The organism is Flavobacterium erigeronis (genome assembly GCF_054075165.1).
The window spans coordinates 57,672-115,342 of record NZ_JBSKGP010000009.1 but is presented as its reverse complement, the minus strand read 5'-3'; the positions used below and the strand labels follow the sequence as shown (position 1 = coordinate 115,342).

General features: G+C 33.8%; 64 protein-coding genes (2 of these 64 cut by a window edge). 12 read left to right on the top strand and 52 right to left on the bottom strand.

The genetic code is table 11. The features are described from left to right. The 9 genes from ACWA1F_RS17830 to ACWA1F_RS17790 all read right to left on the bottom strand — a co-directional run. Positions 1-203: the 5' end (the start) of a mannose-1-phosphate guanylyltransferase gene (locus ACWA1F_RS17830; protein WP_456895580.1), read on the bottom strand. 805 nt of this gene lie to the left of the window's left edge; only the first 203 of its 1,008 coding nucleotides appear in the window; it begins with the start codon at positions 201-203; its stop codon lies beyond the left edge, outside the window. Between the two features lie 30 nt (positions 204-233). Further along, positions 234-1,523, bottom strand: a complete 1,290-nt coding sequence (locus ACWA1F_RS17825; RefSeq protein ID WP_456895578.1) for a nucleotide sugar dehydrogenase — start codon at positions 1,521-1,523, stop codon at positions 234-236. A gap of 285 nt (positions 1,524-1,808) precedes the next feature. Further along, positions 1,809-2,273: a UpxY family transcription antiterminator gene (locus tag ACWA1F_RS17820; RefSeq protein ID WP_456895576.1), complete on the bottom strand. Its 465-nt coding sequence runs from the start codon at positions 2,271-2,273 to the stop codon at positions 1,809-1,811. Positions 2,274-2,308: 35 nt separating this feature from the next. Next, complete coding sequence (locus tag ACWA1F_RS17815) at positions 2,309-3,700, bottom strand: UDP-glucose 6-dehydrogenase (RefSeq protein WP_456895574.1); 1,392 nt, start codon at positions 3,698-3,700, stop codon at positions 2,309-2,311. Positions 3,701-3,727: 27 nt separating this feature from the next. After that, entirely contained in the window at positions 3,728-4,711 is a 984-nt protein-coding gene (locus tag ACWA1F_RS17810; protein WP_456895572.1) for an SDR family oxidoreductase, read from the bottom strand. A 10-nt stretch (positions 4,712-4,721) separates the two neighbouring features. Continuing rightward, positions 4,722-7,169 carry a polysaccharide biosynthesis tyrosine autokinase gene (locus ACWA1F_RS17805; protein ID WP_456895570.1) on the bottom strand — a complete coding sequence of 816 codons (2,448 nt, stop codon included), beginning with the start codon at positions 7,167-7,169 and terminating at the stop codon, positions 4,722-4,724. Between the two features lie 15 nt (positions 7,170-7,184). After that, positions 7,185-7,976, bottom strand: coding sequence for a polysaccharide biosynthesis/export family protein (locus ACWA1F_RS17800; protein WP_456895568.1), 792 nt, complete (start codon positions 7,974-7,976; stop codon positions 7,185-7,187). Positions 7,977-8,046: 70 nt separating this feature from the next. Then, positions 8,047-8,667: a recombination mediator RecR gene (gene recR / locus ACWA1F_RS17795; protein WP_456895566.1), complete on the bottom strand. Its 621-nt coding sequence runs from the start codon at positions 8,665-8,667 to the stop codon at positions 8,047-8,049. 164 nt (positions 8,668-8,831) lie between these two features. Continuing rightward, entirely contained in the window at positions 8,832-9,197 is a 366-nt protein-coding gene (locus ACWA1F_RS17790) for a CoA-binding protein (protein ID WP_306158133.1), read from the bottom strand. Between the two features lie 152 nt (positions 9,198-9,349). On the opposite strand from ACWA1F_RS17790, the gene ACWA1F_RS17785 reads away from it, so the two are divergent. After that, complete coding sequence (locus tag ACWA1F_RS17785; protein ID WP_095931487.1) at positions 9,350-9,976, top strand: MarC family NAAT transporter; 627 nt, start codon at positions 9,350-9,352, stop codon at positions 9,974-9,976. A gap of 82 nt (positions 9,977-10,058) precedes the next feature. Here the strand turns inward: ACWA1F_RS17785 and ctlX are convergent, their stop codons facing one another. From ctlX to rpsL, 37 genes are all read right to left on the bottom strand, one after another. Then, positions 10,059-10,994 carry a citrulline utilization hydrolase CtlX gene (gene ctlX, locus ACWA1F_RS17780; protein WP_456895563.1) on the bottom strand — a complete coding sequence of 312 codons (936 nt, stop codon included), beginning with the start codon at positions 10,992-10,994 and terminating at the stop codon, positions 10,059-10,061. A gap of 80 nt (positions 10,995-11,074) precedes the next feature. Beyond that, positions 11,075-11,989 (bottom strand): dimethylarginine dimethylaminohydrolase family protein, encoded by a 915-nt coding sequence (locus tag ACWA1F_RS17775; RefSeq protein WP_456895561.1) that lies wholly within the window; start codon positions 11,987-11,989, stop codon positions 11,075-11,077. 62 nt (positions 11,990-12,051) lie between these two features. Continuing rightward, a complete protein-coding gene (locus tag ACWA1F_RS17770; protein WP_456895559.1) occupies positions 12,052-13,329 on the bottom strand; it encodes a citrate synthase in 1,278 nt (425 codons plus the stop codon). 153 nt (positions 13,330-13,482) lie between these two features. Continuing rightward, entirely contained in the window at positions 13,483-14,775 is a 1,293-nt protein-coding gene (gene eno / locus ACWA1F_RS17765; protein WP_456895557.1) for a phosphopyruvate hydratase, read from the bottom strand. 112 nt (positions 14,776-14,887) lie between these two features. After that, positions 14,888-15,997 carry a glutamine-hydrolyzing carbamoyl-phosphate synthase small subunit gene (gene carA / locus ACWA1F_RS17760; protein ID WP_456895555.1) on the bottom strand — a complete coding sequence of 370 codons (1,110 nt, stop codon included), beginning with the start codon at positions 15,995-15,997 and terminating at the stop codon, positions 14,888-14,890. Positions 15,998-16,245: 248 nt separating this feature from the next. Then, complete coding sequence (gene rplQ, locus ACWA1F_RS17755; RefSeq protein WP_306158148.1) at positions 16,246-16,737, bottom strand: 50S ribosomal protein L17; 492 nt, start codon at positions 16,735-16,737, stop codon at positions 16,246-16,248. Between the two features lie 63 nt (positions 16,738-16,800). Continuing rightward, on the bottom strand, positions 16,801-17,793 hold the full coding sequence (locus ACWA1F_RS17750) for a DNA-directed RNA polymerase subunit alpha (protein ID WP_008464329.1): 993 nt from the start codon (positions 17,791-17,793) through the stop codon (positions 16,801-16,803). Between the two features lie 21 nt (positions 17,794-17,814). Further along, entirely contained in the window at positions 17,815-18,420 is a 606-nt protein-coding gene (rpsD, locus tag ACWA1F_RS17745) for a 30S ribosomal protein S4 (RefSeq protein WP_008464326.1), read from the bottom strand. 91 nt (positions 18,421-18,511) lie between these two features. Continuing rightward, entirely contained in the window at positions 18,512-18,895 is a 384-nt protein-coding gene (gene rpsK / locus ACWA1F_RS17740) for a 30S ribosomal protein S11 (protein ID WP_026727866.1), read from the bottom strand. Between the two features lie 8 nt (positions 18,896-18,903). Continuing rightward, complete coding sequence (gene rpsM / locus ACWA1F_RS17735) at positions 18,904-19,278, bottom strand: 30S ribosomal protein S13 (RefSeq protein ID WP_008464322.1); 375 nt, start codon at positions 19,276-19,278, stop codon at positions 18,904-18,906. 2 nt (positions 19,279-19,280) lie between these two features. Beyond that, complete coding sequence (gene ykgO / locus ACWA1F_RS17730) at positions 19,281-19,397, bottom strand: type B 50S ribosomal protein L36 (RefSeq protein ID WP_002987490.1); 117 nt, start codon at positions 19,395-19,397, stop codon at positions 19,281-19,283. A 12-nt stretch (positions 19,398-19,409) separates the two neighbouring features. Next, on the bottom strand, positions 19,410-19,625 hold the full coding sequence (gene infA, locus ACWA1F_RS17725) for a translation initiation factor IF-1 (protein ID WP_007136545.1): 216 nt from the start codon (positions 19,623-19,625) through the stop codon (positions 19,410-19,412). 7 nt (positions 19,626-19,632) lie between these two features. Next, positions 19,633-20,979: a preprotein translocase subunit SecY gene (gene secY, locus ACWA1F_RS17720; RefSeq protein WP_007803669.1), complete on the bottom strand. Its 1,347-nt coding sequence runs from the start codon at positions 20,977-20,979 to the stop codon at positions 19,633-19,635. Between the two features lie 13 nt (positions 20,980-20,992). Further along, on the bottom strand, positions 20,993-21,445 hold the full coding sequence (gene rplO / locus ACWA1F_RS17715; protein WP_306158220.1) for a 50S ribosomal protein L15: 453 nt from the start codon (positions 21,443-21,445) through the stop codon (positions 20,993-20,995). A gap of 11 nt (positions 21,446-21,456) precedes the next feature. Continuing rightward, a complete protein-coding gene (gene rpmD / locus ACWA1F_RS17710) occupies positions 21,457-21,639 on the bottom strand; it encodes a 50S ribosomal protein L30 (protein WP_008464315.1) in 183 nt (60 codons plus the stop codon). A 10-nt stretch (positions 21,640-21,649) separates the two neighbouring features. After that, positions 21,650-22,174, bottom strand: a complete 525-nt coding sequence (gene rpsE / locus ACWA1F_RS17705; protein WP_085949269.1) for a 30S ribosomal protein S5 — start codon at positions 22,172-22,174, stop codon at positions 21,650-21,652. A 3-nt stretch (positions 22,175-22,177) separates the two neighbouring features. Continuing rightward, positions 22,178-22,528, bottom strand: coding sequence for a 50S ribosomal protein L18 (gene rplR / locus ACWA1F_RS17700; protein ID WP_109190655.1), 351 nt, complete (start codon positions 22,526-22,528; stop codon positions 22,178-22,180). An 11-nt stretch (positions 22,529-22,539) separates the two neighbouring features. Continuing rightward, positions 22,540-23,082 (bottom strand): 50S ribosomal protein L6, encoded by a 543-nt coding sequence (gene rplF / locus ACWA1F_RS17695; protein WP_456895548.1) that lies wholly within the window; start codon positions 23,080-23,082, stop codon positions 22,540-22,542. 19 nt (positions 23,083-23,101) lie between these two features. Continuing rightward, a complete protein-coding gene (rpsH, locus tag ACWA1F_RS17690; protein WP_008464306.1) occupies positions 23,102-23,500 on the bottom strand; it encodes a 30S ribosomal protein S8 in 399 nt (132 codons plus the stop codon). Positions 23,501-23,577: 77 nt separating this feature from the next. After that, entirely contained in the window at positions 23,578-23,847 is a 270-nt protein-coding gene (gene rpsN / locus ACWA1F_RS17685) for a 30S ribosomal protein S14 (RefSeq protein WP_008464305.1), read from the bottom strand. Positions 23,848-23,850: 3 nt separating this feature from the next. Further along, positions 23,851-24,402: a 50S ribosomal protein L5 gene (gene rplE / locus ACWA1F_RS17680; RefSeq protein WP_012022484.1), complete on the bottom strand. Its 552-nt coding sequence runs from the start codon at positions 24,400-24,402 to the stop codon at positions 23,851-23,853. Positions 24,403-24,404: 2 nt separating this feature from the next. Beyond that, a complete protein-coding gene (rplX, locus tag ACWA1F_RS17675; RefSeq protein WP_053470828.1) occupies positions 24,405-24,719 on the bottom strand; it encodes a 50S ribosomal protein L24 in 315 nt (104 codons plus the stop codon). 11 nt (positions 24,720-24,730) lie between these two features. Further along, on the bottom strand, positions 24,731-25,099 hold the full coding sequence (gene rplN, locus ACWA1F_RS17670; protein ID WP_007803649.1) for a 50S ribosomal protein L14: 369 nt from the start codon (positions 25,097-25,099) through the stop codon (positions 24,731-24,733). Between the two features lie 2 nt (positions 25,100-25,101). Further along, positions 25,102-25,362, bottom strand: coding sequence for a 30S ribosomal protein S17 (gene rpsQ / locus ACWA1F_RS17665; RefSeq protein WP_012022485.1), 261 nt, complete (start codon positions 25,360-25,362; stop codon positions 25,102-25,104). 17 nt (positions 25,363-25,379) lie between these two features. Continuing rightward, positions 25,380-25,571 carry a 50S ribosomal protein L29 gene (gene rpmC, locus ACWA1F_RS17660; protein ID WP_008464297.1) on the bottom strand — a complete coding sequence of 64 codons (192 nt, stop codon included), beginning with the start codon at positions 25,569-25,571 and terminating at the stop codon, positions 25,380-25,382. A gap of 12 nt (positions 25,572-25,583) precedes the next feature. Further along, complete coding sequence (gene rplP / locus ACWA1F_RS17655; protein ID WP_008464295.1) at positions 25,584-26,009, bottom strand: 50S ribosomal protein L16; 426 nt, start codon at positions 26,007-26,009, stop codon at positions 25,584-25,586. A gap of 19 nt (positions 26,010-26,028) precedes the next feature. Then, on the bottom strand, positions 26,029-26,787 hold the full coding sequence (rpsC, locus tag ACWA1F_RS17650) for a 30S ribosomal protein S3 (protein ID WP_008464292.1): 759 nt from the start codon (positions 26,785-26,787) through the stop codon (positions 26,029-26,031). Between the two features lie 5 nt (positions 26,788-26,792). Beyond that, positions 26,793-27,206, bottom strand: a complete 414-nt coding sequence (gene rplV, locus ACWA1F_RS17645) for a 50S ribosomal protein L22 (protein WP_007803631.1) — start codon at positions 27,204-27,206, stop codon at positions 26,793-26,795. An 8-nt stretch (positions 27,207-27,214) separates the two neighbouring features. Further along, complete coding sequence (gene rpsS / locus ACWA1F_RS17640; protein ID WP_008464288.1) at positions 27,215-27,493, bottom strand: 30S ribosomal protein S19; 279 nt, start codon at positions 27,491-27,493, stop codon at positions 27,215-27,217. A gap of 6 nt (positions 27,494-27,499) precedes the next feature. Further along, on the bottom strand, positions 27,500-28,324 hold the full coding sequence (rplB, locus tag ACWA1F_RS17635) for a 50S ribosomal protein L2 (RefSeq protein ID WP_456895541.1): 825 nt from the start codon (positions 28,322-28,324) through the stop codon (positions 27,500-27,502). A gap of 9 nt (positions 28,325-28,333) precedes the next feature. Next, positions 28,334-28,624, bottom strand: a complete 291-nt coding sequence (gene rplW, locus ACWA1F_RS17630; RefSeq protein WP_008464286.1) for a 50S ribosomal protein L23 — start codon at positions 28,622-28,624, stop codon at positions 28,334-28,336. A 7-nt stretch (positions 28,625-28,631) separates the two neighbouring features. Further along, positions 28,632-29,261, bottom strand: a complete 630-nt coding sequence (rplD, locus tag ACWA1F_RS17625) for a 50S ribosomal protein L4 (RefSeq protein ID WP_274254397.1) — start codon at positions 29,259-29,261, stop codon at positions 28,632-28,634. Then, on the bottom strand, positions 29,261-29,878 hold the full coding sequence (gene rplC, locus ACWA1F_RS17620) for a 50S ribosomal protein L3 (RefSeq protein WP_008464284.1): 618 nt from the start codon (positions 29,876-29,878) through the stop codon (positions 29,261-29,263). Before rplC ends, rplD begins: the two co-directional genes overlap by 1 nt. 396 nt (positions 29,879-30,274) lie before the next feature. Then, complete coding sequence (rpsJ, locus tag ACWA1F_RS17615; protein WP_007803605.1) at positions 30,275-30,580, bottom strand: 30S ribosomal protein S10; 306 nt, start codon at positions 30,578-30,580, stop codon at positions 30,275-30,277. Positions 30,581-30,591: 11 nt separating this feature from the next. Next, positions 30,592-32,748 carry an elongation factor G gene (gene fusA / locus ACWA1F_RS17610; protein ID WP_456895537.1) on the bottom strand — a complete coding sequence of 719 codons (2,157 nt, stop codon included), beginning with the start codon at positions 32,746-32,748 and terminating at the stop codon, positions 30,592-30,594. A gap of 11 nt (positions 32,749-32,759) precedes the next feature. Next, complete coding sequence (gene rpsG, locus ACWA1F_RS17605; protein WP_026727879.1) at positions 32,760-33,236, bottom strand: 30S ribosomal protein S7; 477 nt, start codon at positions 33,234-33,236, stop codon at positions 32,760-32,762. Between the two features lie 24 nt (positions 33,237-33,260). Beyond that, complete coding sequence (gene rpsL, locus ACWA1F_RS17600; protein ID WP_007136570.1) at positions 33,261-33,644, bottom strand: 30S ribosomal protein S12; 384 nt, start codon at positions 33,642-33,644, stop codon at positions 33,261-33,263. A gap of 167 nt (positions 33,645-33,811) precedes the next feature. Here rpsL and ACWA1F_RS17595 point away from each other — a divergent pair, with 167 nt between their 5' ends. The 9 genes from ACWA1F_RS17595 to ACWA1F_RS17555 all read left to right on the top strand — a co-directional run bounded on the left by ACWA1F_RS17595 (position 33,812) and on the right by ACWA1F_RS17555 (position 48,300). Then, complete coding sequence (locus ACWA1F_RS17595) at positions 33,812-35,515, top strand: BamA/TamA family outer membrane protein (RefSeq protein ID WP_456895533.1); 1,704 nt, start codon at positions 33,812-33,814, stop codon at positions 35,513-35,515. Positions 35,516-35,603: 88 nt separating this feature from the next. Next, on the top strand, positions 35,604-38,882 hold the full coding sequence (locus ACWA1F_RS17590; protein WP_456895531.1) for a SusC/RagA family TonB-linked outer membrane protein: 3,279 nt from the start codon (positions 35,604-35,606) through the stop codon (positions 38,880-38,882). 11 nt (positions 38,883-38,893) lie between these two features. Then, positions 38,894-40,354 carry a SusD/RagB family nutrient-binding outer membrane lipoprotein gene (locus ACWA1F_RS17585; RefSeq protein WP_456895529.1) on the top strand — a complete coding sequence of 487 codons (1,461 nt, stop codon included), beginning with the start codon at positions 38,894-38,896 and terminating at the stop codon, positions 40,352-40,354. A gap of 304 nt (positions 40,355-40,658) precedes the next feature. After that, complete coding sequence (locus tag ACWA1F_RS17580; RefSeq protein ID WP_456895527.1) at positions 40,659-43,853, top strand: SusC/RagA family TonB-linked outer membrane protein; 3,195 nt, start codon at positions 40,659-40,661, stop codon at positions 43,851-43,853. Positions 43,854-43,868: 15 nt separating this feature from the next. Then, on the top strand, positions 43,869-45,338 hold the full coding sequence (locus ACWA1F_RS17575; protein WP_456895525.1) for a SusD/RagB family nutrient-binding outer membrane lipoprotein: 1,470 nt from the start codon (positions 43,869-43,871) through the stop codon (positions 45,336-45,338). Positions 45,339-45,376: 38 nt separating this feature from the next. Then, positions 45,377-46,111, top strand: coding sequence for an immunoglobulin-like domain-containing protein (locus tag ACWA1F_RS17570; RefSeq protein ID WP_456895523.1), 735 nt, complete (start codon positions 45,377-45,379; stop codon positions 46,109-46,111). A gap of 52 nt (positions 46,112-46,163) precedes the next feature. Continuing rightward, positions 46,164-46,625, top strand: coding sequence for a lipid-binding protein (locus ACWA1F_RS17565; RefSeq protein WP_456895521.1), 462 nt, complete (start codon positions 46,164-46,166; stop codon positions 46,623-46,625). An 85-nt stretch (positions 46,626-46,710) separates the two neighbouring features. Beyond that, on the top strand, positions 46,711-47,445 hold the full coding sequence (gene rlmB / locus ACWA1F_RS17560; protein WP_456895519.1) for a 23S rRNA (guanosine(2251)-2'-O)-methyltransferase RlmB: 735 nt from the start codon (positions 46,711-46,713) through the stop codon (positions 47,443-47,445). Between the two features lie 51 nt (positions 47,446-47,496). Further along, on the top strand, positions 47,497-48,300 hold the full coding sequence (locus tag ACWA1F_RS17555) for a DUF2490 domain-containing protein (RefSeq protein WP_456895517.1): 804 nt from the start codon (positions 47,497-47,499) through the stop codon (positions 48,298-48,300). Position 48,301: 1 nt separating this feature from the next. Here ACWA1F_RS17555 and ACWA1F_RS17550 read toward each other — a convergent pair whose 3' ends face one another. Together ACWA1F_RS17550 and ACWA1F_RS17545 are read right to left on the bottom strand one after the other, a co-directional pair. Beyond that, entirely contained in the window at positions 48,302-48,805 is a 504-nt protein-coding gene (locus ACWA1F_RS17550; RefSeq protein WP_456895515.1) for a hypothetical protein, read from the bottom strand. A 42-nt stretch (positions 48,806-48,847) separates the two neighbouring features. Next, on the bottom strand, positions 48,848-49,630 hold the full coding sequence (locus tag ACWA1F_RS17545; protein WP_456895513.1) for a rhomboid family intramembrane serine protease: 783 nt from the start codon (positions 49,628-49,630) through the stop codon (positions 48,848-48,850). Positions 49,631-49,806: 176 nt separating this feature from the next. On the opposite strand from ACWA1F_RS17545, the gene ACWA1F_RS17540 reads away from it, so the two are divergent. Beyond that, a complete protein-coding gene (locus ACWA1F_RS17540; RefSeq protein ID WP_456895511.1) occupies positions 49,807-51,084 on the top strand; it encodes a replication-associated recombination protein A in 1,278 nt (425 codons plus the stop codon). Between the two features lie 14 nt (positions 51,085-51,098). On the opposite strand, the gene ACWA1F_RS17535 is transcribed toward ACWA1F_RS17540, so the two are convergent. The 4 genes from ACWA1F_RS17535 to ACWA1F_RS17520 all read right to left on the bottom strand — a co-directional run bounded on the left by ACWA1F_RS17535 (position 51,099) and on the right by ACWA1F_RS17520 (position 54,795). Then, complete coding sequence (locus ACWA1F_RS17535) at positions 51,099-51,890, bottom strand: hypothetical protein (protein ID WP_456895509.1); 792 nt, start codon at positions 51,888-51,890, stop codon at positions 51,099-51,101. Between the two features lie 2 nt (positions 51,891-51,892). Then, a complete protein-coding gene (locus tag ACWA1F_RS17530; protein ID WP_456895507.1) occupies positions 51,893-52,579 on the bottom strand; it encodes a YjjG family noncanonical pyrimidine nucleotidase in 687 nt (228 codons plus the stop codon). A gap of 3 nt (positions 52,580-52,582) precedes the next feature. Continuing rightward, positions 52,583-53,272: a RadC family protein gene (radC, locus tag ACWA1F_RS17525; RefSeq protein WP_456895505.1), complete on the bottom strand. Its 690-nt coding sequence runs from the start codon at positions 53,270-53,272 to the stop codon at positions 52,583-52,585. 167 nt (positions 53,273-53,439) lie between these two features. Beyond that, on the bottom strand, positions 53,440-54,795 hold the full coding sequence (locus ACWA1F_RS17520) for a UDP-N-acetylmuramate--L-alanine ligase (RefSeq protein WP_456895503.1): 1,356 nt from the start codon (positions 54,793-54,795) through the stop codon (positions 53,440-53,442). A 226-nt stretch (positions 54,796-55,021) separates the two neighbouring features. Here ACWA1F_RS17520 and ACWA1F_RS17515 point away from each other — a divergent pair, with 226 nt between their 5' ends. Then, a protein-coding gene (locus ACWA1F_RS17515) for an alpha-2-macroglobulin family protein (protein ID WP_456895501.1) crosses the window boundary here: on the top strand, positions 55,022-57,671 show its 5' end (the start). Its footprint extends 3,644 nt past the window's final position; only the first 2,650 of its 6,294 coding nucleotides appear in the window; it begins with the start codon at positions 55,022-55,024; its stop codon lies off the right edge, out of view.

Sequence of the window (57,671 nt, the reverse complement as noted above, 5' to 3'; positions counted from 1 at the left end):
CTTAGCTGATGATTATCTACATTTCCAACAACCATAACCTTATTTGCTAAATGACTATTTCGTTCAACAGTCATTTCAAACAAAGATTTACCTTCGAATATTTCTAGATATTGTTTTGGTCTACTTTTTCTAGAAAGTGGCCATAATCTACTACCAACTCCTCCTGTAAGGATAACATGTGTAATATTTTTATTTGAATTCATAGTGTTTTAAATAAAAAAAGAAGCTAAAATCTAAAGCCTATTATCAGCTAAAGATCCTAAAACTCCTTTTACGTCATAAATTAAACTTTTTCCCTTCTGTAATTTTGAAAAATCTAAATCTAGAAATTCTGCATGCGAAACTCCTAGAACTATAGCGTCAAATTTATTATTGGGAATAGAGTCTAATGTTACTAAATTATATTCTTTTTTTACATCCTGCACATCTGCTAGTGGATCAAATACTGTTACTATGATTCCATAATCTTTTAATGCTTTAACGACATCAACTATTTTGGTATTTCTAACATCAGGGCAATTTTCCTTGAAAGTAATTCCAAGCATCAACAACTCAGCTCCATTAACCGAAATTCCTTTTTTAATCATCAACTTCACTATTTGTGAAGCTACATATTCGCCCATACTATCATTTAAGCGTCTTCCAGCTAAAATTATTTCAGGATGATAACCGAACTCTTGGGCTCTTTGTGCTAGGTAATATGGATCTACACCAATACAGTGTCCACCGACAAGTCCCGGTTTAAATGGTAAAAAATTCCATTTTGTTGATGCTGCTTCCAAAACTTGCTGAGTATCGATATTCATTAAATTGAATATTTTAGCCAATTCGTTTACAAAAGCAATATTAATATCTCGCTGCGAATTTTCAATTACTTTAGCTGCTTCTGCAACTTTTATTGTCGGTGCTAAATGTGTTCCTGCTGTGATTACAGATTTATACAAAGCATCTACTTTCAATCCAATTTCTGGAGTTGATCCTGAAGTTACTTTTAAAATCTTTTCTACAGTATGTTCTTTATCACCTGGATTTATTCTCTCTGGAGAATATCCAGCAAAAAAATCTTCATTAAATTTCAAGTTTGAAACCTGTTCGAGAACTGGCACGCATTGTTCTTCTGTTACCCCAGGATAAACAGTTGATTCATAAACAACGATATCATCCTTTTTTAAAACTTTACCAACAGTTTCACTAGATTTATAAAGAGGTGTTAAATCTGGTCTATTATTTTTATCAACTGGGGTAGGAACGGTAACAATATAATAATTACAGTCCGCAATATCATTTAACGATGTTGTGCAATAAAGTCCTTTGTTTTCATTTGGCTTATCTACCAAAACTTTTTGCAAAACATCATCTTCAACTTCTAAAGTTGTATCTGTTCCCGATTTTAAGGAATTAACTCTAGATTCGTTTATATCAAAACCAATAACTGGGTATTTTGTAGCAAATAATCGCGCTAAAGGTAACCCTACATAACCTAGGCCTATAACTGCAATTTTTACATTATTTTCCAACTCCATATTTTTTTAATTTAATCTGGTCACCAAAACTCACGGCTTCGCCGTTCTCAGTCACATAACTCTGACTCAGATACCTAAATTAATGATTTTCGCGCAAATATAGTATATTAAGTCTAGTAATTCAATACGGTTTCCCGTATTATACGGAAAACCTTAATTTGCACTAAAAATTAACATTTACAATCATCTACTAATCAGACCGTAAATAAATACTTTATAAAAAAAACAGAAGAAAAAAATTCCATAAAGATTTTTCCCTCTGCTATATTGCATGAAATTTCACAACTATTTATACTTTATTTTCAATACGCAACCCAAAGCCTCTAATACTAAAATATAGTAATTATTAGATACTTCCTGCACAATTGCATTCTGATTACTAAATGCGCCTGATTCTAATTTAATTTTATCTCCAACCTGAATGCCAGACACGGAAACTTCACTTAAATTCGGAGCTTTTAAACTTGTTTTAATAACTTCGATCTCCTGATCTTTTACGATTGCTGGCTTTCCTAACCAAAATAAGTATCTTACTACTCCTGCTGCTTGAAAAACCAAATTACGTTCTGAATCGGGTAATTGAACAAAAACATAGGAATTAAAAAGAGGAGTCTCAACTTTCTTTTTTCGGTCTGACCACTGTTTTACCTGAGTAATCATCGGGCAATAACATTCTATTCCCAACTGATTAAGCTTATCTGCAACTTTTTTTTCCCACTTCGGTTTTGTATAAACTACATACCAATTCATTCTCTCTCATTTATCATTATAAAATACAAAACAATTTATGATCCGATACCATTATAAACGAATCCGATTGACTCTAATTGTTTTGCATCTAAAATATTTCTTCCATCAAATACAAAAGCGGGCTTATGCATAGAATCGTAAATCTTTTTCCAATCGTAAGTTGCAAATTCATCCCACTCAGTTAAAATCGCAATTGCATGAGCATCTTTACAGGCTTCATAAGCATCCTCAAAAACATTTAAAGCTTTTATATTTTCTTCTTTTTCTCTTGTTTCTAAATAATCTAAATCGTTTAGCATTTTGTTTTTAGAAACTTTCGGATCAAAAACTGAGATTTTTGCCTGTTCGTTTATCAAGTCATCAGCAACATAAATTGCAGCAGATTCCCTAGTATCGTTTGTGTCTTTCTTGAAAGCCCAACCTAAAAAAGTAATTTTTTTATCGGCTACCGTATTGTATAATGTCTGAACAATTTTATTAGAAAATCTTCTTTTTTGATGATCATTCATTATAATTACCTGCTCCCAATAATCTGCAACTTCGTTCAATCCGTAAGATTTAGCAATATAAACTAAATTCAGAATGTCTTTTTGAAAACAAGAACCGCCAAATCCTACAGAAGCTTTTAAGAATTTAGGTCCAATTCTGCTATCCATTCCAATAGCTCTAGCCACTTCATTCACATCTGCTCCTGTTTTTTCGCAAAGCTCAGACATTGCATTAATTGAAGAAATACGCTGTGCCAAAAATGCGTTTGCTGTAAGTTTAGATAATTCTGACGACCAAACATTTGTTGTCAAGATTTGATCTTTATTTACCCAATTCGAATAAACTTCTACCAATGAATTAATAGCTTCTTCTCCTTCCGGAGTTGTGTCGCCACCAATTAAAATTCGATCTGGATTTAACAAATCTGATACTGCTGTTCCTTCTGCCAGAAATTCTGGATTAGATAAAATTTGGAACTGAACACCATTTCCTGTATTATCTAATATGCTTTTAATGGCTTCAGCAGTTCTCACTGGCAAAGTAGATTTTTCAACTACTATTTTATTTTGTTTTGCAACTCGCGCAATTTGTCTTGCACATAATTCGATATATTTCAGATCGGCTGCCATTCCTTTACCTTTTCCATAAGTCTTTGTTGGCGTATTTACGGAAATAAATATCATTTGAGCTTCGTCTATTGCTTTATCTACCTCTGTAGAAAAAAATAAATTTCTACCTCTTGCTTCAGCTACAATTTCAGAAAGTCCAGGTTCATATATCGGAATATTTTCTGGATTTGGATCATTCCAATCTGCTATTCTTTGTTCATTTAAATCAACAACTGTAACTTGAATATGTGGACATTTTTGAGCAATAACCGCCATTGTAGGCCCACCAACATATCCTGCACCAATGCAGCAAATTTTTGTAATTTTCATTTGATCTATTTTATCTTGATCTTAACTTTATTTTAAATTATTCCAATACCATTCAACAGCTTCCTTTAATCCATCTTGTAAAGAATATTTTGGATTGTAACCCAGATTCTGTTTTGCTTTTTCGATACTTGCAAGCGAATGCGGAATATCTCCCGCTCTATTTTCACCATATATAACGGGAACATCTTTTATTTTTGGATCAAACTCGGATAGATATTCTTTTAAATACTTAACTAAATCATTTAATGTATTTCTATCTCCGAATGCAGTATTATAAACTGAATTAACAGCTTCTGGATTTTGACAAGTCATTGCCAGCTCATTCATTTGAATGACATTATCTATATATGTAAAATCACGAGAGTAATTTCCATCGCCATTGATTACTGGACTTTCATGATTCATAAATTGCTTTACAAACTTAGGAATCACAGCCGCATAAGCTCCATTTGGATCTTGCTTTCTTCCAAAAACATTAAAATATCGAAGTCCAATTGTTTCTAATCCGTAAGTTTTGCTGAAAATTTCGGCATAGAGCTCATTCACATATTTAGTAATTGCATAAGGAGACAATGGCTTTCCGATAACTTCTTCTACTTTTGGCAATCCTTGAGAATCTCCATAAGTTGAAGAGCTTGCTGCATATACAAATCGTTTTACTTTAGCATCTCTCGCCGCCGTAAGCATATTTAAAAAACCAGAAATATTTACGTCATTTGTAGTAATCGGATCTTTTATGGATCTTGGAACAGAACCTAAAGCTGCTTGATGCAAAACATAATTTACATCTTCAACCGCTAAATTACAATCGGCCAAATTTCGAATATCTCCTTCTATTAGTTTAAAATCAGGATTGTCTAAAAAATCTTTTAAATTATGACGGTGACCTGTAGAAAAATTATCCAGACAAACTACTTTATGACCTAAACCTAAAAAATACTCAGTCAAATTTGAACCTATAAATCCAGCTCCTCCTGTAATTAAAATTGTATTTTTTATTTTACTTTCCATTTATCAAAATTTAGCTTTTTTTAATTCGATTTAAAAATGCTTTCCAAAATCCATTTTTAACTTCTTCTTCATGATAACCATTCGAATAAGCTCCGTAACCGTATCCGTAGCCATATCCACTACCATATTTGGCTTTATTTTCATAACCATTCAATACAATACTCACATTATTCAACTCTCCACGCTTAAGTCTGGTATTCAATAACGTTATCATATCTTTCTTAGTATAATTTTGCCTCACAATATATAGAGTTACATCTGCAAACTGAACCAATTCTAGCGAATCCGCCACTAAACCAACTGGTGGAGTATCCAAAACTATATAATCATATTTCTGTTTCAATTCGTCAATCAATTCTTTCATTGCATCACTCAAAATTAGCTCTGAAGGATTTGGAGGAATTGGTCCAGAAAGTATTACATCTAAATTTGGAACTGGTGTCGAATTAGTAATCTCTTCTAAGGTATTTTGTCTTATTAAATAATTGACAACTCCTAAAGGTGATTGTATTTGAAATTCATCTGCTAATCTTGGTTTTCTTAAATCCAAACCAACGATTACTGTTTTCTTTTCACTTAAAGCAAAAACCGTAGCTATGTTTATAGAGCAGAATGTTTTACCTTCTCCACTTATTGATGAAGTTATCATTAACGTTTTGGATCCGTTTACTTGCTGTTTTTTATACAAAAACTGAAGAGAAGAACGTATCCCTCTAAATGATTCCGAAAGAGCTGATTTTGGTTTTTCAAAAACCGCCATGCTACCTGAATCTTTATTAAGACCAACTACACCAAGCAATGGAATTTGAGTCAGTTTACTAATATCTTCACTATTCTGAATTGAATTATTAACAAAGAAAATCACTAAAACAAAAAGCAATGGAACCAGAATCCCTAAGAATAAAGCCATTATATAATTTACAGAAGTCTTAGGTCCTATTAATCCTCCGCCAATATCTTTTGCAGGATCAATAAAGTGAATATCTGATAAGTTAGACGCTCTTACTATTTCAGCTTCATTTCTTTTCTGAAGAAATTCTGTATAAATATTATCATTTAAATCATATTTTCTTTTGATTTTCAATAATTCTTGCTGTTCAGCAGGAAGTCTTTTAACAGTGCTTTCAGCCTGGCCAATTTTTGCGTTTACTAGAGATAAATCATATATTAAAGATGCTTTTGCTGTAACAATATTCTCTTGAAGAACATTTTTTACCGCAGCCATTTGATTATCAAAATCTTTAAATATTTTTTCACTTTTAACGGCATAAGCCATTTCTGATCTTTGAGTAGAAAGTGCTATCAACTTAGAAACATTTGCAACAATATTTGGGTCCTCAATTCCTGCAACAGAAGGTGCTGGCAATCTTGAATAATCGACGCTACTATTTAAATATGATTTTAATGAATTATAATATGCTATTTTTCTAGTTAATTGATCTTTTTGAACATCAAAATCCATTATTTTTTCTGAAACTTTAGAGCCTCCGTCTTCAATTTCATAGATATTTTTATCCTTTTGAAAAGATTTTAATTCATTACCCGTTTGCTTGAGCTGTGATTCCATTGCAACAAGAGTACTATCAATAAATCTAATAGTATTTGTAGCAAATTGGTTTTTGCCATCAAGCTGTATTTTAATAAGCATTTTTACAGTAGAATTCAAATAATCAACCATTCTGGTTTTATTTGTTCCCTGCATTGACAAAGTTAGTAGCGATCCACCGCTTTTTCCTGCATCTACATTTATTCCTCTATACCCAGATACGGTTCCATCAAAATCATTGAATCGAACAAAATATTCTTTTCCTTTATAGAAACCCGGATTATCTGTTATTTGAAGTTTCCAATTCAAAAATGGCAAGTTAACACGTTCTCCTACTTTATATTTTTTAATAAAAGTTACAGGCTGTACTGATGTATTACTATAAGAATTGTTACTATAAGTTATGAGCGAAACCGAATTATTTTCAAATGGAATTTGAATTTGATATTCGTTTTCACTTAAAAATTTTATACTAATTAGTGTATTTGCAAGCTGTCCTTTTGTTTTATCAATATCGATATAAAAAGGAACGGCTCCATAAGAATCTATTAAATTATATTTTCCTTGCTCTAAATAATCTATATAAAACTGAAGCTTATCGACCACCAATTCATTATGAGATCTTGACTGAAGAATTGTAGAAATACCATTTACCTGATCTGAAATTCCTCCCCAATTGAAAACCAAACTTGTATTTGAAGTAAAAAAAGGATTGCTTTCTTCCTTTATAGAAATCATGGTCTGCATTCCGTAAATTTTTTCTTTACGAATGTTTATCTGATAAGCAATTGTGAAAGTAATAATCAAACTGACAAGAAACCATTTCCAGTAACTTGCAATTTTTAACAGAAACCCTTTAAAATCAAAGTGAGAATGATTTTCAAAAATGGCAAAATCTTTAATGTCTAACATTTTAAAAACCTATTTTTATTTTATAATTAGGTAAACTGTTGTTGCTAAAGACAACAATGTAATTATTGTCCCTACAGATTGTATCCCTGTCTGTCCTGTTCCCCAAGTTTTTTGTTTCAATGGCTTTACATAGATATAATCATTTGGCTGTAAATAATAATATGGCGATTTCATTACGTTTACATCTGTCAGATCAATATTATGCATTTGAACCCCAGTAGGCGATTGACGAATTACGGTTACTTCTTTTCTATTACCAACTGTAGTAATATCTCCCGCATTTGCAACAGCTTCTAAAATGGTTACGTTATCTTTAAATAGTGTTTTTGTTCCAGTACTTGCAACTTCTCCATTTATAGTATATCTAAAACCAGCCAACTTAACGGTAACAAAAATATTGGCTTCGCTTTTAAAATATTCTTCAAGTAATTTTTTTTCAATTTTTACACGCACTTCTTCAAGAGTATACCCAATTACATTAATTTCCCCTAAAATTGGCATTCTAATATTCCCATGATCATCAACTGTAAATCCGTCAAAATATAAACCAGATTCACTTCTTCCTGCTTGTCCACTTTGATCTTCTGTGGTGTTGAAAATAGAAACTAATTTCGGATCAATTGCTTTTATAGTGACCTTTAAAATATCATTTACTTGTAATCGATATGGCTTTGATTCTACAGCCGCAATAGCTGTCTGTTCACCAGAATCATTTTTATCCTGAAGATAAACCAAATCTTTAATTGGAATACATGAGGTAAAAAATATTGAAATTAATAAGAATAGAAAAAAGCTTGTTTTCGTCATTCGTTCAATTTTATTGCAAATTCAGTCTTTCTTTAAAATTCAGAAAAACCTAACTTTATTTGGGGCTTAGTTAATTATTTTTAAATGTTTTTTCAAAAGGAACTCGGTGTAATATACTGCGCCCTAGTGTTATTTCGTCTGCATATTCTAATTCATCTCCAACTGATATTCCTCTCGCAATTGTTGAAATTATAATCTCCGAATCTGCAATTTGTTTATAGATATAAAAATTTGTTGTATCTCCCTCCATTGTTGAGCTTAATGCAAAAATAATCTCAGAGACATCTCCCGATTTTACTTTTGCAACCAAACTAGAAATATTTAGCTGATTTGGCCCAACTCCTTCAATGGGTGAAATTTTACCTCCAAGCACATGATATATCCCTTTAAACTGCCCAGTATTTTCTATAGCCATTACATCACGAATATCCTCTACAATACATATTGTTTCATGATTCCTAACTGGATTAGCACAGATTTCACAAATTTCAGTATCAGAAATATTATGGCAACTTTGACAAAACTTAATATCCTCACGCATATTTAATAATGCCTGAGACAAAAAACCAGTTTGCTCTTTCGGCTGTTTTAACAGATGAAGAACTAGTCGAAGAGCCGTACGCTTACCTATACCAGGTAATTGTGACATTTCGTTTACTGCTTTTTCAATTAATTTTGATGAAAATTCCATGACGACAAAAGTAATACTTTTAATGGTTCAGCCTACATTAAAGCCATTAAATTCAAGGCTTAACAATATTGAAAGATTATTATGAAATAAAACCTTTTTCAACACTTTAAACAATTTATCCCTATCGCTTTATTGTATTTTCTTTAAAACCTTTGCAATATTATTTAATATTGATTTGTAGCTAATAAAACCAATGTACAAGCCACTTCTTTCTCGATATTATTTAAATCCAACAATTGATACAATTCTGGGTTTTCAGTTCCTGGATTAAAAATTACCCTTTTAGGTTGCGCTTCAATTATATAATTATAATAATCTCTTTGACGAGCTGGATTTAAATACAAAGTAATAGTATCAATATTTTTTACTGGTATTGCTTTAGTTTGAATTTTTACTCCAGCAACTTCACCCGCTTTTTGACCAATTGCCAAAACAGAATGTCCTTTTCCAACCAACATATTAACGGCTCTATATGAATAACGTTCTGGATTTGTAGATGCTCCTATAACCAATGTTTTTTTACTTTTCATAGTTTTTATTTAGACTGCAAAAGTAATCAAAAAGAACGATTTAATTTTATGCCTTTGATTTAGAATCAATAACAAATAAAAATATTATCATAACATAATTTCATGTAAAAGCATCAAAAAATAACTACATTTACTTCACTAACCAATATAATATGGAATTATTTATTTACTTATTTGCCGCTTTATTTTCGGTACTAAACCCGATTGGAACCGTACCAATCTTTGTTGGATTAACCCAACATGACTCTCAAAAAGAAAGATCCCGAATTTCACTTTGGACAGCCATCAATGTTTTTATCATATTACTGGTTTCTTATTTTATTGGCCAATATGTTTTAACTTTTTTCGGAATCAGTATAGATGCCTTAAGAATTGCAGGCGGAATCGTAATCGTAAATTCTGGATTTTCTTTACTTTCTGGAAAATTCAACAAAAAACGAGGAATCAATAAAAAAATTGAAAATGAAGCACAGCACAGAAATGATATTGCACTCACCCCATTAGCAATACCAATGCTTGCTGGCCCTGGATCTATGTCTCTTTTAATTGCTTTTTATCAAGAACATCATGAAATAAACGAAATCATAATTTCGTCGCTAGCTATTCTTGCTATTGCTGTAGCTATTTTTGCCATTTTAAAAAGCGCACATTATCTTGCTAGAATTTTAGGAGCTTCTGGAATTGTTGCTATTTCTAGGATTGTCGGGTTTATTGTTATCTCAATTGGCATTCAATATATAGTAAGTGCCATTGTTAATATTATTAAAGGAAATTTTTAATATACATTAAAAGTTCTCCCAAAAAAGAAAGGGTTGGGATTTTTAATAAAATCTCAACCCTTTCTTTTTTATATATTTATTTTTAGCTTCTTGGCAAGAAAACTTCTGCCATCATACATCTCGCACTTCCTCCTCCGCAAGCTTCGATTGTATCCAAACTTGAACTTAAGATTTCTGCATGATTTTCTAATTGGGCAATTTGTTTTGGAGTCAAACTCTGATATGCAGATGCGCTCATTACAACGTATCTCTTATCATCTTCCCCAAGAACTTCCAACATATTTCCTGCAAAGTTATTTACCTGCGCTTCTGTTATTAAAATAATTTCTTTATTATCTGCTTTGAGATTGTCTAAAACCATTTTGCGTTCTTTCTTATCATCAATACAATCAGCGCAAATCACAGCAAAACTTTCACCTAAGCACATCATTACATTCGTATGATAAATTAGCTTGCGCTCTCCATCAACCGTTTGAAAAGCTTCAAAAATTACAGGAGCATAATCAAAATCTTCGCAGAATTCGATAAACAATTCCTCGTCAGCTCTTGGTGATAATGCACAGTATGCTTTTCCGTTGGCTCTATCTAACAATAAACTTCCCGTTCCTTCTAAGAAAATACCATCTTCTTCTGCAGAAGTGTAATCCATGATATTAGAAATTTCAAATCCTTTTTCTTCCAAGGTATCCAAAATATCTTCACGACGTTCCTGACGACGATTTTCTGCAAACATAGGATAAAGTACTACATCTCCATTTTCATGAAATGAAATCCAATTGTTTGGAAAAATACTATCAGGCGTATCTGTTTCTAATGTGTCTTCAATCACCGTAACATCAACTCCAACGGCTCTTAGTTTTTCAACAAAAGCATCAAATTCTTGTTGTGCTTTGACGTTAACCGTACTTGGCAAAAGTCCGTCTAATACTTTTTGATAGTAATTATTTACTGCTGTCTGCTCATTCATCCTGAAAGCAACCGGGCGAATCATTACGATTGAATTTGTTGTCTGCTTCATGTTATTTTGTTTCAGGTTTCAAGTTTCAGGTTTCACGTTAGAAAAACATGAAACCTGAAACTTGAAACAATTATTTTTTTTTAATCTCTAATTAATGGGAGCGTCGAACATCTCAACAATCCTTCTTGTTTCGCAATTTCCGCATACGGGATTTCTTCAACCGTAAAACCATTTTCACGAAGCCAGTTATTTAGTCTTGTAAAGTTTTTTTCAGAAACTACAATATTTTCATCAATAGAAAATACATTCGAAAACATATTATACATTTCGTTTCTTTCAATATGAAAAAGATTTTCTTTCCCGAAAAGATTTACTAAATACAAATAATCTGCTTCTTCACGGAAGCCTCTTTTGTAAATAATTCCTTTATCTTTTCCAACAGGCTGAAAACAGCAATCTAAGTGCAATGCATTATCACGTGCCTCCAATTTAGATTTCACCAAATCGAATTCTTTTACAATCTTATTTGGAAATAAAGATTTAATGTAATTTACACCATGCATGTTAGTTCTCGCAGTAATGTAATCTTTATAGTCGCTTCCTTTGTAAGTTCCAATAAAAATATGATCATTCCAAAGCATAACATCTCCTCCTTCTATATGAACTTCTTCTGGAGGTCGAACCACTTTTAATGGATCGATCTGATCAATCACATATTGAATAGCATCTAACTCACGTTCTCTATCTGGCAGAATATTCGATTTTACAAAAATATCATCAATTACAAACCCAATATCGCGAGCAAAAATCTGATTATAGCTTTCAATCATTTCCGGACGATAAACAGTTACATCATACTTTTTAAAAACAGCGTTAAAAGCATCCATTTCAGCAACCATATCTTTTTCTACAGGGTAAGTTCCTGTCTTAATATGTTCCAATGATTTAGGGTCATAAGCCTCTTCTATAGTTGGAGTTGGCCCATTATGAACAGCAGAACCCAGAACTACAGCACGAAGTCGAGACGTTTCGTTCTTTACATTTAATTGCAACATAACTTTATTATATTTTGAGCAAATATAAAAAAAGCTTCACAGTTAAGTGAAGCTTTCGTTTTTTATTTATTAGACTTAAACTCTCGTAAAGGATGTCCTGTATAAATTTGTCTTGGTCTACCAATTGGCTCTTTATTTTCACGCATTTCTTTCCATTGCGCAATCCAACCTGGTAATCTTCCAATTGCAAACATAACAGTAAACATATCTGTTGGAATTCCTAATGCTCTGTAGATAATTCCAGAGTAGAAATCAACGTTTGGATATAAGTTTCTTGCTTTGAAGTACTCATCTTCAAGAGCTGCTTTTTCTAATTTTCTTGCGATCTCTAAAATCGGATCTTCAACACCTAAAGTTTCTAAAACTTCTGTAGCTGCTTTTTTGATGATTTTAGCTCTAGGATCGAAGTTTTTATAAACTCTGTGTCCGAATCCCATTAAACGGAATGGATCATTTTTATCTTTTGCTTTCGCTAAGAATTTATCAGTATCTCCACCATCTTTATTAATTTCTTCAAGCATTTCTAGTACAGCTTGGTTAGCTCCACCATGAAGCGGTCCCCAAAGAGCAGAAACACCTGCAGAAACTGAAGCAAATAAACCAGCATGAGAAGAACCTACCATTCTAACTGTAGAAGTAGAACAGTTTTGTTCGTGATCTGCATGAAGAATGAACAATTTATCTAAAGCATTTACAATAACTGGATTTGCAGCGTAAGGCCCTGTAGGCAATTTAAACATTAATTGCATAAAGCTTTCTACATAACCTTTCGTGTTATCATAATAATTTAAAGGATAACCCATAGATTTTCTATAAGTCCATGTAGCGATTACAAGAAATTTTGCCATTGTTTTACAAATAGCCTCATACATTTCTTTTTCGTTATCAACATTTACCGCTTTTGGATTAAATGCTGTTAAAGCACTTGTTAAAGCAGATAGCACTCCCATTGGGTGAGCTGTTTTTGGGAAACCGTCAATGATATTTTTCATTTCTTCGTTTACCAAAGAATGTTTTTTAATACCATTTTCAAAGTCTTCTAATTGTTTAGCCGAAGGAAGTTCTCCAAAAATCAAAAGATAAGATACTTCCAAGAAACTAGCTTTTTCGGCAAGATCTTCGATTGAATATCCTCTGTAACGTAAGATTCCTTCTTCTCCGTCTAGGAAAGTGATTTCACTTGTACAAGATCCTGAATTTTTATATCCTGGATCAAGTGTAATATAACCTGTTAAATCACGTAATTTGTTGATATCGATAGCTGATTCGTTTTCGCTCCCCGTGATTACTGGAAGTTCAATCTTCTTACCATCTATTTCTAATGTAGCTATTTTTGACATAATATACTGGAAATAATTCTTTAAATAATAATTTATCAAATCTAATGAATTTAAGACTAATTAAAAAAAGAATACTGCTATGAATTTGTTAAAAGTCCAAAAAAAAACCATCTGCAAAAACAGATGGTTTCTTCCAATATATAATTTGTTCAATTATTTGATTTTAAAAGCATTTAAACCAGGAAAATAAGCAGTACTTCCTAATTCTTCTTCAATTCTCAATAATTGGTTGTATTTAGCCATACGATCTGAACGAGAAGCCGAACCAGTTTTAATTTGACCACAGTTTAAAGCTACAGCTAAATCTGCAATTGTATTATCTTCAGTTTCTCCAGAACGGTGAGACATTACAGACGTGTAACCAGCATTCTTAGCCATGTTTACAGCAGCAATAGTTTCAGTTAAAGTACCAATTTGGTTAACTTTTACCAAGATTGAGTTAGCAATTCCTTTTTGAATTCCAGTAGACAAACGCTCAACGTTAGTTACAAACAAATCGTCACCAACTAATTGTACTTTATCTCCGATTTTCTCAGTTAAAGCTTTCCATCCATCCCAGTCATCTTCATACATACCATCTTCGATAGAAATAATTGGATATTTAGCCGCTAGTTCAGCTAAATAATCAGCTTGCTCTTCAGAAGTTCTGATTTTTCCAGTTTCACCTTCAAATTTAGTATAATCGTATTTTCCGTTTACATAAAATTCAGAAGCAGCACAGTCAAGAGCAATCATAATTTCGTCACCGAAAGAATAACCAGCTTTTTCAACTGCCAATTTGATCGTATCTAAAGCGTCTTCAGTTCCACCAGCCAAGTTTGGAGCAAAACCTCCTTCGTCACCAACAGCAGTACTTAAACCTCTGTCGTGTAACACTTTTTTCAAGCTGTGAAAAATTTCAGTTCCCATTTGCATAGAATGTGTAAAAGAAGTTGCTTTTACAGGGAAAATCATAAATTCTTGGAACGCGATAGGCGCATCAGAGTGAGAACCGCCATTGATGATATTCATCATCGGAACTGGTAACGTATTAGCAGAAACACCACCTACGTATCTGTATAATGGCAAACCAAGTTCGTTAGCTGCAGCTTTTGCAGCAGCTAAAGAAACGCCTAAAATAGCATTAGCTCCTAATTTAGATTTATTTGGAGTTCCATCTAAATCAATCATTAATTGGTCAATTGTATTTTGTTCGAAAACAGAAGTTCCAACCAATTCTTCAGCAATAACAGTATTTACATTATTCACTGCGTTCAAAACACCTTTACCTAGATAAGCTTTACCTCCATCACGTAATTCAACAGCTTCGTGTTCTCCAGTTGATGCTCCAGATGGAACAGCAGCTCTACCTAAAACTCCATTTTCAGTTACTACATCTACTTCAATAGTAGGATTACCTCTAGAATCAAGAATTTGTCTTGCGTGAACTTTAATTATAATACTCATTATTTTTGTTTTTTATTAATAAATTATATTTTTTTTTTCGAAAGTATAAAAATATTTAATACTAAAAACTCATTTTAGTCATTAAGCACCTTTATTTATTAACTACATCGTTTTAGACTTTGCTAGTTTTTATATTCTCTACGAATTGATCAAATAAATAAGACGAATCGTGTGGTCCAGGACTAGCCTCTGGGTGGTATTGTACTGAAAAACAATTCTTATTTTTCATTCTCATACCTGCAACAGTATCATCATTCAAATGTATATGTGTAAGTTCTAATTCTGGATGACCTTCCAAGGCTTCTCTTTTAACAGCGAACCCGTGATTTTGAGAAGTGATTTCACCTTTACCTGTAAGAAGATTTTTTACCGGGTGATTGATTCCCCTGTGTCCTCCAAACATTTTATAAGTTTGAACCCCATTAGCCAAAGCTATAATTTGATGCCCTAAGCAAATTCCGAATAAAGGCTTATCTTCTGCTATAATTTTTTTAGCCACATCAATTACCCCATGCAACGGATCTGGATCTCCAGGACCATTTGACAAGAAAAATCCATCTGGATTAAATGAATTCAAATCCTCGTAAGTAGAATCGTAAGGAAAAACTTTGATGTAACAATCTCTCTTCGCAAAGTTTCTTAGTATATTTTTCTTAATCCCAAGATCAAGCGCAGAAATTTTATAAGTCGCATTCTCATCTCCAACAAAATAAGGTTCAGTTGTTGAAACTTTTGAAGCTAATTCTAAACCTTCCATGTTTGGAACATTCGCTAATTCTTTTTTCAAATCTTCAATTGAAGTACCGTCTGTACAAATTACCGCATTCATTGCACCATTATCACGAATATAGCTTACCAATGCTCTTGTATCAACATCAGAAATGCAAATCAAATTCTGTTTTGCAAAATAATCTTCCAAACTTCCAGAAGCACCTACTCTTGAATAATTAAAACTAAAATTTTTACAAACTAAACCAGCAATTTTCACGCTGTCTGATTCAACTTCTAAATCATTTATACCATAATTCCCAATATGTGGATTTGTAGTAACCATAATTTGACCAAAATACGAAGGATCTGTAAAAATTTCTTGGTATCCTGTCATTCCAGTATTAAAACAAACTTCACCAAAAGTTTTACCGCTAATTCCGATAGATTTTCCGTGAAAGATTGTTCCGTCACTAAGTAATAAAATGGCGCTTTGTCGTGTTGTGTATTTCATTATTTAATTTGTATTGTTTTTTTAATCAAGTTATAAAACCAAAATAAACGGTTTTAAGTATAATTAGATATTTTGCAAATTTACTTCTTTAAAATAGCCCCTCCAAGATTTTTTAAAACTTTCAATCGTAAAAATAAAACCGATCATTTTAAATAAGTTACATTTTTACAGCTTTAAAAAAATCAAAAAAAAAGGATAAACTAAAAATTAGTTTATCCTTTAATATTATAGAATGATTACTCTCATAATTATTCAGAAGCTTCAGTAGTCGTTTCTGTTTCAGCAGCAGGAGCTTCTGGAGCAGCAGTTTCAGCTTTTTTAGCTTTACCACCACGACGGCTTTTAGCTTTTTTAACTTCTTTTTTACCTCCGTTGTAAAGTTCATTGAAGTCAACAAGTTCGATCATCGCCATATCAGCGTTATCTCCCAAACGATTTCCAACTTTAATGATACGAGTGTATCCTCCTGGACGGTCACCAACTTTAGCAGCTACATCTCTGAACAAATCAGTTACTGCATATTTGCTACGTAAGTAAGCAAAAACAATACGACGATTGTGAGTCGTATCCTCTTTTGACTTTGTGATTAAAGGCTCAACAAATTGTTTAAGCGCTTTAGCTTTAGCAACAGTAGTGTTAATACGTTTGTGCTCAATAAGAGAACAAGCCATATTAGCCAACATAGCTTTTCTATGTCCAGTCTGTCTGCTTAAGTGATTGATTTTTTTTCCGTGTCTCATGACGTGTTTTTTAAAACCTTCATCTTGCTACTATCCTCTTTGGAGAGCAAAATACGAAGTGGTTTATTCTTTATCTAATTTGTATTTAGCTAAATCCATTCCGAAAGTTAAATTCTTAACTGCAACAAGTTCATCAAGTTCAGTTAAAGATTTTTTACCGAAATTACGGAATTTCATTAGGTCATTTTTATTGAACGATACTAAATCACCAAGTGTATCAACTTCAGCCGCTTTCAAGCAATTTAATGCTCTCACAGATAAATCCATATCAACAAGCTTAGTTTTAAGCAATTGTCTCATATGCAATGACTCTTCATCATACGATTCTGTTTGTGCAATTTCGTCAGCCTCAAGTGTAATTCTTTCATCAGAGAACAACATGAAATGGTGAATTAAAACTTTAGCAGCTTCAGTAAGAGCATCTTTTGGATTAATAGATCCATCAGTTTTGATTTCAAAAACTAATTTTTCGTAATCTGTTTTTTGCTCTACACGGAAATTTTCGATTGCATATTTTACATTTTTTACCGGAGTAAAAATAGAATCTGTAAAAATCGTTCCAATTGCAGCATTCTGTTTTTTGTTCTCTTCAGCAGGAACGTATCCTCTACCTTTTTCGATTGTTAAATCGAAGTTCAATTTGATTTTAGAATCTAAATTACAGATAACAAGGTCTGGATTCAAAACTTGAAAACCTGAAATAAATTTCTGGAAATCACCTGCTGTCAATTGGTCTTTACCTGAAACAGAAATAGTAACTGATTCATTATCGATATCTTCAATCTGACGTTTGAAACGTACTTGTTTAAGATTAAGGATAATTTCTGTAACGTCCTCAACAACACCTGAAATAGTAGAAAACTCATGATCTACACCTTCGATACGAACAGATGTAATTGCATAACCTTCTAACGCTGAAAGCAAAACTCTTCTAAGTGCATTACCAACTGTCAATCCGTAACCAGGTTCTAAAGGTCTAAACTCAAATTTACCTTCAAAATCGGTTGAATCGATCATGATAACTTTATCGGGCTTTTGAAAATTAAATATTGCCATAAATTTCGACTAAGTCAATTATTATTTGTTGTACAACTCTACGATTAATTGTTCTTTAATGTTTTCTGGAATCTGAAGTCTTGCAGGTACAGAAACGAAAGTTCCTTCTTTAAGATCATTATTCCAAGTAATCCATTCATAAACATGACTTGAATTTGATAAAGAACGTTCGATAGCTTCTAAAGATTTAGATTTTTCACGAACTGCAACTTTATCACCAGGCTTAAGGTGGTAAGAAGGAATATTAACAACCTCTCCATTTACAGTAATATGTCTGTGAGAAACGATTTGACGCGCACCTCTTCTAGATGGAGCAATTCCCATTCTAAAAACAACATTATCTAATCTTGCTTCGCATAATTGTAATAAAACTTCACCAGTTACTCCTTTAGTCGCTGATGCTTTTTCGAATAAATTTCTGAATTGTTTTTCTAAAATTCCGTAAGAATATTTAGCTTTTTGCTTTTCCATTAACTGAACAGCGTACTCAGATTTTTTTCCTCTTTTTTTAGCCATCCCGTGTTGTCCAGGTGGGTAATTTCTTTTTTCGAAAGATTTATCATCTCCGAAGATTGCCTCGCCAAATTTACGAGCGATTTTGGTTTTAGGACCAGTATATCTTGCCATTTTAAAAAAAATTTTAAGGTAGAAATTATGAATTCAGGTCTAATCCTTCGATAATCTTGCTCTACCTTGTTTATACTATAAATAAATAAAATTAAACTCTACGTCTTTTTGGAGGACGACATCCGTTGTGCGGCATTGGAGTAACATCAATAATTTCAGTAACTTCAATTCCACCGTTATGAATAGAACGGATAGCAGACTCACGTCCGTTTCCTGGTCCTTTTACATAAACTTTCACTTTTTTCAATCCAGCCTCAAGTGCTACTTTAGCACAATCTTCTGCTGCCATCTGAGCTGCGTAAGGAGTATTCTTTTTAGAACCTCTGAAACCCATTTTACCAGCTGAAGACCAAGAGATAACTTCACCTTTCTTATTAGTTAAAGAAATAATAATGTTATTAAAAGTGGCAGAAATATGAGCCTCACCCGTTGATTCAACGATAACTTTACGTTTTTTTGCAGTTGCTTTAGCCATATTACTTATTATTTAGTTGCTTTTTTCTTGTTAGCAACAGTTTTTCTTTTACCTTTTCTTGTTCTTGAGTTGTTTTTAGTTCTTTGTCCTCTTAACGGAAGACCAGATCTGTGACGAATACCTCTGTAACAACCGATATCCATTAAACGTTTAATGTTTAAAGAAATTTCAGAACGTAATTCTCCTTCGATTTTATAAAAAGAAACAGCTTCACGAATTGCTCCGATTTCGTCGTCATTCCAATCTTGAACTTTTTTATCTTGGCTTACTTGAGCTTTTTCTAAAATCTCAATAGCTCTACTTTTTCCTAATCCGAAGATGTAGGTAAGTGCAATAACACCTCTTTTGTTTTTTGGGATATCTACCCCTGCTATTCTTGCCATAATTATCCTTGTCTTTGTTTAAATCTAGGATTCTTTTTGTTTATTACGTACAGTCTCCCTTTTCTACGCACGATAATGCACTCGGCACTTCTCTTTTTTACTGATGCTCTAACTTTCATAGTGAATATCCTTTAATATCGATAAGTAATTCTTGCTTTTGACAAATCGTAAGGACTCATTTCTAGTTTCACTTTATCACCAGGTAATAATTTGATGTAATGCATTCGCATTTTACCAGAAATATGAGCAATTACAATATGTCCATTTTCTAACTCTACACGGAACATTGCATTAGATAATGCTTCTATAATTGATCCGTCTTGTTCTATTGCTGATTGTTTTGCCATAAATATATTAAGCTACCGCTTTTCTATTTTTACCAGTCTTCATTAAACCATCATAATGTTTATTTAACAAGTATGAATTGATCTGTTGAATAGTATCTATTGCAACACCAACCATAATTATTAAAGAGGTACCTCCAAAAAACATTGCCCAAGATTGTTGTACATCCATAATACTTACAACAATAGCTGGGAACACAGCAATCAAAGCAAGGAATAAAGATCCTGGGAAAGTTATTAAAGACATCACTTTATCAAGGAAATCAGAAGTTTCTGCTCCTGGACGAACGCCTGGAATAAAACCACCGCTTCTTTTTAAATCATCAGCCATTTTGTTAGTAGGAACGGTGATTGCAGTATAAAAGAATGTAAATACAATAATTAAAGTTGCAAAAACAAAATTATACCAGAAACCAAACATATTACTAAATGCACCAACAATAGATTGTGATGTATCTGATTTAGACAATCCAGCCACCGCTGCAGGGATAAACATAATTGCCTGAGCAAAAATGATTGGCATAACTCCAGAAGCATTAAGCTTTAGAGGAATCCATTGTCTATTACCTCCTGCCAAATCTTGTTCGTAATCTCCAGTAGTTGTACGACGAGCATACTGTACTGGGATTCTACGTACTGCCATTGTAAGCAATACACAAGAAATGATAACTAACAGCCACACAATAATTTCAATAACTAATAACATTGGACCTCCATTGTTATTGGTAACACGTGTTGTAAACTCTTGAATAAAAGCTTGCGGTAAACGTGCTAAAATACCAACCATAATTAACAATGAAATACCATTTCCAATACCTTTATCTGTAATTTTCTCACCAAGCCACATAGCAAAAATTGTACCAGTAACTAAAATGATAACTGACGAGAACAAAAATTCAGGTGAATTAAAGCCTAGCAAAAATGCATTACTAGGCAATGTTCTGTATAAATTATAGATATAAGTCGGACCTTGAACCAATGTGATAGCGATCGTCAACCAACGAGTGATTTGATTAATCTTTTTTCTACCACTTTCCCCATCATTTTGAAGTTTTTGTAAATATGGAATCGCAATCCCCATTAACTGAACAACAATAGACGCAGAAATATAAGGCATGATACCTAAGGCAAAAACTGAAGCCTTAGAGAAAGCACCCCCGGTGAACATGTCTAGAATAGATCCTAGACCATTTTTAGTTTGTCCCGCTAAACCAGTCAATTGCGTTGCGTCAATTCCAGGAAGCGTAACGTGTGCTCCAAAACGATATACTAAAAGTAATCCTAAAGTAATTAAGATTCTATTCTTTAGTTCTTCGATTTTCCAAACATTACTTATTGATTCAATAAATTTCTTCATCTTAATAGATAAGTTATATAGTTACAGCTTCTCCTCCAGCAGCTTCGATAGCAGCTTTTGCAGTAGCAGTAAATTTGTGGGCAGTTACTTTTAATTTTGCTTTCAATTCTCCTCTACCTAAAATCTTAACGATTTCATTTTTAGAAGCTAGACGATTTGCTACGAAATCTGTCATAGAAACAGAATCAGTAATTGCACCATTGTCAACTAATAATTGAAGAGTATCTAAATTAACACCTTCGTATTCTTTACGATTGATGTTTTTGAAACCAAACTTAGGTACACGTCTTTGAAGTGGCATTTGCCCTCCTTCGAAACCAATCTTTTTAGAATAACCAGAACGAGATTTAGCTCCTTTGTGTCCTCTTGCAGCGGTACCACCTTTTCCAGAGCCTTCTCCTCTACCTAACCTTTTATTTTGATTGTGTGTAGATCCTTCAGCAGGCTGTAAGTTACTTAAATTCATAACAGTATTTGTTATTTAGCTTCTTCAACAGAAACTAAGTGTTTAACTTTGTTTATCATCCCAAGGATAGCAGGATTTGACTCATGCTCCACAACTTGTCCAATTTTACGTAGACCTAAAGCTTCTAAACCTCTCTTTTGAGAAAGAGGGCAGTTGATTTTGCTTCTTACTTGTTTTACTAATAATTTAGCCATAATTTCCTAATTAACCTTTAAAAACTTTTTCTAAAGAAACACCTCTTTGTTTTGCAACAGTATGAGCGCTTCTCATTTGCAATAAAGCATCAAAAGTTGCTTTTACTACGTTATGCGGATTTGATGATCCTTGAGATTTAGACAATACATCGTGAATACCTACTGACTCAAGAACTGAACGAACAGCTCCACCAGCAATAACTCCTGTACCATGAGATGCAGGAATTAAGAATACACGCGCACCACCAAATTTACCTTTTTGTTCGTGAGGAACAGATTGTCCGTTCAAAGGAATTCTAACTAAGTTTTTCTTAGCATCTTCTACTGCTTTCGCAATTGCTTCAGAAACGTCTTTAGATTTTCCTAATCCATGACCAACTACTCCATTTTCATCACCTACAACTACAATAGCAGAAAAACCGAAAGCTCTACCACCTTTTGTAACTTTAGTAACACGATTAACACTAACTAGACGATCTTTTAATTCAAGACCACTAGGTTTTACCAATTCTACATTTTTGTATTTAGACATAATATATTAGAATTTAAGTCCAGCGGCTCTTGCGCCTTCTGCTAATGATTTAATACGACCGTGATATAAATATCCACCTCTATCAAAAGTGATGGTATCAATCCCAGCTTTTAACGCTTTCTCAGCAACTAGTTTTCCAACAGCAGCAGCGATTTCAACGTTAGTACCTTTTCCTATTTCTTTTTCTCTCGAAGATGCAGCTAATATAGTAACTCCATTTACATCATCAATGATTTGAGCGTAAATTTCTTTATTACTTCTAAATACAGAAAGTCTAGGTCTTGCAGCAGAACCACTAACCGATTTTCTAATTCTGAATTTAATTCTCTGTCTTCTTTCAGATTTTGTTAATGACATAATCTTATGTTTTAAGCTGATTTACCTGCTTTTCTTCTTAATACTTCACCTACAAATTTAACACCTTTTCCTTTATATGGCTCTGGCTTACGGAAACCTCTGATTTTCGCAGCAACCTGACCTAAAAGTTGTTTATCAAATGATGTTAATTTTACGATAGGATTCTTTCCTTTTTCAGATATTGTTTCTAAGCTTACTTCTGGAGCAATTTCCAAAACAATATTGTGTGAATATCCAAGAGCTAAATCTAACTTTTGTCCTTGGTTTGAAGCTCTATAACCAACTCCAACTAATTCAAGTTCTTTTGTAAAACCTTCAGATACACCAACAATCATGTTATTGATTAAAGATCTGTATAATCCGTGTTTTGCTCTTTGGTCTTTATAATCAGACGATCTCTCTACAACGATTTGATCACCTTCAACTTTTACAGTTACGTCCGAAAACTCCTGAGTAAGTTGACCTTTCTTTCCTTTTACTGTAATAACACCTTCGTTAACTTCAACAGTTACACCAGCAGGGATTACAATTGGACTTTTACCTATTCTTGACATCTTATTTAGTCTTTAAAAATTAGTATACGTAACAAATTACTTCACCACCTACATTTAATTGTTTCGCTTGTTTTCCAGTCATAAGACCTTTTGATGTAGAAACAATTGCAATTCCTAATCCGTTAAGGATTCTTGGTAATTTGGCAGCACCTGCATATTTACGTAAACCAGGTTTACTAATTCTTTGGATATCTTTAATTACAGGCTCTTTAGTATCTTTATCATACTTTAAAGCAATTTTGATAGAACCTTGAACTGTGTTCTGCTCAAATTTGTAACTTAAGATATAACCTTGATCAAATAAGATCTTAGTTATTTCTTTTTTAAGATTAGAAGCTGGAATTTCAACAACTTTGTGGTTTGCAGCCACAGCGTTACGAACTCTAGTCAAATAATCTGCAATAGGATCTGTATACATATGTATTTGATTGCGATTATGGTTTTCAGGAAGCACTCTGCCTCCTGAACCTTTAATCAATTTATAAACTTTTTAAATTACCAGCTGGCTTTTTTCACACCAGGAATTAATCCATTGTTAGCCATTTCACGGAAAGTTACACGTGAAATACCGAATTGACGGATATAACCTCTAGGTCTACCTGTTAATTTACAACGATTGTGTAAACGAACTGGTGAAGCATTTTTAGGTAATCTTTGTAAACCTTCGTAGTCTCCAGCTTCTAATAAAGCTTTTCTCTTCTCAGCATACTTAGCTACCGTTTTCTCTCTTTTCACCTCGCGGGCTTTCATTGATTCTTTAGCCATGTCTTAATTCTTTTTAAAAGGTAATCCTAATTCAGCCAATAATGACTTTGCCTCTTTGTCTGTTTTTGCAGTAGTAACAAAAGTAATATCCATTCCTGAAATTTTGTTTACTTTGTCAATATCAATTTCTGGGAAAATGATTTGCTCTAAAACTCCAAGATTGTAGTTACCTCTTCCGTCGAAACCAGTAGCTTTAATACCACCAAAGTCTCTAACACGCGGTAAAGCAGAAGTAATAAGTCTATCTAAAAACTCATACATTCTTTCTCCTCGTAAAGTTACTTTTGCTCCAATAGGCATCCCTTTTCTTAATTTGAAAGACGCAACGTCTTTCTTAGAAATTGTAGATACTGCTTTTTGTCCAGTGATCTTTGTCAACTCATCAACTGCATAGTCAATAAGTTTTTTATCAGATACAGCTGCACCAACTCCACGGCTCAAAACGATTTTTTCAAGTTTTGGAACTTGCATTACGTTTGTATATCCGAACTCTTCTTTAAGAGCAGAGATCACTCTACTCTTATATTCTTCTTTTAGTCTAGGTGTATATGCCATTACTATAGTACTTGATTAGATTTTTTTGAAAATCTTACTTTCTTATCTCCTTCTACTCTAATACCTACTCTAGTTGTTTCCTTAGTTTTAGGATCAATTAGAGAAATGTTAGAAATTTGAATAGAAGCTTCTTTCTTAACGATACCACCTTGAGGGTTTTTAGCACTTGGTTTAGTGTGTTTTGAAACCAAGTTCACACCTTCAACTATCGCTTTGTTTTTTTCACGGTAAACACGTAAAACTTTACCTTCAGCACCTTTATGGTCTCCAGCAATAACTCTTACGATATCTCCTGATTTTATTTTTAGCTTTATCATCTTAAAACGAATTAAAGCACTTCTGGTGCTAATGATACAATTTTCATGAATTGTTTTTCACGAAGTTCTCTTGCTACCGGACCAAAAACACGAGTTCCTCTCATTTCCCCTGCAGCATTCAAAAGAACACATGCATTGTCATCGAAACGGATATAAGAACCATCAGCTCTTCTCACTTCTTTTTTAGTACGTACAACAACTGCAGTTGAAACAGCTCCTTTTTTCACGTTTCCGTTTGGAGTTGCATCTTTGATAGAAACTACAATTTTGTCACCAACAGAGGCATATCTTCTTTTAGTACCTCCTAAAACACGAATAGTTAAAACTTCTTTAGCTCCCGTGTTATCTGCTACTTTTAGTCTTGATTCTTGTTGTACCATAATTATTTAGCTCTTTCTAAGATTTCAACTAATCTCCAACATTTTGTTTTACTTAAAGGACGCGTTTCGCTAATTCTTACAGTATCTCCAATGTTACAGTCGTTTGTTTCGTCGTGTGCAACATATTTCTTAGTTTTCAACACGAACTTACCGTATAATGGGTGTTTTACTTTTCTTACTTCAGAAATAACGATAGATTTATCCATCTTATTTGAAGTAACAACACCTATTCTTTCTTTTCTTAAATTTCTTTTTTCTTCCATCTTTCAGCAGAATACAATTATTGTAACTCTCTTTTAGTTAACTCTGTAGCTAATCTTGCAACTGTTCTTCTAACGCTTCTAATTTGAAGTGGGTTAGCAATTGGAGAAATAGCGTGAGCCATTTTTAGGTCAGCATATACTTTCTTAGTTTGACTAAGCTTTTCTTGCAACTCCGCTGCAGAAAGATCTTTTATTTCTGATTGTTTCATAATAAATATAAATTATGCTTCGAAATCTCTAGCAACGACGAACTTAGTTTTTACTGGAAGTTTTTGAGCTGCAAGACGTAAAGCCTCTTTTGCAACTGACAATGGAACTCCTCCAACTTCAAACATAATTCTTCCTGGTTTAACAACAGCAGCCCAATACTCAACTGCTCCTTTACCTTTACCCATACGTACTTCAAGAGGTTTCTTAGTAATAGGTTTGTCTGGGAAAATTTTAATCCATAATTGTCCCTCTCTCTTCATGTAACGAGTTGCAGCGATACGTGCAGCTTCGATTTGACGAGATGTTAAGAACATTCCATCTTCATGTACAGATTTAATACCAAACATTCCATTTGAAAGTTCATGCCCTCTTTGAGAGTTACCCTTCATTCTACCTTTTTGTACCTTACGGTATTTTGTTCTTTTAGGCTGTAACATTTTTCTTTAGTTTAAAAATTTACTTTCTTTTACGAGCGTCTGGTTTACCGCCTTTGTTAAAGTTAGATTTGCCTCTAGGAGCATCTCCACCTTTACCACCACCTGTACCAGATTGTTTTTTGTCCATTCCAGCAAGTGGAGAAAGTTCTCTCTTACCGTAAACTTCACCTTTCATGATCCATACTTTAATTCCCATTCTACCGTAAGTAGTATGAGCTTCAGCAAGAGCATAATCGATATCAGCTCTGAAAGTTGATAGAGGAATTCTACCTTCTTTGAAACCTTCTGAACGCGCCATCTCAGCACCATTCAAACGACCAGAAATCAAAACTTTGATACCTTCAGCGTTCATACGCATAGAAGCAGCAATAGCCATTTTGATTGCACGTCTGTAAGAAATACGGCTTTCGATTTGACGAGCGATGCTTGTAGCCACAAGATAAGCATCTAACTCAGGTCTTTTAATTTCAAAGATGTTAATTTGAACCTCTTTATCAGTAACTTTCTTAAGTTCCTCTTTTAACTTGTCTACCTCTTGTCCACCTTTTCCGATAATGATACCAGGTCTAGCAGTAGTGATAGTAACGGTTACAAGCTTTAAAGTTCTCTCGATGATTACTTTAGATACACTAGCTTTTGATAAACGAGCATGGATATACTTTCTGATTTTGTGATCCTCAGCTAATTTATCGCCGTAATCATTTCCACCATACCAGTTTGAGTCCCATCCTCTGATGATACCAAGTCTATTTCCAATTGGATTTGTCTTTTGTCCCATGCTGCTTAAGAATTGCTTTGTGTGTTATTGATAGCTCCAAGCACGATTGTTACGTGATTAGAACGTTTTCTTATTCTGTGTGCACGACCTTGTGGAGCTGGACGAAGTCTTTTTAACATCATTCCACCATCTACTCTGATCTCTTTAACAAATAATCCAGCTTCTTCTAAATTACCTTCACTATTTTTTTGCTCCCAGTTGTTGATTGCAGATAATAATAGTTTTTCTAATTTTCTTGAAGCTTCTTTAGAACTGAATCTTAAAATGTTAAGTGCTCTTTCTACCTTCTGACCTCTTACCAAGTCCGCTACTAAGCGCATTTTTCTAGGTGAAGTAGGGCAGTTATTCAATTTTGCGAAAGCGATAGACTTATTAGCCTCTTTTCTCGCATCTGCTGTTTCTCTTTTACGAACTCCCATTGCTTCTTTTATTTTTTACCTTTATTTTTTGCTCCAGCATGACCTCTAAAAGATCTAGTTGGCGAAAACTCTCCTAATTTGTGACCTACCATGTTTTCTGTAACGTAAACTGGTACAAATTGACGACCGTTATGAACTGCGATTGTTTGTCCAACAAAATCTGGAGTAATCATAGAAGCTCTAGACCAAGTCTTAACTACTGCGTTTTTACCACTCTCTACGTTTTCTTGAACTTTCTTATCTAATTTATAATGAACGAAAGGTCCTTTTTTTAATGAACGTGCCATATCTTATTATTTCTTTCTACGTTCTACGATATACTTGTTACTCGGGTTTTTCTTAGAACGAGTTCTGTAACCTTTAGCTGGCAATCCGTTTCTTGAACGTGGATGCCCTCCAGAAGAACGTCCTTCACCACCTCCCATAGGGTGATCAACTGGGTTCATCGCTACTGGTCTAGTTCTAGGTCTTCTTCCTAACCATCTTGTTCTACCTGCTTTTCCAGATACAACTAATTGGTGGTCAGAGTTAGAAACAGCTCCAATTGTAGCCGAACATGTTAACAAGATTAATCTTGTCTCTCCAGATGGCATTTTAATTGTTGCGTATTTCCCGTCTCTTGCCATTAACTGAGCAAAAGTTCCAGCTGAACGAGCAATAACAGCTCCTTGTCCTGGACGTAACTCAATACAAGATATAACAGTTCCAAGAGGAATTCTGCTTAAAGGTAAAGTATTACCAATCTCTGGTTGAGACTCTGGACCAGAAACTAATTTCTGACCAACTTTCAATCCGTTTTGAGCGATAATATAAGTTTTCTCTCCATCAGCGTAAGCTAATAAAGCGATAAATGCAGTACGATTTGGATCGTATTCAATTGATTTCACTGTAGCTGGAATTCCTTCTTTAGTTCTTTTGAAATCAATAATACGATATCTCTGCTTGTGACCACCACCCGTATAACGCATGGTCATCTTTCCTTGACTATTTCTACCTCCTGAGTTTTTTATCGGCGCTATCAAAGAGCGTTCCGGCTTATCAGTTGTAATAGCGTCATAACCATTCACAACTCTAAATCGCTGACCCGGGGTAATAGGTTTTAATTTTCTTACTGACATTTTTCTATCTTAGATATTGTTGTAAAAATCAATTGTTTCTCCTTCTTGTACTTGAACAATTGCTTTTTTGTATGCATTTGTCTTTCCACTGATTAAACCACTTTTAGTGTATTTAGTAGATCTATCTGGTCTCACATTCATTGTATTAACAGAAACGATAGTTACTCCATAAGCAGCCTCAACAGCTTTCTTAATTTCAACTTTGTTTGCTTTTTTGTTAACAACGAATCCGAAGCGGTTTAGAACTTCACTTTCTTTGGTTACTTTTTCCGTTACTATAGGTCTAATAATGATGCTCATATTCCTATTATTTACTTAAATTTTCTTCAATTAACTCTAAAGAACCTTCCAAAAGCACTAAATTATTAGCGTTTAATATTGCGTAAGTGCTTAATTCTGAGCTAGTTACGACGTTTGAAGCCTTTAAATTACGTGACGACAAATATACGTTTTTATTTGACTCACCCAACACAAATAAAGATTTTTTATTCTCTAACCCTAAAGCTTTCAAAACGTTAATGAAATTTTTAGTGTTTGGTGTTTCAAAATTAAAGTCTTCTAAAACTACTATATTTGACTCTTTTGCTTTGATTGAGAAAGCTGATTTTCTAGCCAATCTCTTCAATCCTTTATTCAATTTAAATGAATAACTTCTTGGTCTTGGTCCGAAAACTGTTCCACCACCTTTAAACAATGGACTCTTAACACTTCCTGCACGAGCAGTACCAGTTCCTTTTTGTTTTTTAATCTTACGCGTACTTCCTGTTACTTCAGCTCTTTCTTTAGCTTTATGAGTACCTTGTCTTTGATTAGCAAGATATTGCTTAACATCAAGATATACAGCGTGATTGTTTGGTTCAATTGCGAATACTGAATCAGAAAGTTGAACTTTTCTTCCAGTATCTTTTCCGTTGAAATCTAATACTTTTACTTCCATTACTTCTGAATGATTACATAAGAGTTTTTGTGCCCAGGAACACATCCTTTAACAACAAGCAGATTCTTTTCAGCAACTACTTTTAAAACTCTAAGGTTTTGAACTTTTACATTTTCTCCTCCCATTCTTCCAGCCATACGCATTCCTTTGAATACTCTAGATGGATAAGAAGAAGCTCCTACAGAACCTGGCGCTCTTAAACGGTTGTGCTGACCATGAGTAGCTTGTCCAACACCACCAAAACCGTGACGTTTAACAACACCTTGGAAACCTTTACCTTTAGACACACCTTGTACATCTACAAATTCTCCTTCTTCAAAAATAGTAACATCAATAAGATCTCCTAATTTTTGTTCAGTTGCAAAATCTTGGAATTCAACGACTTTTTTCTTAGCAACAGTTCCAGCTTTTTTAAAGTGACCTAAAGCCGCTTTAGTAGAATGTTTCTCGTTTTTGTCATCGAAACCAAGTTGCAACGCTTCATACCCGTCAACCTCGTTGGTTCTGACTTGGGTAACAACGCATGGTCCAGCTTCGATTACTGTACAAGGAATGTTTTTCCCGTTTTCATCGAAAATACTAGTCATGCCGATTTTCTTACCAATTAACCCAGACATAAATATTAATTATTAATTACTAAAATTCCCTTCAATTTGAAAATAACAGAAATTTCCAAACAGGGAGTGCAAAAGTAGATATTAAAATTGAATATACCAAACAGTTACAAAAATTAAATCGCTCATAATCAAAATCCAACGATCAAAACAGCAAGAAAACACACCTCCTGCACACCAAAATTTAAGGCATAATTTTCAATTCACCAACACTTTTCACCTTAACAATTAAACAATAAAAACACAACAAAAAACACTCAAACCACCTTAAAACAAAGGACTTTACAAAAAATTAAAAAATAAAAACACGTTAAAATTTACAAACCAAAACAACTTCTAAAAACAAAAAAAGCGAGACAAAAAAATGTCTCGCTTTTTATATAAAAAAATATAAAAAAATTATACTTTAATCTCTACTTCAACTCCACTTGGCAATTCAAGTTTCATTAAAGCATCAATAGTTTTAGATGAAGATGAATAAATATCAATCAATCTCTTGTATGACATTACTTCAAATTGCTCTCTCGCTTTTTTGTTAACGTGCGGAGAACGTAATACAGTGAAAAGTTTTTTGTGAGTTGGCAACGGAATAGGACCTGTTACAACCGCTCCAGTAGTTTTTACTGTTTTTACGATCTTTTCAGCAGATTTATCTACCAACATGTGATCGTAAGATTTTAGTTTTATTCTGATTTTTTGACTCATTTTCTTAAGAATTAAGCGTTACCTTTTGCTTTTTTAATTACCGCTTCTGAAATATTAGAAGGCGTTTCTGCATAGTGAGAAAACTCCATTGTAGACGTTGCTCTACCAGATGACAATGTTCTCAATGTAGTAACATATCCAAACATCTCAGCCAATGGCACATCTGCCTTAATAGTTTTCGCTCCGTTTCTATCACCCATATCATTAACCTGACCTCTACGACGGTTCAAGTCACCTACGATATCACCCATATTTTCTTCTGGAGTAATAACTTCGATTTTCATGATTGGCTCCAAGATAACAGCTCCAGCAGCTTTTCCAGATTCTTTATACCCCATTCTAGCAGCTAATTCAAAAGAAAGAGCATCAGAATCCACAGGGTGGAAAGATCCATCCAATAAAGTAACTTTTAAACTATCCACCGCATATCCAGCTAAAGGTCCAGTTTTCATAGCTTCACGGAAACCTTTTTCAACAGCAGGAATATATTCTTTAGGAACGTTACCTCCTTTTACTTCATTTACGAACTGTAATCCAACAGGAACTTTTCCATCAACTTCATCAGCAGGCTCGATTCTAAATACGATATCACCGAATTTACCACGACCTCCAGATTGTTTTTTGTAAGTTTCTCTATGTTGAGCAGATCTTGTAAATGCCTCTTTGTACTCTACTTGTGGCTCACCTTGATTAACCTCTACTTTAAACTCACGTTTCATACGATCAACTAAGATATCTAAGTGAAGCTCACCCATACCAGAGATAATAGTTTGACCAGAAGCCTCGTCAGTTCTAACTGTAAATGTTGGATCCTCTTCAGCTAATTTAGCCAAAGCCATACCCATTTTATCAACGTCAGCTTTAGTTTTAGGCTCAATAGCAATACCAATTACAGGATCTGGGAATTTCATAGACTCCAAGATAATTGGATTCTTTTCATCACATAAAGTATCTCCTGTTTTGATGTCTTTAAATCCTACTGCTGCTCCAATATCTCCAGCCTCAATAAATTCGATTGGATTTTGTTTGTTAGCGTGCATTTGGTAAATACGAGAAATTCTCTCTTTATTACCAGAACGAGTATTTAAAACATAAGAACCAGCATCCAAACGACCAGAGTAAGCACGGAAGAAAGCTAAACGACCTACGAATGGGTCAGTAGCAATTTTAAATGCTAAAGCAGCAAATGGTTCTTTTACATCTGGCTTACGCAAGATTTTAGTTTGATCTTCTTCTAACAAATCAGCATCATCAGGGTGAATACCCTCGATACCTTCTTTATCTAAAGGAGATGGTAAATATTTACAAACTGCATCTAACATAAATTGAACTCCTTTGTTTTTGAAAGAAGATCCAGCAAGCATAGGAATGATTGCCATGTCGATTGTTGCAGCTCTTAAAGCGTTATTGATTTCCTCCTCAGTAATAGAGTTCTCATCTTCCATGTACTTATCTAAAAGATTTTCATCATAAGTAGCAATTTCTTCGATAAGAATAGAACGGTAATGCTTAACATCATCAACCATATCAGCTGGGATATCAACAATATCAAAAGTAGCTCCTTGAGTTTCATCATGCCATACAATAGCTTGATTTTTCACTAAGTCAACAATTCCTTTGAAATCAGCCTCATCACCAATAGGCAAAGTAATTGCAACCGCATTCGATTTCAACATATCTTTTACCTGACCACAAACTCCTAAAAAGTTTGAACCCTGACGGTCCATTTTGTTTACGAATCCCATACGAGGAACTCTGTATTGATCTGCAAGTCTCCAGTTAGTTTCTGATTGAGGCTCAACACCATCAACAGCACTAAACAAGAAAACCAAACCATCAAGTACACGTAAAGAACGGTTTACCTCTACAGTAAAGTCAACGTGCCCAGGAGTATCAATAATATTAAAGTGGTATGGTAATGATTCTGGAAGAACTTTACCTTGCTCCGTTGGAAAGTTCCAAGTACAAGTTGTAGCAGCAGAAGTAATTGTAATACCTCTTTCTTGCTCTTGTGCCATCCAGTCCATTGTTGCAGCCCCATCGTGAACCTCACCAATTTTGTGCGATTTTCCAGTATAAAAAAGAATACGCTCAGTTGTTGTTGTCTTACCAGCATCAATGTGAGCAGCAATCCCGATATTTCTTGTATATTTTAAATCTCTAGCCATTTCTTTACGAATTAAAATCTAAAGTGAGAGAATGCTTTATTAGCTTCTGCCATTTTGTGAGTATCCATTCTTTTCTTAACCGCAGCACCTTCTTCTTTAGCAGCAGCTAAACACTCAGAAGCTAAACGTTGTGCCATAGATTTTTCGTTTCTTCTTCTTGAATAAAGAATCAACCATTTCATCGCCATAGAAATTTTTCTATCTGGACGAATCTGCATTGGAATTTGGAATGTAGCTCCACCAACTCTACGGCTACGTACTTCTACGTGAGGCATAACGTTTGTTAAAGCATCTTTCCAGATTTCTAATGAAGTTTTTTCATCATTTTGTTTTTTAGTTTCAATGATATCAATAGCATCATAAAAAACTTTAAAAGCTGTAGACTTCTTACCGTCCCACATTAAGTTGTTTACAAAACGTGTTACCAATTGATCATTAAATCTTGGATCTGGTAAAAGTGGTCTTTTCTTTGCCGCTCTTTTTCTCATGTCTTTTTCTTAAAAGTTTTTAAATTACTTTTTTGCTTCTTTTGGGCGTTTAGCACCGTACTTAGATCTTCTTTGCGTTCTTCCTGCAACACCTGACGTATCAAGCGCTCCACGAACGATGTGATATCTAACACCTGGTAAATCTTTTACCCTTCCACCTCGCACTAATACTATCGAGTGCTCTTGTAGATTGTGTCCTTCTCCTGGGATGTAAGCATTCACCTCATTACCATTTGTCAAACGTACACGCGCAACTTTACGCATTGCAGAGTTTGGTTTTTTTGGTGTAGTAGTGTAAACACGCGTACAAACCCCTCTTCTTTGAGGACAAGAATCTAAAGCAACCGATTTACTCTTCTTAGTGATCTGAGTTCTTCCTGTTCTTACTAATTGTTGAATTGTTGGCATAATTAATACTAAAAATTATTATGTTTATTAAATTCCCGCTTTTTACGGGGTTGCAAATGTATAAAATATTTTTCAGTATACAAACGTTAAATCATTAATTTTCAATATCATTATTTAGCCTTTTCATTTTTCAATCAAACAACAGATATTTGCTTTACATTTAACGAATGAAATATTCTACTTTGAAACATCTTTTTTACATATTACTCTGTTTCGCAAGTTATTCTGGTTTTGCACAAACTTTTTATTTAAAAATACAGGGAACAAACAAAACTCAGACTCAAATTATCGATTCTGTAAATTACAGCCCAAAGCATAAAGACGTAACATCATTACTTAAAGAAATAAAAAACACTGAAAAAAAAATATCCAATTTAGGCTACTTGGATTTGCAAACTTTAGAAATAAAAAAAACAAATGACTCGACTTACAATGCATTATTCGATTTAAAAAAGCAAATAAAATATATACATATATATATAGGAAGAAATATCGATAGTTTTGATTCTAAGATATCTGCAAATGACAGCATTGTAATTCCTTATTCAGAACTCGAAAATTTCTTAAATCAAAAAGTATTAAACAATGAAAAAAAAGGATTTGCTTTTACAAAAATAAAACTCGAAAATATCAGACGTAAAAATTCTATAATTTATGCCGACTTAAATTTAAACACTGAAAAGAAAAGAACGATAAGTTCGATTATTATAAATTACACAAATCCAGACACTAAAGACTATTTCCCAAAAGGAGCTCTTAAACAACTAAATAAGAAATATATAAACAAAACCTTTAATCAGGAAATAACTCAAAAACTATATAATGATATTGGAAGTTTTGAATTTATCACACAACCCAAATATCCCGAAATTTTATTTACTCAAGATTCAACAAAAATATATACTTACTTGGAAAAAAGAAAAGCCAATACTTTTGATGGATACATTGGATTTTCTAATGATGAAAACAAAAAATTAAAGCTAAATGGCTACTTAGACATTACCCTCGTAAATACGTTACGAGCTGGCGAAAAGTTTTCATTATACTGGAAAAGTGATGGAAATGACCAAAAAACTTTTAATACCAAAATAGAAATTCCATATTTATTTCAATCTTCTCTTGGAATAAAAGCACAATTAAATATCTTCAAGCAAGACAGCACTTTTCAAAACACCAAAACAGACATCAACCTTGGGTATTATTTAAACTACAATTCAAAACTTTACTTAGGCTATCAATCAACAGAGTCAAGTGATATCCAAAACACTAACAACAGCAGCTTAAGCGACTTCAACAACTCTTATCTCACCGCTAGCTATGATTATAAAATACTGGAAAATGAAAATCTTTTTTCAACAAAAGCTATAATTAATACTACAATAGGATATGGCAAAAGAGAAACTCCTAATGATGCAGAAACAGCGGGATCTAGCAAACAATTATTAGCATTGTTAAATGTGGCCTACAATTTTGAGTTAAACAAAAAGAATTATGTTTATTTAAATTCGCAAAACTACTATTTACAAAGCAAGAATTACATCACCAACGAATTATTTCGATTTGGGGGAATGAACTCAATTAGAGGCTTCTCAGAAAATAGTTTACAGGCAAATTATGCCAATCTACTTCTTACAGAATATCGATACTTACCCACTTCTAATTTTTATGTTCATTCAATTTTAGATTATGGCATTTATCAAGATCAGACCTTTAACAAAAAAGTAAGAAATATATTATCTTTTGGCGTAGGATTAGGATTACTAACTAAGGGCGGATTATTAAAAATTCAACTTGCGAATGGCTCTGCAAACAAAGGGGAAATCAAATTTTATAACAGTATTTTAAACATTTGTTATAATGTTAAATTTTAAGCTTAGTTAAAAAAACCTTAAATAAAAAGTTGGAATATTAACAAATAATTATGAGATTAGTAATACTAATTCAAAATAATTATTAATTATGAAACCAAAGTTTAACGGATTTTTAGTGCTTTTTATAGTACTAATCGCGCAACTAACCTTTGCGCAAGAACGAACTGTCTCGGGAACTGTGACCGACGATGCAGGAATGCCACTACCTGGCGTAAGTGTATTAGTCAAGGGAACTAAAAACAGTGCTCAAACAGATTTTGATGGAAAATATTCCCTTAAGGCTTCACCAAATCAGGTATTAGTGTTCAGCTACATCGGAATGAGATCTCAAGAGATAACTGCAAGTTCAACTCAAATCAATACTAAACTTTCAGGAGACACAATGCAACTGGAAGGTGTTGTAGTAACAGCTCTTGGGCTTTCGAGAGAAAAAAAATCTCTAGGATACGCAACGCAAGAAGTAAAAGGAGAAAATTTAGCAACTGTTAAAAGTGACAACTTCGTAAATGCAATCTCAGGAAAAGTTTCTGGTGTACAAGTCAAAAGAACTACAAATTTTGGAGGGTCAACAAATATTGTAATTAGAGGAAATTCATCGTTAACAGGAAACAACCAAGCCTTGTTTGTTATTGATGGAGTTCCGGTAAGCAACAATAATTCGAACTCAAGAGATCAGGAGCAATCTGGATCTGGTTACGATTATGGAAGTGCAGCTTCTGATATAAATCCAGAAGACATCGAGTCTATAAACGTACTTAAAGGATCCGCAGCAAGTGCCTTGTATGGCTCAAGAGCCGCAAATGGTGTTGTAGTAATTACAACCAAAAAAGGAAACAAAAAAGCGAAAGGCTTTTCTATTACCGTTAACTCAGGTATTACTACCGGTTCAGTTGACAAAAGCACATTTATAAAATATCAAAACCAATATGGCGGTGGTTATGGTCCTTATTATGGACCAGACGAAGATTCTTATCTAGATCGTCAAGACATTAATGGCGACGGTGTTCTTGATTATGTTACTCCACTAACAGAGGACGCCTCTTATGGAGCAAGATTTGATCCTAGTTTGATGGTCTATCAATGGGATGCATTTTACCCAGAATCTCCAAACTACATGAAAGCCACACCTTGGACGGCAGCAAAAAACGGCCCTATTACCTTTTTTGAGAAACCAGTAGCGCTAACAAATGCTATCTCTATAGATAAAGGTCTTGAAAATGGATATTTAAGATTGGGAATAAACAATCTTGACCAGCAAGGTCTTTTACCAAATAGTACATTAAAAAGAAATACAATAACGCTAAACGCTTCAACATTAATCAACGACAGACTGACTGTTGCAGGTTACGGAAACTTTACCAGAACAAGTACTATTGGTAGAAATAACACAGGTTATAATGATAATATTGCTGGTAATTTTAGACAATGGTGGCAAACTAACGTTGACATAAAAGGACTTAGACAAGCTTACGAACTAACAGGAAGAAATGTATCTTGGAATCCAAATTCAACCACAAATCCTACTCCGATTTTCTGGGACAATCCATATTTCCAGCGTTACGAAAATTACGAATCTGACAGCAGAAACAGATTTATTGGTAATGTCTCTTTAAATTACAAAATTACAGACTGGCTAGATGCTTATGGAAGAATGTCTGTTGATACTTATGATGAACTACAAGAAGAAAGAAGAGCTGTAGGAAGTGTACCTTCAAATTTCGGAATCGGAACTGGCGGTGGTGACGGAAGTACAAATAGAAGTCCAGCTCCATCAGGATATTCTAGAAAAAATATCGGATTCAGCGAATACAATTATGACTTCATGTTAAACTATAATGTAGATTTAACAACAAAACTTAACTTAAAAGGAGTTGCCGGTGTAAACATAAGAAGAAGTTACTACAACTCTATATGGGCCGCAACAAATGGAGGACTTGCAATTGCAGGTTTATATTCCTTACAAAATACCGCTGCTCCAATGCTAGCTCCAATAGAAAGAGACGAATCAATCGGCGTTGACGGTCTTTATGCAAGTGCCTCTTTCGGATATGACGACTACTTATTCCTTGAGGGAACAATAAGAAGAGATCATTCTTCTACGCTACCTGAAGCCAACAGTTCTTACTACTACCCTTCTGTTTCAACCAGTTTTGTGTTTTCCAAATTTGTAAAAGCTGATTGGCTTTCTTTTGGAAAAGTAAGACTTAATTATGCAGAAGTTGGAAATAGCCCAGGTTTTGACAGAATCTTGGATACGTATGCAGTAAATACAGCTTTTGGAGCTTCATCTGCATCTGTAAAAGACACTAAAAACAATCCAAACTTAAAACCAGAGCGTACTAAGAGTTATGAAGCGGGTGTAGAGTTATCATTTTTCAAAAAGAGATTAGGACTTGACGTTTCTTATTACAAATCTAATTCAATTGATCAAATCATACCTTTAAGATTAACTTCTTCAACTGGTTATTTATATGAATTAATTAATGCTGGAGAAATCCAAAATCAAGGAGTCGAGGTTTCATTGAACGGAACTCCTGTTAAAACGGAAAATTTTTCATGGGATATTAATTTAAACTGGGCAAGAAACAGAAATAAAGTAGTAGAACTTTTGGATGGAATTGACAATCTTCAATTAGGTTCTTTCCAGGGAGGAGTTACTATTAATGCTCAGGTTGGCCAACCATATGGAGTTATCTATGGAACTCAACATACCTATCTGAATGGTCAAAGAGTTGTTGATCCTGATAATGGTCAATACATTAAAACTTCGACTTCTGATAATGTTATTGGAAATGCAAACCCTGAGTGGACGGGAGGTCTAAACAATAAATTTACATACAAAAACTTCTCTTTTGAATTTTTGATTGATATGCAAAAAGGCGGACAAATCTTTTCACTAGACCGTTATTATGGACTAGCAACAGGTTTGCCTGATGACACCGCTTTTATAAACGAACTAGGAAATCCTATAAGAGATCCTTTAACTTCTGGAAGTGACAGTGGTGGTTTTATAAATCCGGGAGTAAATCCTGACGGAAGTACAAATACAACGAGAATTGAAGCCAGCCGTTTTGGAGCACAAGGATATAGAAGAGGTTTACCAGACGAAGCATTTGTTTATGATGCGAGTTATATCAAACTAAGACAAACTTCAATTTCATACTCTCTTAGCGAAAAAGTTTTAAAAAACACTTTTATGAATGGAGTTACATTTAGCCTTGTTGGAACAAATCTATGGATAATACATAAAAACTTACCAGATGCAGATCCAGAATCAGGACTAGGAGCAGGTAATTTACAAGGATACTCAACAGGATCATTACCATCTACAAGAGATGTAAGTTTCAACGTCAAAATCCAATTCTAAAACAAGAAATCATGAAAAAAATATTCTTACTTCTATTCACCACAGCTCTGTTGATCTCATGCTCTGATGACATAGAAAATTTAAACACAAACGTAAAAGATCCGTCAGTCGTTCCTGGCGAAGCTTTATTTACAAGTGCTCAAAAAAGTTTAGTAGATCAAATGATGAGCACAAATGTTAATGACAATGTATTTAGATTATTAAATCAATATTGGACAGAAACAGTGTATACAGACGAAAGCAATTACGATTTAGTTACAAGAACTATTCCTGAACAACACTGGCAATATTTATATAAAGACGTGTTGAAGGATTTAGATCAAAGTGCCATAAACATCAATAATACTCCGGTACCTGTTACAGAAAATCCTTTAAACAAACCTAATAAACTTGCTATCATTGAAGTTTTAAATGTTTACACCTATGCAATATTAGTGGAGACTTTTGGAAACGTTCCATATTCTCAAGCATTAAATCTGCAATATAAAACTCCAAAATACGATGACGGTTTAACTATTTATAAAGATTTAATTTCGAGATTAAATAAAGCAATCGCAAATCTTAATCCTGCTGGAGCAAGTTTTGGAGACAACGATCGTATTTACAATGGTGATGTGTCAAAATGGATAAAATTTGCAAATACTTTAAAATTACGATTAGGAATTACTATTTCTGACATTCCTTCAGAAGCTGCTTTAGCGCAAGCAACTGTAGCTAGTGCCGCGCCGAATGTTTTTACTTCTAATCTTGATAATGCAGATTTAAAATATTTAACCGCAACACCAAATACAAATCCGCTTTATGTTGATCTTGTTGCAAGTGGACGTTCAGATTTTGTACCTGCCAATACATTGGTTGACAAAATGAATGAATTGAACGATCCTAGAAGAGCTAAATATTTTGACAATAACTTAGACGACCCTTCTACTCCAGAAGTAGAATACGTTGGAGGAACATATGGAGCAAGTAATACATTTTCAAATTATACTCATATCACCCCAACAATTCAAGTTCCAGATTACCCAGGAACAATACTAGATTATGCGGGAGCAGAATTCTTACTAGCAGAAGCCGCAGAAAGATCATTATATGGAACACCTGCAGACGCGGAGACACATTATAATGCTGCCATCACTGCTTCTATATTGGACTGGGGCGGCACACAAGCAGATGCAACTACCTATCTTGCAACTTCAGAAGTCGCATATGCAACAGCGACAGGAAATTGGAGAGAAAAGATTGGGCATCAAGCTTGGATAGCATACTATAACAATCCGTTTGAAGGATGGTCTACATATAGAAGATTAGACTATCCTGTTTTAGTAGCACCACAAGATGCAGTTTCTGATGTTCCGCAACGATATACCTATCCAATTATTGAACAATCGCTAAACAAAAGTAGTTATACAGAAGCCAGTCAAGCAATTGGTGGAGATGCTGTTGAAACTAAATTATTTTGGGATAAATTTTAAGAAAACAACTTTTTAACAAATAAGCCACTCAATTTTGGGTGGCTTTTTCTGTATAAAAGTTATAAAAAAAGACATTTATATAGCATTCGTTGCAAAATTTAACATTTATCTTAAATAGAATATATTTCATTATTATCATAATTAGAGCAATAAACTGAGAATTTTAAATCTGAACGCTTTATTTAACTATAAAAAAACAATATCCTATTGTAAAATCATAATTTAACTAAAAAAAAAGCTTTATATATTAGGAAAGTTAACAAATTATTAAGAGTTTTGCGATACTAATTCAAAATATTTAAAAATGAAACTAAAGTTCAATGGATTCTTAGTGCTTTTATTAGTACTAGTTGCGCAACTATCATTTGCGCAAGAAAGAGCTGTTTCTGGAACAGTTTCTGACAATGCAGGAATGCCTTTACCGGGTGTTAGTGTATTAGTTAAAGGAACTAAAACAGGAACACAAACTGACTTTGATGGTAAATTTTCGATCAAAGTATCACCAAGCCAAATTTTGGTCTTCAGCTACATTGGGATGAAAACTCAAGAAGTAGCGGCAAGTTCATCTACTGTAAATGTTAAAATGGCAGATGCAGGAGCTCAAGAACTTGAAGGCGTAGTTGTAACTGCATTTGGTATCAAAAGAGAGAAAAAATCTCTTGGATACGCAACAACAACTTTAAAATCAGACGCACTTACTCAAGTAGTTAATGCAAACCCTTTTGAAACACTTTCTGGTAAAATTGCAGGGGTTGATATTACTTCTCCTTCTCAGCCAGGAGCTTCTACAAAAGTTGTTATCCGTGGTTTAAATACAATTACCGGAAATAACGGACCTCTTTATGTAATTGACGGAACACCTATTAACAACACACCAACAGGTACAAGTAATAATGGAGTAGCTACTTCAACAAGATCTTATGACGCTGGTAACGGTGTTAGTGACCTTGACCCTAACAACATTGAAAGTATGACAGTACTTAAAGGTGCTGCGGCTTCGGCTTTATACGGATCAAGAGCTGGTGGTGGTGTAATCATCATTACAACTAAAAAAGGAAAAGCAAACAGTGGAATTAAAGTTGACTTACTTGCTTCTACAGAGTTAAGCGAAGTAGCTAGAGTTCCTCATAACCAAACTCAATTTGGACAAGGTTGGAATGGAGTTGGTTATTCAGGAGCTAACTCTTACAGTAATGAAAATGGTTCTTGGGGACCTGCATTCAACGGACAAGTTAGACCTTGGGGATCTGTTTACGAAAACAGCCAACAAATTAAGCCATACGTAGCTTTAAAGGATAACGTTAGAGACTTTTATAACACAGGCGTTATGTCTACACAATCTGTAAACTTAAGCGGTGGTGGAGATACTTCAGATTTCTCTTTGATCTTCTCTAATGTTAACAGTGATGGTGTTGTACCAACTGATACTGATTTATACAAAAAACAATCTCTTGCTTTCAATGGAGGTCTAAAAGGTAAAAGATTTACTTTAAGAACATCTTTAAACTACATCTACAAGGATCAAAGTGTAGTAAACACTGGTCAAGGTGATGACGCTGGACAAGGTTCTACATTACAACAAGATTTATTACAAATCCCAACTGACGTTAGTATCGTAGATTTAAAAGATTACAAAAACAATCCTTTTAACTCTCCTTCTTACTATTTTACTCCTTACGCTACTAACCCATATTTCTCAATTAACGAAAATAGTACAAAAATTTATGGTGGTAACTTTTTTGGAAATGCTAACTTAAGCTACAAAATTACAGATAAATTAGTTGCTACATGGCAAATTGGTGGTAACATTAGAACTGAAAGATTCAAAAGTTACGGAGCTATCGTTGACTACTTACCAGGAAGCCCTCAGGCTGCGGCTGGAAGTTTAACAGTGGGTGGAGTTACAGAAGGAAGATCTGAATTCTCAGAATTTGATACTTTCTTCAACCTTAACTATAACACAAGCTTAGGCGAAGACTGGACATTAAACCTTTTAGGAGGTCTTAACTTTAACAAAAGAGAGTCTGATCAATTATTCAATACGATTACTAACTTAGGTATCCCTGGATATTATGAACTTTCAAACTCTGCTGTTAGACCAACAATTACTCAATCTAATAGTGTAAGAAAAACCGGAGCAGTTTATGCTTCTGCAGAATTTGCTTTCAAAAACAGATACTTTGCTACTATTACAGGTAGACAAGATGTTACATCTACATTACCAATCGGAAATAACAGTTATTTCTACCCATCAGCATCTTTAGGTGCAATTGCAATTGACAATGGAGATACTTTCTTGAAACTAAGAGCTGCTGCTTCTAAAATTGCAAACGACACTGATCCATACAGAACAGCAAATTCTTATATCCCTGGATCTGCTGCTGCTAACTTTGGTATTATTGCGTCTCCAATTGGAGGAGTTAGTTTTTACGAAGCTAACGGTAGATTAGGAAACCCTGAATTAAAACCAGAAAGCACTGTTGAATATGAAGTTGGTGCTGAAGGATCATTCTTTAAAAACAGAATCAGTTATGATGTAGCTGTATACCACAAAACAACTAAAGATGCAATTGTTAACTTGCCTTTAGATCCATCAACTGGTTATACACAAAAAACAATTAATGCGGCTACAATCCAAAATAAAGGTATTGAAGTTTCTCTTAGTGCAAGTCCAATTAAAAACCAAGATTTTACTTGGAACTTAACTTATACGTTCACTAAAAACTGGAATGAGGTAACTGAGATCAATGGTGGCCTACCATATGTTGATTTAGCTCCTGCTTATAACGTGTTTTTTAGAGCAGTAAAAGGACAGCCAATTGGATCTTATTACTCACTAGTTGAAAAAACTACTGCAACTGGACAACCAATTGTAAGCGCAACAAACGGTGTTAATTTAGCTAGTACTGAAGCTCAAAACATAGGTAACAGCCAACGTGATTTCGTTATGGGATTACAAAACACTTTCAAATACAAAAACTTCAATTTAGGTCTATCTTTAGACTGGAAACAAGGTGGAGAAATGTATTCTTATACAAAAAGATTGGCACATTTCGTAGGAAATGGTATTGAAACTACTTACAATGACAGAGCTCCTTTTATCGTACCAAATTCTGTAAACGAAATTGTTGCAGCTGACGGATCTGTATCTTATGTAGAAAACACAACACCAGTTTCTTTTGATAATGTTGCAAACTACTACAACACGCAAACTAATACTGGATACGAGAGAAATCACGTAATTGACAAAACATTTGTACGTCTAAGAGAGGTAAATTTAAACTACGACTTCCCTTCTGCACTTAGTAAAAACATGGGATTGAACAAAATCTCTGTTGGAATCTACGCAAGAAACTTATTTATGTGGACTCCTGGTGACAACCCTTACGTGGACCCAGAGGTAAGTACTTACGGAACTGGTGTACTTTCAGATTTAGGAGAATTTGGAGCTAATCCATCACAAAGATCAGTAGGTGGAGTTTTAAAATTATCATTCTAAAAAAAATATTATAAAATGAAAAAGATAGCAACCATAATAACAGCTCTTTTCTTATTAGTGTCATGTGATGAAACATTTGACATTAATAGAGACCCGGATTTATTGCCTCCGGGACAAGCAAATAGCACCATCTTTCCTGCAGGAATCGCAGGTCTTGCAGGTGCTCAAGGATCATACTACGCTTTAATCGGTGGATTTTGGTCTCAATTCTGGACACAAAACAATACTTCTAACCAATATAAAGATGTTGACCAGTACAGTATTGGAACTAACGATTATCAAGCTGGATATGCAGCAATGTATGATGCGCTAAATGATATTAGAACTGTAAAAGCGCAAGCTGCTGCTGAAGGAAATACAAAATATTTCTTAATGGCAACTGTACTTGAGGTTGAAGCTTCACAAGTTTTAACAGATTTATACGATGCTATTCCTTACACAGAGGCAAATAGTACAAGCATCTTATACCCTAAATTCAATACAGGTAAAGAAACTTATGATTTAATGATTGCTGATTTAAAACTAGCTTTATCAAAAGATCTTAATGCTTCTGTTGGTGACGATCCAGGTAAAGACGATTTCATCTTTGGTGGGGATATGACAAAATGGACAAAATTTGGTAATACTTTATTGTTAAAATTATATACAAGATTAACAGAAGTAGATCCTACATTAGCTCAAACAGGAATTACTACATTGATCAACTCAGGTGCTCAATTTTTAGATGTTAATGCTGCAATGACTCAATTTGAAGACGCTGCAGACAGAAGTAACCCATTGTACGAAACTGACAGAAGACAGTTAAATACTACTGGAAATCTTAGAGCTAGTAAAACATTGTATACTTATCTACAAACGAATGCTGATCCTCGTTTAAATAAATACTATGGAGTTGGAAACCCTAACAATCAGGGTGATTTCTTAAATAGTGCTACTAACCTATCTTTAGTATCTCTTTGGGCTACTACTCCTTTCTATTTTATTAGTGCTGAAGAAAGCTATTTCTTACAAGCTGAAGCTCTTGTTAGATATTATGGCGGTACAGGTGCTAAAGAAAAATATGATTTAGGTGTTGCTGCTAACTTTGCTAAGTATCAAACTAGTACAACTATTGGTACAGTTACTGTTCCAGCAATTGGAAGCCCTAGTGCTTTACTTGCTGCTGGAGGCGCATATGAATTCCCAACAACAGGAACAACTGCAGAGAAAATCGAAGCTATTATTACTCAAAAATGGATTGCTAGTTTCCCTGGAAACGGATACGAATCATTCTTTGAGCAAAACAGAACAGGATACCCTAGAGTTTCTTCAGTACCTCAAACAAGCGAATCTTACGTACCAGGTCAATTTGCAATTTCTGTAAACAGCCAAACAGGAAATCTATTCCCAAAAAGAGTTGTTCTTCCTAATAGTGTAAAAACAAGAAATCCAAATGCACCTGCTTTAAAAGCAATCACAGATCCAGTTTGGTGGGATGTTAACTAATTAAAAATAAGAAAATGAAAAATATATTCATAAAACTGATGACAGTAGTAGTTAGTGCTTTACTACTTACTTCTTGTGATGCTGATTCAAGCGCAGGGGTATCTAGAGTAACTAATTACCCGGTATTTAAAGTTAATGGCGAAAGCACATTATTTGTACCACTAGGTGGGACATACAATGACCCAGGAGTTGTAGCTACAGAAAACGGAGCTGTAATTCCTACAGAAACATCATTTGCTGGAAAATACAGAGGAGCTAAAACTCTTGATACAAGTAAATTTGACGAATATACTCAAACTTATAGCGCTACAAACGTTGATGGTTTCGTAGGAAGTACTACAAGAAAAGTGATTGTATACAAAACTGGAGATCTTGTTAATAGTATCGAGGGTGTTTATATAGCTACAACAAGAAGAAATGGAACTTTAATGGCTGCATCTCAAGGTAGTTCTGTAGACGTTAAATACATTTATATCTGGAAAAACGCAGATGGTTCTTTTCAAGTATCTGATGCTTTTGGTGGATGGTATGATATCTCAAGAAAAATTGGCGTAACATCTGCTGCTGTAGGTGGAACAATTACTGGTGATATTCCTACTAACAATTTTACCTTCCCTGGAATCCCAGTGAATGCATACTTTGGAGGATCTGCAAAAATATCAGGCTTAACTGTTGATCCTGCAACAAAAACACTTGTACTAACAACTGATTGGGCTGCCGATGCTGCAACTAATTATAAGTTTGTTTCAACATTAACTCAAGTACAACTTTAAAATTATTACAATGAAAAAATTAAAATTAAATATAACACGTGTACTTGTAGCAATGCTTGTACTAACGTCATTTGTAGCTTGCGACGAAGTTGGAGATACTGATCCAGGAGGAACATCGGTTGAGGCCTTAGCAGGAGACTGGTACGTTCAAACTTTGGTTAATGGGGAAGTAGTTGTTGACTATAGACTTATTTCAACTTACAATACTGCTTCCAATGATGCAAACATGTTTATCGATGATCATGGCAATATTTGGGATTTTAAAGTTAAAACACCTGTAACTGTCAATGCATTATCATTTGCAGGAAATAATCTACCGAGTAGCGTTGACGGATATAATGTTAACGTAACCATCACAGAAGGAAAAGTAACTAAAAATGATACTAAAACTTCTGGTGGTAATACTACTGACGGGATTTCTTTTAAAGCTGTATTCTCTGATGATACAGATGCAGGAACTGTTTATGAGATCAAAGGTTACAAGAGAACTGGTTTCAAAGAAGACGAACACTAATACTTAATTCAAGTATAGTAATATTAAACCGCCCTGTTAATTCAGGGCGGTTTTTTTATAGAAACATATTACCTATATTTGTCCAATGGAAAAAGAACATCAAATATTTGGCATTAGAGCCATCATAGAAGCAATTCAGGCAGGAAAAGAAGTAGACAAAGTCTTCATACAGAAAGATATTTCTGGTGAACTTATGAAAGATTTAATGAAAGTGATGAAACGTGCAAACGTTAACTTCTCGTATGTTCCTGTAGAAAAACTAAACCGCCTTACTCCAAACAATCACCAAGGTGCAGTAGCTACCATCTCTCCTATTGGTTTTATGGATTTAGAACTTCTGGTAGAATCTACAACGGAGTCAGGAAAGACACCTCTTTTTCTTATCTTAGATCAGATATCAGATGCTAGGAACTTTGGTGCTATTATTAGAACAGCTGAATGTACTGGCGTAAATGGAATAATTGTTCAAAAAGCTGGTTCTGCTCCTGTAAATGGAGATACTGTTAAAACTTCTGCCGGTGCGGTATTCAATGTGCCTATTTGCAAAGTTGAGCATATCAAAGATGCTATTTTTTACTTGCAAGGTTCTGGAATTAAAACAGTAGCTGCAACTGAAAAAACAGATCAAAACATATATGATATTTCTCTATCAGAACCTTTGGCTATCATCATGGGATCTGAAGATCGAGGAATCAATCCATCAGTTTTAAAAATAGTAGACGAAAAAGCAAAACTGCCGATGTTTGGTTCAATTGGATCCTTGAATGTATCTGTTGCCTGTGGCGCCTTTTTATACGAAGCTGTTCGACAAAGAACCTAAAAAACACATTGAGATTAAGATGCGAATGAAATAATTAAATACCTTTAATTAATGCTTTCAAAATCTAATTCAAATCTAAATATTACATTATTCCGTTGCCTGTTTGTAGTTTTGCTAATTACAAACAGCTACGGACAAAACACTACGTATAATCAGTTTTGGAATGAATTTCAGTTTAACCAAAGTATAAACAAAAAATGGGCAACTGAAATAGATGTCGCAGCAGCTTACAGCAGTAAAGAATCTTCACCAAATTTATTCGAAAATACTACTCAGAGATCTTTAAGAGCTTGGGGGCATTATTACTTTTCTCCAAGATGGAAATTTTCAGCTTTTGCCGCCTATTACAATAACAAAGATGTTCCCGAAATTGGCCAGTTCGAATCTCCCGAATGGCGATTTGCTCTTCAAGGCACTTATTACTTTCATAAAACAGGCTACACTTTGAGTACAAGAATGCGTACTGAATTTCGTCATATTAAAAATGGAGATGATGAATATGAAAATGTCATTAGATATCGTCAGCAGGTTAAATATATACAGCCAATTAACAGTAAATTTTTAAGAGCCGGTGTTGTATATGCTATTGCATCTGACGAGCTTTATTTCAAGTCTGGAGCTAAAGTTACGGGTGAGAGTTTCTTTGATCGGAATCGACTAAATATTGGAGCTGGTTATTTGTTTTCGGATGATTTGCAGGTTGAATTAACGTACTGTAATGAATATCTGCCAAGAAGCAAAGGAAACCAAACTACAAATGCAGCTTCGCTTACCATATCTTTCAATAATCTTTTTCGAAATCTTCAAAAGAAAATCCAAGACAAAAAACATCCTGAAGTAAAAGACGAAGAATAAGTTAATTTTCCTCTTTCTTTAAAAAACACTTAAGCTGTTCTAAAATAGCTTTTTTATAAAGCTTAAAATTATAGCTCCTCACAAATTCAGTGCCCTGCATATTGATTTCTGCGCTGACAGCCTCATAATTAGAAAAGGCTTCGATATCTTTAACATCAATTAGATAAAGAACCTGCATTATAGAATCGTTACGCTGATATTGTGTATCGTAATGAGCCAGTTTATAGGTATTATTATCTGCAAGATGAAAAACTAAATCATCTTTAATTTTTTTTCCTTCTTTCTTTTCTGGAAACGGTGTGGGCTGTAAAGCAACAAAATAATGTTCTTTATCTGTAACAATATTAATTTTCAACGATTTTGATTTTGTAGAATAAAAAACTGCAGGTTCAAAATAGTACATCATACTTCCGTCTGGCTGCACTTTATTTTTTATTTCACATTGAGCAATGCCTTTTGCATTATAAACAAAACACAAGAACAAAACCAAAAACTTCATTTTCATAATGCTCAAAATTAAATTGTTAGTATAACAAATTTACTCTTTTTATTTTAAAGGCAATTCTTGATCCGTTTCTTCACTTGAATCTGCTTTTTTGACTAAGATATAATTTACGGGATGACTTGCTGAAAAATACTCAATCTGCTCCTCTTCATCTTCATGAGAAATAGGAGCAAAATTTCCATTCTCATCAAAATGCCTCATAAAAGGATCATTGCTAGCATCAAAATCTGGTCGCTGCCAATCATAAACAATGGGTTTTGCATATTCTGGTGCTTTATAAAATAAAGTCAAAACAAAACCTGTAATGAGTCCCGCTAAATGCCCTTCCCAAGAAATAGATTGATCTACATCTGGAAAAACATACCAAATCATTCCGCCATAAAGCAAAATTACTGTTAAAGACAAAGCTACTAGTCTGTAATATTTAGTTTGAATTCCTTTAAAAAAAATAAAACTCACCAGAACATAAATTAATCCACTGGCTCCAATATGAAAATTCTCTCTTCCGACCACCCACGTAATTAATCCTGAAAGTATAATGCCGTAACCAATAACGCCAAAAGTCTGTTTTGGATAAAAAAACTGCATAGCCGCCAATAATATTAAAAGCGGAATACTATTGTTGTATAAATGATCTAAATTCTCATGAATAAATGGACTGAACAAAACACCTTGCAATCCTAAAAAATCTCTAGGATAAATTCCGTATCGATAAAAATCAAAATCAAAGCGAATCTGAATCCAATATATTATCCATAAAAAAAGGACAAAAAATAACGGCAGTCCAATTACCGAATTTGAAAACTTAAAATTAGTATCGCTCATATTTTTCGAAAATAACATTTAATTAAACTCAAAAAACTATCCAAAAATATTTTACTGATAATTTGTCATATCAGAGAATAAAAAATTGTCTCAGATTGGAACAATCCTTCTCTCTTTGAAGTGTTTTAACTTTTGAATGAATGAAATTTAAATCTTAAAATAGTAATTTTGTAATTATGGAAGCACCTTTAGCAGAGCGTATTCGTCCGCAGAAATTAGAAGATTATATAAGCCAGCTGCACTTGGTTGGGCCAACTGGTTCTTTAACACAGCAAATTTCAAAAGGAATAATTCCTTCTCTAATTTTCTGGGGGCCTCCTGGTACAGGAAAAACTACATTGGCACAAATTATTGCGCAAGAATCAAAAAGACCTTTTTATATTTTGAGTGCCATAAATTCTGGCGTAAAAGATATTCGCGATGTTATTGAAAAAGCAAAACAAAGCGGCGGACTTTTTACTGCTAAAAATCCGATTCTATTTATTGATGAGATTCACAGGTTTAGTAAATCGCAGCAAGATTCACTTTTAGCGGCAGTCGAAAAAGGTTGGATAACTTTAGTCGGTGCGACAACCGAAAACCCAAGTTTTGAGGTGATTCCTGCATTATTGTCACGTTGCCAAGTTTATATACTAAATGCTTTTACAAAAGCCGATCTAGAAGCTCTTTTAGAGCGCGCAATGAAAACTGACACCTATTTATTGACAAAAAAAATAAATTTAAAAGAAACAGAAGCTTTATTGCGTATTTCAGGAGGTGACGGAAGAAAACTCTTAAATGTATTTGAACTTGTTATTAATGCTTCTGCAGGAGATGACATTACTATAACTAATGATCGCGTTTTAGAATTGGTACAGCAGAATACTGTTCTTTATGACAAAACTGGCGAACAGCATTATGATATTGTTTCTGCATTTATCAAATCTATTCGAGGCAGTGATCCTAACGGAGCCGTTTACTGGCTGGCCAGAATGATCGAAGGTGGCGAAGATGTGAAATTTATTGCTCGAAGAATGCTTATCCTCGCAAGCGAAGATATTGGCAATGCTAACCCAACAGCACTTATAATGGCCAATAACACATTTCAGGCTGTTACCACTATCGGATATCCAGAAAGTCGGATTATATTGAGCCAATGTGCAATTTATTTAGCGACTTCTCCAAAGAGTAATGCGTCATACATGGCAATTGGAACTGCACAGCAATTGGTTAAACAAACGGGCGATTTGCCTGTTCCGCTTCATTTGCGAAATGCGCCTACCAAATTAATGAAGGAATTAGGTTATGGAGACGAATACAAATATTCGCACGATTATGCCAATAATTTTGCCGAACAAGAGTTCTTGCCAGATGCCATAAAAAAAACGGTTCTTTACAATCCCGGAAACAATTCTAGAGAGAACAGTACCCGCGAATTTTTAAAGAACCGCTGGAAAGATAAATACGGTTATTAAACCGTATTTTATATTTAAAATTTAACTACAACTTTTTCTGAAACCAATTTATCATTTTGAATAGATTCAAAATACCACTGTCCATCTTCTTTTAAGATTAAAGAACCTTGAACATTATCTTTGGTAGCGATGTAAACATTTGCTTGCGAAGTTTTGAAAAGCTTCATAACTACTTTTGGAGTTTTATCGATCAATTGATACCCCGACTCTGTTGGCTGAGCATACAATAAATTTGGGTCTTTTAAATCTATTGCAGGAGCAGATACTGTATTTGCTGGCGCAACTTTTATTGCCGCTGCAGCAGGAGCAACAGAAGCAGCCGCTGCTAAAGTTTCAGCAGTACGCTTTTGTACAACTGGCGCTTTGGCCGATGTTGCAGGCGTACCACTGTATTTATAATGCAATGCATAAATTGATTTAAAAGCATCATCTAAAGCTTCTCTATAGGCAACATCATAATCTTTTTCTCTACTTTTACCTATTTCAGATGTATAAACAAGTTGTCCATAACAATCTTTTAATTCTACAAAAAGTTTAGTTACTAAAAATGCATTGTCTTTTTTTACATCTGCGTATAAAACGTGGCAACGATCTGTAAGTGCGTCTGGCAATTGCTCATTGGTGTAATAAGCTTCAAAACCTGCTTTTAATAAATTTGACTTTGTTAATGTCGACAAACGATATTGATTATCTGTTTTTATAAAATCATATCTCAAAGGCACAATTACAGCTTTGTAATCATTAACAGATTGTGCGAATCCTGCAACTGAACATAAAATGGCAGTAAGTAAAAGTTTAATTCTCATCTCTATAAATATTTTTTTAGTTCTAATAAATGGTTAATTTGTTTATAATCTCCAGAAACATCCAATTTTTTCTCATTAAAAAAGATTGCATCCAGCCCCGCATTTAAAGCTCCGTTTACATCAGCTTCAAAATCGTCTCCAATCATGATACTATTCTCTTTTGAAGTATTGGCCAGCTTTAATGCATAATCAAATATAATACTATTTGGTTTTTTAACCCCAGCTAATTCCGAATTTGTGATAGTGCTGAAATAACCTCCAAGCGAAGCGTTATTAATTTTCTTATCCTGCACATGAGCAAATCCGTTTGTTATAATGTGAAGATTATATTTTGGCTTCAAATACTCCAGAACTTCAATCGCTCCGTCAAAAAGATAATTATTGTCGGTTAGAAACTCGATATAATCATTAGCAATTTCCAAAATACTTTCTTCCGAAATTACATAATTCAAAGCATCAAAAGAATACCTCAAACGATTATAACGCAATTCTTGATGTGTAATTTTGTCATTCTGATACAATCTCCAGCATTCTTGATTGATCGGAATATATTCTTTAATGAAATCTTGGGTAATGATTTCTTGGTATTTACTTTTAAAAATACGATCAAAAGCCATTTCTGAATTTTTATCAAAATCCCAAAGCGTGTGATCTAAATCAAAAAAGATGTCGGTAATATTGGTATTCATGGATTAAAAGTTTCCTTCATCTACAAAACTATAATATTTTGATTCAGTAATAATCAAATGATCTAAAACTTTAACATCTAACTTCTCTCCTGCTTCGCGAATCTTTTTGGTAATCTGTTTATCAGCATCACTTGGAATCAAACTTCCAGAAGGATGATTATGGCACAAAATCAAGCCAGTAGCACATTTCTCAAATGCCAATTTAAAAATCAACCTGATATCAACAGTTGTACCCGCAATTCCACCTTTACTCAATTGTGCCTTAGAAATTACATTATTAGAATTATTAAGAAAAAGCACCCAAAATTCTTCGTGAGATAATTCACCAATTAAAGGTTGCATAACTTTAAAAACCATTTTACTGGAAGTTATTTTCACTGTTTCCTCCATTTTTCCCGATTTTCTTCTAATCGACAATTCAAGAGCTGCAACAATTGTAACGGCCTTTGCCTCTCCTATTCCCTTAAATTTCATCAATTGCCCTGTTGACAATTTCGATAAAGAATTAAGTCCTCCAACATTAGCTAAAATCCGTTGGCTCAATGCAACCGCAGATTCATTACGGCTTCCGGAACCAATTAAAATCGCTAATAATTCGGCATCGCTTAAGGCATCTTTTCCTTTATGCATTAATTTTTCGCGAGGCTTATCATCTTCTGACCAGTCTTTTATAGCGAAATGAGATTTTTCCATACTTAATAAATTTTCGAGAGCGAAGATATAAAAATTAAGAAAAATCTTTCAATTAATAATTGCGTAATTAGAAAATTTGTCAATTAGATAATTGCCAACACCTATAAATAAAAATGCCAATTGTATAACAATTGGCACATTATCTAATTTTCTAATTGACTAATAATCTAATTAACCAATCCTTTTACATCATCAAAATTCAAACCTCCGTAATTTCCAGAACTCATTAATAAAAGCGCTGAATTATCAAGATTTAAATTGAACAAATATTCTTTAAACTCAGTTGGATTTGTATAAATAATTAAATCTTTTCTATTGAATGCTGTAGCAATCTGATCATAAGTCACTTCTTCCAATTGTTTGATTTTTACCGCATCTGGCGAATAGAAAACAACCGCAACATCGGCATATTCTAACGCGCCTTCATACTCTTTCAAAAATGCAGCATTTAAACTACTGTAAGTATGCAATTCCAAACAAGCTACTAAAGTTCTGTTCGGATATTGTTCTTTAACCGCTTTTGTCGTCGCAGCCACTTTACTCGGAGAATGTGCAAAGTCTTTATAAGCAACTTTTCCTTTTCCTTCAGCGATTTTTTCTAAACGTTTAGATGCACCTCTAAAACTTGCAATTGCCTCGTAGAAATCTTCTTCGTCTACGCCCATATTTTGGCAGATCCATTTTGCACCAGCTAAATTATTTAAATTGTGTGCTCCAAAAACTTCAATCGGCATATCTCCCTCTGGAGTTTTTAATAAAGTCACACCATCATTTACCGAATATTCTGGAGTCGAATACGCAATTTTTCTAATCGGATTTGTTGCCGCTTCTGCAACACGTTTTACTTCTGGATCATTTTCGTTGTAAACTAAAATACCTCCATTTGTAATTTTTTCGATGAAAATCTCAAACTGCTCCACATAATTTTCATACGTTGGAAAAACATTAATATGATCCCAAGCAATTCCAGAAATTAAAGCAATGTTTGGCTGATACAAATGAAATTTCGGACGTCTGTCAATTGGAGAAGATAAATATTCATCACCTTCCAAAACCATAAAATCATTTTCTTCTGTTAAATGCACCATTGTATCGAATCCTTCTAACTGTGCTCCCACCATATAATCTACTGCAATATTATGATAATGCATTACATGAAGAATCATCGACGTAATAGTTGTTTTACCATGCGAACCACCAATTACAACACGAGTTTTATTTTTTGACTGCTCGTATAAAAATTCAGGATACGAATAAATTTTTAAGCCTAATTCCTGCGCCTTCAATAATTCAGGATTATCAGCTTTTGCATGCATTCCTAAAATAATCGCATCAATATCAGCAGTTATTTTTTCTGGAAACCATCCCATTTCAGCAGGAAGAATTCCTTTTTTTTCTAATCTTGATTTTGAAGGTTCAAAAATAGCATCGTCACTTCCTGTAACTTGGTAACCCTTATTATGTAATGCTAATGCTAGATTGTGCATAGCGCTTCCGCCAATGGCGATGAAATGTGTTTTCATTTAAATTCCAAAAATTAAAAACTCCAAATTCCAACTTGAATTTGGCATTTGATTATTTATGTTTTGTAGATTCTTTGTTTATTATTCTTCAAAAATAAGGAAATATAATATGTCACATTTGGTTTTGGAGATAAATTAGTACTTTGTACGAAAATTATCTTTAAATAATTTTCCATGTTCCCAACCTTTTTCGAAATTTAAACATCTTTAGATTAAAACTTATTTTATGAAAAATATATTATTTGTACTGTTGCTATTCTCTACAGCACTTTTTGCACAGCAAAATGACAAAAAATGGAAAAAAGTAAATGCTCTTGAAAGTGAAGGCAAAATAAAATCGGCAAACGAAGCTGTTGTTAAGATTTATAAAAAAGCAGTTTCAAAAAAAGACGAAGTACAAATGATAAAATCTTTTTTTTATCAATCAAAATATCTTCAAGTTCTTGATGAAAATTCGAAAACTAAAATTATAGCGAATCTAAAAAAAGATATTTCCCGCGTTTCGATTCCGTCACAAGCCATCTTAAATCTGATTTATGCGAAATGTCTCGATCATTATTCTAACTACGAAGAAGCTTATATTACTGTAGATAGCGCCGCTGCAATGGTCGATAGCGCAGCCGCCACAATAAACACTGCAGCTGTTGACGGAATTGCTGTTGTTGACACGACAACTGTTGTAGTTGATACTCCTGAAGATGCAGAAGCAAGTATTGAATTTACTTCAGAAAAAGAAGTGATCGCTGTTTTGAATAAAACACTAGAAAATGAAGCCATTCTTAAAACGACACCTTTAACCAATTATCAGGATATTCTCGAGTTTCTGACTTTGGAAAAAATCAAAAACGAAAACTTGTATGACTATTTACTGAAGGAAAATATTGACTTTTTTACCTCAAAAATACATAGATGGGAAATCGACAATAGCCAAATTCAACAGCATGCAACTGAATTATTAGGCAATAGTGACACCTTTCTAAAGCTTGATCTGAGTTTTATTACAGAAGAAAATCTCAAAAGGGTTTTGGTACTTTATCAAAAAGCAGAATTAAATAATCCATCATTAGAAAATCGATTTAATCGTATTGAGTTCATCAGTGGCTTTTTGACGGACTCAAAAGATGATTTAATGGTCGTATTAAATGAACTGGAACAAAAATCTACCGATAATCTATTAACTCAAAAAATCCTTTTCAAAAAAGCCGCGATATTACACGAACAGGCTTCAAAACAATTACATCCAACCTATAACATTGATGCTGTAAAAATATTAGACCAAATTGAAAAACTGGACAATGAGTCTAACACGGCTAAAAAAGCGCTACAGGCAAAAAGCGAAGTTGTATGGAAAACGATACAGGTTCAGCTAGAAAAATACACTTATAGTAATGAAAATACCAGAGCTTTTATTACCTATAAAAACGTAAATCGCTTAAATATTTCTTTTTACAAAATAGATTCAAAAAAATTAAACGAAATAAGAAGCGCAAGATATAAAGCCGACAGTCTATCAATCGCATTTATAAAAAATAAAACTAAAATCGTGTCAAAAGAATATGGGTTTCAAAACAAAAATGACTTTTTTGAATATACTACCGAGGTTCTTTTACCAAAATTAGAAACTGGAATCTATTTAGCTTATTTTGAAAGTGATTCTGAAGTAGACGGACAAAAGGCATTTGCTTTTGAAACTATTACGGTTTCAAATCTCAGTGTATTGGCTTTTCAGGAAAATGGCAAACAAAACTTTCAGGTTCTGGATCGAAAAACAGGAAAACCTTTAGAAAATGTTAGTATAAAAACAAAAAATTATACTTTAAAAACAGATTCAAACGGTTTAGCTACTTACTTTGGTACTAACAATTACAGATATAGCGATAAAACCGAATTTTCATTACAAAATGACACCATCATTCCAGAAGAAAATTATGTTAGATATGCCGAACAATACAAAAAAGACGAGGATAAAACTTTAAACGGAAAAGTTGAATTCTATCTGGATCGCGCCATTTATCGTCCGGGTCAAACGGTTTATTATAAAGGTATTGCCTTTCAAAAACAAAATAACAAAACAAGTATCGTTGCTCAAACTTCTTTTAAGATTACCGTTAGAGATTCTAATTATCAAAAAATCAAAGATTTTGATGTTACTACAAATGAATTTGGTTCCTTTTCTGGCGAATTTACTTTACCAAAAAATGGCTTAACCGGCTATTTTGAAATTGAAGCTGAGCAACCCGAAAATATAACCAAAGGAAGCTCATTATTTTGGAGTACTGTTACTTTGGAAAACTCAACAACAAATTTTAGCGTTGAAGAATACAAACGTCCAAAATTTAAAGTAGATTTTGATGCTAAAAAAGAAAGCTATCAAGTCAATCAATCTGTTAAGATAAAAGGAACAGCCAAAGCATTTGCGGGAAGCAACATTTCTGATGGTAAAGTTACGTATACGGTTACGCGCTATTTAAGTTATTTTAGAAATTATTACGGTCAGGAACAAAATGAAATTATTGCCACAGGAGAAACCACTACAGACGCTTCTGGAAAATTTGTAATTGACTTTATTGCCCAGCCTTCAAAAAATGCAGTAAAAGAGCAATTGCCTGTTTTTAATTATAGAATTAATGCAAATGTTACTGATATTAACGGCGAAACACATTCTTCTGAAACTATAATAAAAGTAGGTTATCATGATTTGATTCTTAATGCTACTGTACCTAATAGCATCAACACAAAAAACAAAAACAAAATCACGCTTACAAGTACCAATTTGAATGGAGAATTTGTTGCGACAAAAGGAGAAATTAAATTGTATTTTATGAATGCTTTCAAGAATAAATTCAAAAATCCAATCTTTGAAAAACCAGAAATCG

What these genes read in the sequence shown, in the direction of transcription:
- ACWA1F_RS17825 (WP_456895578.1), bottom strand. Translation starts at nt 1,523, where the DNA reads ATGGAGTTGGAAAATAATGTAAAAATTGCAGTTATAGGCCTAGGTTAT.
- ACWA1F_RS17820 (WP_456895576.1), bottom strand. Translation starts at nt 2,273, where the DNA reads ATGAATTGGTATGTAGTTTATACAAAACCGAAGTGGGAAAAAAAAGTT.
- ACWA1F_RS17815 (WP_456895574.1), bottom strand. Translation starts at nt 3,700, where the DNA reads ATGAAAATTACAAAAATTTGCTGCATTGGTGCAGGATATGTTGGTGGG.
- ACWA1F_RS17810 (WP_456895572.1), bottom strand. Translation starts at nt 4,711, where the DNA reads ATGGAAAGTAAAATAAAAAATACAATTTTAATTACAGGAGGAGCTGGA.
- ACWA1F_RS17805 (WP_456895570.1), bottom strand. Translation starts at nt 7,169, where the DNA reads ATGTTAGACATTAAAGATTTTGCCATTTTTGAAAATCATTCTCACTTT.
- ACWA1F_RS17800 (WP_456895568.1), bottom strand. Translation starts at nt 7,976, where the DNA reads ATGACGAAAACAAGCTTTTTTCTATTCTTATTAATTTCAATATTTTTT.
- recR (WP_456895566.1), bottom strand. Translation starts at nt 8,667, where the DNA reads ATGGAATTTTCATCAAAATTAATTGAAAAAGCAGTAAACGAAATGTCA.
- ACWA1F_RS17790 (WP_306158133.1), bottom strand. Translation starts at nt 9,197, where the DNA reads ATGAAAAGTAAAAAAACATTGGTTATAGGAGCATCTACAAATCCAGAA.
- ACWA1F_RS17785 (WP_095931487.1), top strand. Translation starts at nt 9,350, where the DNA reads ATGGAATTATTTATTTACTTATTTGCCGCTTTATTTTCGGTACTAAAC.
- ctlX (WP_456895563.1), bottom strand. Translation starts at nt 10,994, where the DNA reads ATGAAGCAGACAACAAATTCAATCGTAATGATTCGCCCGGTTGCTTTC.
- ACWA1F_RS17775 (WP_456895561.1), bottom strand. Translation starts at nt 11,989, where the DNA reads ATGTTGCAATTAAATGTAAAGAACGAAACGTCTCGACTTCGTGCTGTA.
- ACWA1F_RS17770 (WP_456895559.1), bottom strand. Translation starts at nt 13,329, where the DNA reads ATGTCAAAAATAGCTACATTAGAAATAGATGGTAAGAAGATTGAACTT.
- eno (WP_456895557.1), bottom strand. Translation starts at nt 14,775, where the DNA reads ATGAGTATTATAATTAAAGTTCACGCAAGACAAATTCTTGATTCTAGA.
- carA (WP_456895555.1), bottom strand. Translation starts at nt 15,997, where the DNA reads ATGAAATACACAACACGACAAAGCGCCATTTTATTACTTAGTGACGGA.
- rplQ (WP_306158148.1), bottom strand. Translation starts at nt 16,737, where the DNA reads ATGAGACACGGAAAAAAAATCAATCACTTAAGCAGACAGACTGGACAT.
- ACWA1F_RS17750 (WP_008464329.1), bottom strand. Translation starts at nt 17,793, where the DNA reads ATGGCAATATTTAATTTTCAAAAGCCCGATAAAGTTATCATGATCGAT.
- rpsD (WP_008464326.1), bottom strand. Translation starts at nt 18,420, where the DNA reads ATGGCAAGATATACTGGTCCTAAAACCAAAATCGCTCGTAAATTTGGC.
- rpsK (WP_026727866.1), bottom strand. Translation starts at nt 18,895, where the DNA reads ATGGCTAAAGCAACTGCAAAAAAACGTAAAGTTATCGTTGAATCAACG.
- rpsM (WP_008464322.1), bottom strand. Translation starts at nt 19,278, where the DNA reads ATGGCAAGAATAGCAGGGGTAGATATCCCAAAAAACAAAAGAGGTGTT.
- ykgO (WP_002987490.1), bottom strand. Translation starts at nt 19,397, where the DNA reads ATGAAAGTTAGAGCATCAGTAAAAAAGAGAAGTGCCGAGTGCATTATC.
- infA (WP_007136545.1), bottom strand. Translation starts at nt 19,625, where the DNA reads ATGGCAAAACAATCAGCAATAGAACAAGACGGATCAATTATAGAAGCA.
- secY (WP_007803669.1), bottom strand. Translation starts at nt 20,979, where the DNA reads ATGAAGAAATTTATTGAATCAATAAGTAATGTTTGGAAAATCGAAGAA.
- rplO (WP_306158220.1), bottom strand. Translation starts at nt 21,445, where the DNA reads ATGAATTTAAGTAACTTACAGCCTGCTGAAGGATCTACACACAATCAA.
- rpmD (WP_008464315.1), bottom strand. Translation starts at nt 21,639, where the DNA reads ATGGCTAAATTATTAGTAAAACAAGTAAGAAGCAAAATCAACTGCCCT.
- rplR (WP_109190655.1), bottom strand. Translation starts at nt 22,528, where the DNA reads ATGTCATTAACAAAATCTGAAAGAAGACAGAGAATTAAATTCAGAATT.
- rplF (WP_456895548.1), bottom strand. Translation starts at nt 23,082, where the DNA reads ATGTCAAGAATAGGTAAAAGTCCAATTGTAATCCCTGCTGGTGTAACT.
- rpsH (WP_008464306.1), bottom strand. Translation starts at nt 23,500, where the DNA reads ATGTATACAGATCCTATTGCAGATTATTTGACTAGAGTTCGTAACGCT.
- rpsN (WP_008464305.1), bottom strand. Translation starts at nt 23,847, where the DNA reads ATGGCTAAAGAATCAATGAAAGCCCGCGAGGTGAAAAGAGAGAAAACG.
- rplE (WP_012022484.1), bottom strand. Translation starts at nt 24,402, where the DNA reads ATGGCATATACACCTAGACTAAAAGAAGAATATAAGAGTAGAGTGATC.
- rplX (WP_053470828.1), bottom strand. Translation starts at nt 24,719, where the DNA reads ATGATAAAGCTAAAAATAAAATCAGGAGATATCGTAAGAGTTATTGCT.
- rplN (WP_007803649.1), bottom strand. Translation starts at nt 25,099, where the DNA reads ATGGTACAACAAGAATCAAGACTAAAAGTAGCAGATAACACGGGAGCT.
- rpsQ (WP_012022485.1), bottom strand. Translation starts at nt 25,362, where the DNA reads ATGGAAGAAAAAAGAAATTTAAGAAAAGAAAGAATAGGTGTTGTTACT.
- rpmC (WP_008464297.1), bottom strand. Translation starts at nt 25,571, where the DNA reads ATGAAACAATCAGAAATAAAAGATCTTTCTGCAGCGGAGTTGCAAGAA.
- rplP (WP_008464295.1), bottom strand. Translation starts at nt 26,009, where the DNA reads ATGTTACAGCCTAAAAGAACAAAATACCGTAAGGTACAAAAAGGTAGA.
- rpsC (WP_008464292.1), bottom strand. Translation starts at nt 26,787, where the DNA reads ATGGGACAAAAGACAAATCCAATTGGAAATAGACTTGGTATCATCAGA.
- rplV (WP_007803631.1), bottom strand. Translation starts at nt 27,206, where the DNA reads ATGGGAGTTCGTAAAAGAGAAACAGCAGATGCGAGAAAAGAGGCTAAT.
- rpsS (WP_008464288.1), bottom strand. Translation starts at nt 27,493, where the DNA reads ATGGCACGTTCATTAAAAAAAGGACCTTTCGTTCATTATAAATTAGAT.
- rplB (WP_456895541.1), bottom strand. Translation starts at nt 28,324, where the DNA reads ATGTCAGTAAGAAAATTAAAACCTATTACCCCGGGTCAGCGATTTAGA.
- rplW (WP_008464286.1), bottom strand. Translation starts at nt 28,624, where the DNA reads ATGAGCATCATTATTAGACCTATAGTAACGGAAAAAGTAACCAAAGAA.
- rplD (WP_274254397.1), bottom strand. Translation starts at nt 29,261, where the DNA reads ATGGAAGTAAAAGTATTAGATTTCAACGGAAAAGATACTGGAAGAAAA.
- rplC (WP_008464284.1), bottom strand. Translation starts at nt 29,878, where the DNA reads ATGTCTGGGTTAATTGGTAAGAAAATCGGCATGACTAGTATTTTCGAT.
- rpsJ (WP_007803605.1), bottom strand. Translation starts at nt 30,580, where the DNA reads ATGAGTCAAAAAATCAGAATAAAACTAAAATCTTACGATCACATGTTG.
- fusA (WP_456895537.1), bottom strand. Translation starts at nt 32,748, where the DNA reads ATGGCTAGAGATTTAAAATATACAAGAAATATCGGGATTGCTGCTCAC.
- rpsG (WP_026727879.1), bottom strand. Translation starts at nt 33,236, where the DNA reads ATGAGAAAAAGAGCGGCAAAGAAAAGACCACTTTTACCAGATCCAAGA.
- rpsL (WP_007136570.1), bottom strand. Translation starts at nt 33,644, where the DNA reads ATGCCAACAATTCAACAATTAGTAAGAACAGGAAGAACTCAGATCACT.
- ACWA1F_RS17595 (WP_456895533.1), top strand. Translation starts at nt 33,812, where the DNA reads ATGAAATATTCTACTTTGAAACATCTTTTTTACATATTACTCTGTTTC.
- ACWA1F_RS17590 (WP_456895531.1), top strand. Translation starts at nt 35,604, where the DNA reads ATGAAACCAAAGTTTAACGGATTTTTAGTGCTTTTTATAGTACTAATC.
- ACWA1F_RS17585 (WP_456895529.1), top strand. Translation starts at nt 38,894, where the DNA reads ATGAAAAAAATATTCTTACTTCTATTCACCACAGCTCTGTTGATCTCA.
- ACWA1F_RS17580 (WP_456895527.1), top strand. Translation starts at nt 40,659, where the DNA reads ATGAAACTAAAGTTCAATGGATTCTTAGTGCTTTTATTAGTACTAGTT.
- ACWA1F_RS17575 (WP_456895525.1), top strand. Translation starts at nt 43,869, where the DNA reads ATGAAAAAGATAGCAACCATAATAACAGCTCTTTTCTTATTAGTGTCA.
- ACWA1F_RS17570 (WP_456895523.1), top strand. Translation starts at nt 45,377, where the DNA reads ATGACAGTAGTAGTTAGTGCTTTACTACTTACTTCTTGTGATGCTGAT.
- ACWA1F_RS17565 (WP_456895521.1), top strand. Translation starts at nt 46,164, where the DNA reads ATGCTTGTACTAACGTCATTTGTAGCTTGCGACGAAGTTGGAGATACT.
- rlmB (WP_456895519.1), top strand. Translation starts at nt 46,711, where the DNA reads ATGGAAAAAGAACATCAAATATTTGGCATTAGAGCCATCATAGAAGCA.
- ACWA1F_RS17555 (WP_456895517.1), top strand. Translation starts at nt 47,497, where the DNA reads ATGCTTTCAAAATCTAATTCAAATCTAAATATTACATTATTCCGTTGC.
- ACWA1F_RS17550 (WP_456895515.1), bottom strand. Translation starts at nt 48,805, where the DNA reads ATGAAAATGAAGTTTTTGGTTTTGTTCTTGTGTTTTGTTTATAATGCA.
- ACWA1F_RS17545 (WP_456895513.1), bottom strand. Translation starts at nt 49,630, where the DNA reads ATGAGCGATACTAATTTTAAGTTTTCAAATTCGGTAATTGGACTGCCG.
- ACWA1F_RS17540 (WP_456895511.1), top strand. Translation starts at nt 49,807, where the DNA reads ATGGAAGCACCTTTAGCAGAGCGTATTCGTCCGCAGAAATTAGAAGAT.
- ACWA1F_RS17535 (WP_456895509.1), bottom strand. Translation starts at nt 51,890, where the DNA reads ATGAGAATTAAACTTTTACTTACTGCCATTTTATGTTCAGTTGCAGGA.
- ACWA1F_RS17530 (WP_456895507.1), bottom strand. Translation starts at nt 52,579, where the DNA reads ATGAATACCAATATTACCGACATCTTTTTTGATTTAGATCACACGCTT.
- radC (WP_456895505.1), bottom strand. Translation starts at nt 53,272, where the DNA reads ATGGAAAAATCTCATTTCGCTATAAAAGACTGGTCAGAAGATGATAAG.
- ACWA1F_RS17520 (WP_456895503.1), bottom strand. Translation starts at nt 54,795, where the DNA reads ATGAAAACACATTTCATCGCCATTGGCGGAAGCGCTATGCACAATCTA.